At 52.7% G+C, this 48,584-nt stretch carries 37 protein-coding genes, 1 tRNA gene, 2 other RNA genes and 2 pseudogenes; 26 read left to right on the top strand and 16 right to left on the bottom strand.

The features are described from left to right. The 3 genes and pseudogenes from JTI85_RS21155 to JTI85_RS00310 all read right to left on the bottom strand — a co-directional run. Positions 1-212 (bottom strand): annotated as a pseudogene (locus JTI85_RS21155) (sugar phosphate isomerase/epimerase); the annotation flags it as partial. A 100-nt stretch (positions 213-312) separates the two neighbouring features. Beyond that, positions 313-1,329, bottom strand: a complete 1,017-nt coding sequence (locus JTI85_RS00315; RefSeq protein ID WP_005133828.1) for a LacI family DNA-binding transcriptional regulator — start codon at positions 1,327-1,329, stop codon at positions 313-315. Between the two features lie 141 nt (positions 1,330-1,470). Next, a complete protein-coding gene (locus JTI85_RS00310) occupies positions 1,471-2,133 on the bottom strand; it encodes an OmpA family lipoprotein (RefSeq protein WP_219351976.1) in 663 nt (220 codons plus the stop codon). 159 nt (positions 2,134-2,292) lie between these two features. Between JTI85_RS00310 and JTI85_RS00305 the strand changes: the two genes are divergently transcribed. After that, positions 2,293-4,626, top strand: a complete 2,334-nt coding sequence (locus JTI85_RS00305; RefSeq protein WP_219351975.1) for a molybdopterin guanine dinucleotide-containing S/N-oxide reductase — start codon at positions 2,293-2,295, stop codon at positions 4,624-4,626. On the opposite strand, the gene JTI85_RS00300 is transcribed toward JTI85_RS00305, so the two are convergent. Together JTI85_RS00300 and tag are read right to left on the bottom strand one after the other, a co-directional pair. Beyond that, on the bottom strand, positions 4,595-5,035 hold the full coding sequence (locus JTI85_RS00300) for an N-acetyltransferase (RefSeq protein WP_048213656.1): 441 nt from the start codon (positions 5,033-5,035) through the stop codon (positions 4,595-4,597). The genes JTI85_RS00305 and JTI85_RS00300 overlap by 32 nt on opposite strands. Further along, positions 5,025-5,594: a DNA-3-methyladenine glycosylase I gene (gene tag / locus JTI85_RS00295; RefSeq protein WP_061066787.1), complete on the bottom strand. Its 570-nt coding sequence runs from the start codon at positions 5,592-5,594 to the stop codon at positions 5,025-5,027. The genes JTI85_RS00300 and tag overlap by 11 nt, the downstream gene beginning before the upstream one ends. A 159-nt stretch (positions 5,595-5,753) precedes the next feature. Here tag and JTI85_RS00290 point away from each other — a divergent pair, with 159 nt between their 5' ends. The 12 genes from JTI85_RS00290 to JTI85_RS00235 all read left to right on the top strand — a co-directional run bounded on the left by JTI85_RS00290 (position 5,754) and on the right by JTI85_RS00235 (position 18,133). Then, positions 5,754-6,455, top strand: a complete 702-nt coding sequence (locus tag JTI85_RS00290; RefSeq protein ID WP_048213654.1) for an autotransporter outer membrane beta-barrel domain-containing protein — start codon at positions 5,754-5,756, stop codon at positions 6,453-6,455. A 251-nt stretch (positions 6,456-6,706) separates the two neighbouring features. Next, a complete protein-coding gene (locus JTI85_RS00285) occupies positions 6,707-7,909 on the top strand; it encodes an MFS transporter (protein ID WP_048213653.1) in 1,203 nt (400 codons plus the stop codon). A gap of 209 nt (positions 7,910-8,118) precedes the next feature. Beyond that, entirely contained in the window at positions 8,119-9,810 is a 1,692-nt protein-coding gene (gene eptB / locus JTI85_RS00280; RefSeq protein WP_048213652.1) for a kdo(2)-lipid A phosphoethanolamine 7''-transferase, read from the top strand. A gap of 90 nt (positions 9,811-9,900) precedes the next feature. Beyond that, positions 9,901-9,977, top strand: a tRNA-Pro gene (locus tag JTI85_RS00275). 34 nt (positions 9,978-10,011) lie between these two features. After that, a non-coding RNA gene (locus JTI85_RS00270) (RtT sRNA) lies at positions 10,012-10,144 on the top strand. A 34-nt stretch (positions 10,145-10,178) separates the two neighbouring features. After that, positions 10,179-10,311, top strand: a non-coding RNA gene (locus JTI85_RS00265) — RtT sRNA. A gap of 742 nt (positions 10,312-11,053) precedes the next feature. After that, a complete protein-coding gene (gene dppA / locus JTI85_RS00260) occupies positions 11,054-12,661 on the top strand; it encodes a dipeptide ABC transporter periplasmic-binding protein DppA (RefSeq protein WP_048213650.1) in 1,608 nt (535 codons plus the stop codon). Between the two features lie 166 nt (positions 12,662-12,827). Further along, positions 12,828-13,847 (top strand): dipeptide ABC transporter permease DppB, encoded by a 1,020-nt coding sequence (gene dppB, locus JTI85_RS00255; protein ID WP_115601326.1) that lies wholly within the window; start codon positions 12,828-12,830, stop codon positions 13,845-13,847. Positions 13,848-13,856: 9 nt separating this feature from the next. Continuing rightward, the gene (gene dppC, locus JTI85_RS00250; RefSeq protein ID WP_003837734.1) at positions 13,857-14,759 is read left to right on the top strand and encodes a dipeptide ABC transporter permease DppC; all 903 of its coding nucleotides are present in this window, start codon (positions 13,857-13,859) and stop codon (positions 14,757-14,759) included. Positions 14,760-14,769: 10 nt separating this feature from the next. Continuing rightward, a complete protein-coding gene (gene dppD / locus JTI85_RS00245; RefSeq protein WP_005133837.1) occupies positions 14,770-15,753 on the top strand; it encodes a dipeptide ABC transporter ATP-binding protein in 984 nt (327 codons plus the stop codon). Continuing rightward, positions 15,750-16,754, top strand: a complete 1,005-nt coding sequence (dppF, locus tag JTI85_RS00240; RefSeq protein ID WP_115601327.1) for a dipeptide ABC transporter ATP-binding subunit DppF — start codon at positions 15,750-15,752, stop codon at positions 16,752-16,754. The genes dppD and dppF overlap by 4 nt, the downstream gene beginning before the upstream one ends. Before the next feature lie 176 nt (positions 16,755-16,930). Next, positions 16,931-18,133 (top strand): sigma-54-dependent Fis family transcriptional regulator, encoded by a 1,203-nt coding sequence (locus tag JTI85_RS00235; RefSeq protein ID WP_219351974.1) that lies wholly within the window; start codon positions 16,931-16,933, stop codon positions 18,131-18,133. Between the two features lie 35 nt (positions 18,134-18,168). Here JTI85_RS00235 and JTI85_RS00230 read toward each other — a convergent pair whose 3' ends face one another. Then, entirely contained in the window at positions 18,169-19,467 is a 1,299-nt protein-coding gene (locus JTI85_RS00230; RefSeq protein WP_048213647.1) for an aromatic amino acid transport family protein, read from the bottom strand. 117 nt (positions 19,468-19,584) lie between these two features. Beyond that, on the bottom strand, positions 19,585-20,781 hold the full coding sequence (gene megL / locus JTI85_RS00225) for a methionine gamma-lyase (RefSeq protein ID WP_061066783.1): 1,197 nt from the start codon (positions 20,779-20,781) through the stop codon (positions 19,585-19,587). 427 nt (positions 20,782-21,208) lie between these two features. Here megL and JTI85_RS00220 point away from each other — a divergent pair, with 427 nt between their 5' ends. The 4 genes from JTI85_RS00220 (at position 21,209) to JTI85_RS00205 (ending at position 26,709) form a co-directional block, all read left to right on the top strand. After that, positions 21,209-21,316: a type I toxin-antitoxin system toxin Ldr family protein gene (locus JTI85_RS00220; RefSeq protein WP_040231637.1), complete on the top strand. Its 108-nt coding sequence runs from the start codon at positions 21,209-21,211 to the stop codon at positions 21,314-21,316. Positions 21,317-21,542: 226 nt separating this feature from the next. Then, complete coding sequence (gene hmsP / locus JTI85_RS00215; RefSeq protein WP_061066782.1) at positions 21,543-23,549, top strand: biofilm formation regulator HmsP; 2,007 nt, start codon at positions 21,543-21,545, stop codon at positions 23,547-23,549. A gap of 157 nt (positions 23,550-23,706) precedes the next feature. Continuing rightward, positions 23,707-24,993 carry a C4-dicarboxylate transporter DctC gene (gene dctA, locus JTI85_RS00210; protein WP_048213643.1) on the top strand — a complete coding sequence of 429 codons (1,287 nt, stop codon included), beginning with the start codon at positions 23,707-23,709 and terminating at the stop codon, positions 24,991-24,993. A 222-nt stretch (positions 24,994-25,215) separates the two neighbouring features. After that, entirely contained in the window at positions 25,216-26,709 is a 1,494-nt protein-coding gene (locus JTI85_RS00205; protein ID WP_048213642.1) for a pitrilysin family protein, read from the top strand. A gap of 100 nt (positions 26,710-26,809) precedes the next feature. Here JTI85_RS00205 and JTI85_RS00200 read toward each other — a convergent pair whose 3' ends face one another. Further along, entirely contained in the window at positions 26,810-27,739 is a 930-nt protein-coding gene (locus JTI85_RS00200; RefSeq protein ID WP_219351973.1) for a sugar kinase, read from the bottom strand. 227 nt (positions 27,740-27,966) lie between these two features. Between JTI85_RS00200 and pdeH the strand changes: the two genes are divergently transcribed. Further along, positions 27,967-28,734: a cyclic-guanylate-specific phosphodiesterase gene (pdeH, locus tag JTI85_RS00195; protein ID WP_005133851.1), complete on the top strand. Its 768-nt coding sequence runs from the start codon at positions 27,967-27,969 to the stop codon at positions 28,732-28,734. Between the two features lie 77 nt (positions 28,735-28,811). Continuing rightward, positions 28,812-30,872 carry an AsmA family protein gene (locus tag JTI85_RS00190; protein ID WP_219351972.1) on the top strand — a complete coding sequence of 687 codons (2,061 nt, stop codon included), beginning with the start codon at positions 28,812-28,814 and terminating at the stop codon, positions 30,870-30,872. Positions 30,873-30,965: 93 nt separating this feature from the next. On the opposite strand, the gene JTI85_RS00185 is transcribed toward JTI85_RS00190, so the two are convergent. From JTI85_RS00185 to JTI85_RS00175, 3 genes are all read right to left on the bottom strand, one after another. Continuing rightward, positions 30,966-32,288: an MFS transporter gene (locus tag JTI85_RS00185; protein WP_048213639.1), complete on the bottom strand. Its 1,323-nt coding sequence runs from the start codon at positions 32,286-32,288 to the stop codon at positions 30,966-30,968. 300 nt (positions 32,289-32,588) lie between these two features. Continuing rightward, positions 32,589-33,587 (bottom strand): inner membrane protein YhjD, encoded by a 999-nt coding sequence (yhjD, locus tag JTI85_RS00180; RefSeq protein WP_048213638.1) that lies wholly within the window; start codon positions 33,585-33,587, stop codon positions 32,589-32,591. Between the two features lie 70 nt (positions 33,588-33,657). Further along, positions 33,658-34,557, bottom strand: a complete 900-nt coding sequence (locus tag JTI85_RS00175; RefSeq protein ID WP_219351971.1) for a LysR family transcriptional regulator — start codon at positions 34,555-34,557, stop codon at positions 33,658-33,660. A 119-nt stretch (positions 34,558-34,676) separates the two neighbouring features. Between JTI85_RS00175 and JTI85_RS00170 the strand changes: the two genes are divergently transcribed. Both JTI85_RS00170 and JTI85_RS00165 read left to right on the top strand, forming a co-directional pair. After that, the gene (locus tag JTI85_RS00170; RefSeq protein ID WP_219351970.1) at positions 34,677-35,435 is read left to right on the top strand and encodes an SDR family NAD(P)-dependent oxidoreductase; all 759 of its coding nucleotides are present in this window, start codon (positions 34,677-34,679) and stop codon (positions 35,433-35,435) included. Positions 35,436-35,801: 366 nt separating this feature from the next. Further along, entirely contained in the window at positions 35,802-36,404 is a 603-nt protein-coding gene (locus JTI85_RS00165) for a response regulator transcription factor (protein WP_061066778.1), read from the top strand. An 18-nt stretch (positions 36,405-36,422) separates the two neighbouring features. On the opposite strand, the gene JTI85_RS00160 is transcribed toward JTI85_RS00165, so the two are convergent. Beyond that, entirely contained in the window at positions 36,423-36,773 is a 351-nt protein-coding gene (locus JTI85_RS00160) for a lysozyme (RefSeq protein ID WP_048213804.1), read from the bottom strand. Between the two features lie 415 nt (positions 36,774-37,188). Here JTI85_RS00160 and JTI85_RS00155 point away from each other — a divergent pair, with 415 nt between their 5' ends. Next, a complete protein-coding gene (locus tag JTI85_RS00155) occupies positions 37,189-38,778 on the top strand; it encodes an STY4199 family HEPN domain-containing protein (protein ID WP_172741941.1) in 1,590 nt (529 codons plus the stop codon). A gap of 38 nt (positions 38,779-38,816) precedes the next feature. Here the strand turns inward: JTI85_RS00155 and JTI85_RS00150 are convergent, their stop codons facing one another. Continuing rightward, positions 38,817-40,466, bottom strand: a complete 1,650-nt coding sequence (locus tag JTI85_RS00150) for an alpha,alpha-trehalase (protein ID WP_199946224.1) — start codon at positions 40,464-40,466, stop codon at positions 38,817-38,819. 427 nt (positions 40,467-40,893) lie between these two features. Between JTI85_RS00150 and JTI85_RS00145 the strand changes: the two genes are divergently transcribed. Then, positions 40,894-42,288: a cytochrome-c peroxidase gene (locus tag JTI85_RS00145; RefSeq protein WP_003837773.1), complete on the top strand. Its 1,395-nt coding sequence runs from the start codon at positions 40,894-40,896 to the stop codon at positions 42,286-42,288. A 184-nt stretch (positions 42,289-42,472) separates the two neighbouring features. Continuing rightward, complete coding sequence (dinQ, locus tag JTI85_RS00140) at positions 42,473-42,556, top strand: damage-inducible type I toxin DinQ (RefSeq protein ID WP_003837776.1); 84 nt, start codon at positions 42,473-42,475, stop codon at positions 42,554-42,556. 66 nt (positions 42,557-42,622) lie between these two features. Here the strand turns inward: dinQ and gorA are convergent, their stop codons facing one another. Beyond that, complete coding sequence (gorA, locus tag JTI85_RS00135; protein ID WP_219351969.1) at positions 42,623-43,975, bottom strand: glutathione-disulfide reductase; 1,353 nt, start codon at positions 43,973-43,975, stop codon at positions 42,623-42,625. Between the two features lie 104 nt (positions 43,976-44,079). Beyond that, positions 44,080-44,922: a 23S rRNA (adenine(2030)-N(6))-methyltransferase RlmJ gene (locus JTI85_RS00130; protein ID WP_003023347.1), complete on the bottom strand. Its 843-nt coding sequence runs from the start codon at positions 44,920-44,922 to the stop codon at positions 44,080-44,082. A 208-nt stretch (positions 44,923-45,130) separates the two neighbouring features. Between JTI85_RS00130 and prlC the strand changes: the two genes are divergently transcribed. Together prlC and rsmJ are read left to right on the top strand one after the other, a co-directional pair. Next, positions 45,131-47,173: an oligopeptidase A gene (prlC, locus tag JTI85_RS00125; protein WP_219351968.1), complete on the top strand. Its 2,043-nt coding sequence runs from the start codon at positions 45,131-45,133 to the stop codon at positions 47,171-47,173. 134 nt (positions 47,174-47,307) lie between these two features. Next, positions 47,308-48,057: a 16S rRNA (guanine(1516)-N(2))-methyltransferase RsmJ gene (rsmJ, locus tag JTI85_RS00120; protein ID WP_048213631.1), complete on the top strand. Its 750-nt coding sequence runs from the start codon at positions 47,308-47,310 to the stop codon at positions 48,055-48,057. 104 nt (positions 48,058-48,161) lie between these two features. On the opposite strand, the pseudogene JTI85_RS21150 reads toward rsmJ, so the two are convergent. Next, positions 48,162-48,584 (bottom strand): annotated as a pseudogene (locus JTI85_RS21150) (NAD(P)/FAD-dependent oxidoreductase); the annotation flags it as partial.

The raw sequence follows: 48,584 nt of genomic DNA, 5'->3' as shown, positions 1-48,584 counted from the left end.
GCGGAGTAACAGGCCAGCAGGCCGAAGATTTCGATAGCAGAGGCCATGGTTGGCAGTGTTTTTAGCTCGGCGTCGGTCAGCATCTCGCGACGGATTTCAACCCCGTCAGCACCGGCTTCGGCAATGATGGGCAGCAGGGCTGTTTGCCCACCTGCGGCGCGTACCTGGTCGTAGCCGTAAGCGGCAGTGACCACCATAATTTTTCTTTTCATGGAAACTCCAAAACTAGCGTTCTTGCTATAACGCTAGATGGAACCGGTTCCAAAGAAAAGGCTGTGATGTTGAATTTATGATCACCATCACGAAGGAAATTTAGCGGGCGGTAGAGCCGCGAACGATCAATTCGCCGGAGAAGACCTGTTCCTGAATGGCAGCAGAGCCGCCATCGATCCTGCGTACAACCTGCTCAACGGCGGTATAGCCAATCTGCCAGGTAGGTTGTTTCAACGTGGTAATACCAACGCCCGCCAGTTCGGCCCATTCCAGTTCGTCAAAACCGAGCAGGCCGATATCGCTGCCCCAGTTAAGGCCAATGCGTTTCAGGGCGCGGGCAACCTGCAGTGTGAGAGCGCCATTAGCTGAGATAACGGCTTTGCGCATTCCCCGGTGCTGCTGGTGGAACTGGCGCAGGGTGTCATCGAGTTGCGTATTGTCCGTGAGCGGGACTTCGGCATTTTGCGCGATAACGCCGGGGTACTGTGCGAGGGTGGCGCGAAAAGCGCTCAGGCGCTCGCGGCGGGTATTCACCATGCCGAGTGGTTCGCTGAGGAACAGGATGGCTTCAAAACCTTGTTCGACCAGATGTTCCGTGGCAACCGTTGCCGCCTGGGTGTTATCCAGCCCGACCATATCACAGGCGAAATCGGGAATTTTACGGTCAATCAGCACCATCGGCAGCGCAGACTGTTGCAGGCGGTTCAGCCCCTCTTCGCGCATCCCGACGGCGTTGACCACAATCCCTTCGACCTGGTAGCTGCGCAGCAGGTCGAGATAATGCAGTTCCTGATCCACTTCGTTGTTGGTGTTGCACACCAGTGGAGTAAAGCCTTTATCGCGACAGGCGGCTTCAATGCCGCTTAACACGTTGACGGAGTAGGGATTGGTAATATCGGCGATGATCAGGCCAATCAGGCGGGTACGACCGTGTTTCAGGCCTCTTGCCATCAGGCTGGGACGGTAGTCGAGATCGGCAATGGCTTGTTCAATGCGGGCCAGTAGCGCGTCGGAAAGCAGGTGCTTTTCACCGTTGAGGTAGCGTGAAATGCTGGTCTTGCCGGTTTTTGCGGCTTTCGCCACATCGCTGATGGTTGCCCGTGTTGATTTGCTCATCGCTGATTTCCCTGAATTTCGTGTGAATACCTTAGCGGGAAAATCTGACGAAGCAAGTAATTTGCCCGGTGGCGCTGCGCTTACCGGGCCTACATGTCGAACGTAGGCCGGGTAAGGCGAAGCTGCCACCCGGCTCAACGATTACTGCACAGGACTCAACGTAATCTCTACGCGACGGTTCTGCGCTTTACCTTCCGCCGTGCTATTGCTGGCGATCGGATTAGACGGACCCATGCCCTGAGTGCGGATACGATTAGCGGCAACCCCATGCGTGATCAAGGCGCTGGCCACGGAGTCCGCGCGTTGTTGAGACAGACGCATATTCAGATCCTGGCTGCCGGTGCTGTCGGTGAAGCCCAGCACGTTGACGGCGGTTTTATTGTACTCTTTCAGTACCATTGCCACGCCGGTCAGCGTGTTTGCGCCTGCCGGTTTCAGGTTGGCGCTGCTGCTGTCGAAGGTGACATTGTTTGGCATGTTCAGAATGATGTTATCGCCACTACGCGTCACGCTGACGCCCGTTCCCTGCATTTTGTCGCGCAGTTTGGCTTCCTGCACGTCCATGTAATAACCGACACCGCCGCCAACGGCCGCACCCGCCGCTGCGCCAATCAGTGCGCCTTTACCGCGATCTTTCTTCGAAGAAGAGAGTGCGCCAATGCCCGCGCCGACCAGAGAGCCAATACCCGCGCCAATGCCGGATTTACCTGCTTCGCGTTCGCCGGTGTAAGGGTTTGTTGTGCAGCCAGAAACCGCCAGGGCGCCGCTCACGATGGCAGCAATAACAAAAACACGTTTCTTCATCTTAATTCCTTAATGACTTTTTCTTCTTTGCCACAGCGACCGTGGCGGTTGATTATGACGTGTGAACATGAAGAAAATTCCAGGGAAGACTCTGAAATTTGTAAGTAACATTGAACGGCATAATAAATAAGCCGTCACATCGCATTCAGGAGCGCCATCTTGGCTAATTCACCCGCACATTACCCGGTGTTAACCGCTGCCCACTGGGGACCAATTCTCGTCGACACCGATGGTGAGACGGTTTTCTCCTCGCGTGGCGCGCTGCCCACTTCCCATCCCAACTCCTTGCAAACCGTGGTGCGCGACCAGGTTCACAGTAAAACGCGGGTACGTTTTCCCATGGTGCGTAAAGGATTCCTTGCCTCGCCGGAGAATCCGCAAGGCGTGCGTGGGCAGGATGAATTTGTTCGCGTTAGTTGGGACGACGCGCTGAATCTTATCCATACGCAGCATAAACGTATCCGTGACAGCTACGGTCCGGCCTCGATTTTTGCCGGTTCCTACGGCTGGCGATCTAATGGCGTGTTACACAAAGCGGCAACTCTGCTACAGCGTTATATGGCGCTGGCAGGGGGGTATACCGGACACCTGGGGGATTATTCTACGGGGGCTGCACAGGCCATCATGCCGTATGTGGTGGGGGGCAACGAAGTTTACCAGCAGCAGACCAGTTGGCCGATGGTGCTGGAGCATAGCGATGTGGTGGTGCTGTGGAGTGCTAACCCACTGAATACACTGAAAATTGCCTGGAATGCTTCTGACGAACAGGGTATTGCTTACTTTGAAGCGCTGCGCGATAGCGGTAAGCGATTGATCTGCATCGATCCAATGCGATCGGAAAGTGTGGCGTTCTTTGGCGACAAAATGGAATGGATCGCCCCGCATATGGGAACCGATGTAGCGTTGATGCTGGGTATCGCGCATACGCTGGTGGAAAACGACTGGCACGACGAGGATTTTCTCGCCCGTTGTACAACCGGATATGATTCGTTCGCCGACTACCTACTGGGTGAATCCGATGGGATAGCGAAAACGGCAGAATGGGCTGCTGAAATTTGTGGTATTCCGGCAGCGAAAATACGCGAACTTGCGGCAATATTTCACCAAAATACCACCATGCTGATGGCCGGCTGGGGGATGCAGCGTCAGCAGTATGGCGAGCAAAAACACTGGATGATCGTCACGCTGGCCGCCATGCTCGGTCAAATTGGCACGCCCGGCGGTGGCTTTGGGCTGTCGTACCATTTTGCCAACGGCGGGAACCCGACACGTCGTGCAGCGGTACTGGCTTCGATGCAAGGTAGCCTCAAAGGCGGCACCGACGCGGTGGATAAAATCCCGGTGGCGCGTATCGTTGAGGCGCTGGAAAACCCCGGCGGTTTCTATCAGCATAACGGTATGGATCGGCATTTCCCGGACATCCGCATGCTGTGGTGGGCGGGCGGCGCCAACTTCACCCATCACCAGGATACCAATCGTTTGATTCGCGCCTGGCAGAAGCCAGAGTTGGTGGTTATCTCTGAGTGTTTCTGGACCGCTGCGGCGAAGCATGCCGATATCGTGTTACCTGCGACAACCTCTTTTGAACGTAACGATTTGACCATGACCGGCGATTACAGCAATCAGCACCTGGTGCCGATGAAGCAGGTCGTGCTGCCACAGGCTGAAGCACGCAACGATTTTGATGTTTTTGCCGAGCTTAGCGAGCGCTGGGAACAGGGCGGTTACGAGCGATTCACCGAAGGTAAAAGCGAACTGGTGTGGCTGGAAACTTTTTACGACATTGCCGCGCAGCGTGGTGCCAGCCAGCAGGTTACACTGCCGCCATTCGCTGAGTTCTGGCAAAAGAATGCACTGATCGAAATGCCGGAAAACGCCGCCAATACGCAGTTCATCCGTTTTGCTGATTTTCGCCGTGATCCACAGGCGCATCCGCTGAAAACGGACAGTGGAAAAATTGAAATCTATTCTGCAAAAATTGCAGGTTACGGCTATGCGGATTGTGCAGGACACCCGATGTGGCTGGAGCCGGATGAGTGGTTCGGCAATGCCGAACCCGACCAACTGCAGGTGCTCTCCGCCCATCCGGCTCACCGTTTGCACAGCCAGCTCAACTACAGTGCGTTACGCGAACAGTATGCGGTGGCGGATCGGGAGCCGGTAACAATTCATCCGCAGGATGCGCAAGCGCGGGGGATTGCCGATGGCGATACGGTCAGAGTGTGGAACCACCGCGGGCATATCCTGGCGGGTGCTGTCGTGACGACAGGGATCAAACCTGGCGTGATTTGTATTCATGAGGGGGCCTGGCCTGATTTGGACCCGGCCGCCGACGGAATTTGTAAAAATGGTGCTGTCAACGTGCTGACCAAAGATCTCCCCAGCTCGAAGCTGGGGAACGGCTGTGCGGGCAATACTGCGCTGGCGTGGCTGGAGAAGTACAGTGGGCCCACGCTGACACTTACCGCGTTTGATCCGCCTGCCAGCCCATAATCCAGGTTGGATGGTGAGTCTCTTCCTGCCATGCGCTGTCTTCAATGCGAAAGCCCAGTGCGTGGTAGAAGTTTACCGCTGATTGGTTCTTCTGGTAGACCTCCAGGCTGAGCAACGAAAAGCGCTGCTGCACATGTTGCACCAGCGCTTTACCGATACCGCTTCTGATGGCGGCAGGCGCGACAAACAGCGCGCCTAAAAAGCGCTCTTCCATCACGCTGGCAAAACCTTTGAGCACACCGTTTTCTTCCCACACCCAGGTTTGCGCAGCGGGCAGGTAGACATCACGTACGATAGGTTCACTCTCGCGCCAGTAGCGTTCTTCGATAAAAGGATGGGCAAAAATGGTGCTTTCCATCCACAGTGCCAGAATTGGTGCCAGATCGTCAGCGTTGGATTCACGAATCATGTTGTTCTCCTGGGTAACAGATGCAGCCGGTGACATGGTCGTTGACCAGACCGCATGCCTGCATAAAGGAGTAACAGATAGTGGTGCCAACAAACTTAAATCCACGTTTTTTTAACGCTTTAGAAAGTGCGTCAGAGGCGGGCGTTGAAGTAGGGATATCGCTCAGACTGGCGGCACGGGTTAACTGCGGTTGGTTATCGACGAATGACCAGACGAACTCGCTAAACGGCTCACCGTTTTGCTCCATTGCCAGCCAGGCGCGGGCGTTGCCGATAATGGCCTGAATCTTTCCCCGATGGCGGATAATACCGGCATCCAGTACCAGCCTTTCTACATCCTCTTCGGTCATCGCCGCAACGGTGGCAGGATCGAAGTGGTGAAATGCCTGGCGATAGTTTTCCCGTTTTTTCAGCACGGTTATCCACGACAGCCCAGCCTGCTGGCCTTCAAGGCAGATCATTTCGAACAGCTTTTTACCATCGGTTTCCGGGACGCCCCATTCCTTGTCATGATAGGCAATGTATAGTGGATCCTGACTGACCCAGCCGCAACGTTGCATACTCTTCCTCGCTGTTTTTACTGGCGTAAAAATTTCATTCGGCCCGCCTTGACGCGCCCGCTAAAAAGACAATATTTAATACAGGGCCTCATGTGCCCGATATCCTTTAAACAATGACAATAATATCGCCGTATTCGGCTCTTTTCTGGAGTCGCGTTGATGATTATAAGAAACAGTAGTGGTCGTCAGAGGTTAACTCTGGCGAACGTCATCGTCTGTGCGCTGTTTGCCAATACGGCATATGGCTGGCAACAAGAATATATCGTTGATGCGCTGTCCGGTCATACGTCGGAACGCTATACATGGGACAGCGATCACCAACCACGTTATAACGACATTCTGGAAGAGCGCATTCGCTCCACCCAGAACGTGGCGGGGCCGGTGGTGAATCTGGCGGACCAAACGGCTCTGGATGCGACCAGCGGTATGAGCGTGGGCTGGAATTTTCCCCTTTCCCGTAAGGTGACGACGGGACCCGTCGCAGCCCTGCATTATGATGGTTCAGCCACCTCTACCTACAACGAATTTGGCGACAGTGTGACTTCGCTAACGCTGACCGATCCGATGTGGCATGCCAGCGTCAGTACCCTGGGCTGGCGGGTCGACTCGCAGTTTGGCGATGTACGGTCATGGGCGCAAATCAGCTATAACCAGCAGTTTGGCGAGAATATCTGGAAGGCGCAATCGGGTCTCAATCGTATGGCGGCGGCGAGTCAGGATGGTAACTGGGTCGATGTCACTGTCGGTGCAGATATGCTGCTGAATCAGCATATGGCTGCCTATGCGGCACTTTCTCAGGCAGAAAATAGTACGAATAACAGCGATTATCTGTACACCATGGGAGTGAGCGCTAAATTTTAACGAAAGAAAGCCGGGATAAAACATCTCTGTTACATATCGGGATCAATAATCACACGCATTCCAGCGATAGCGTGCACTAACTCCGGCAATAAAATTCAGTAACCCGACTTTTTGTCTCGTCATTCATTCCGCAATCCAGGCATTTCATTCCGTCCTGATGGCATTTCATGCCGTTTTCTCCTGGTCATAAAAGCACTTCGGTATGGTTGTCGGCAGAGAATTTCCCATTTTGTTTATGCAGGAAGACTGCCATGAAAACTTCTGATTATCAGCGTACCCGGTGGCTGACACTGATCGGCACCATCATTACCCAATTTGCATTAGGTTCTGTTTATACCTGGAGCCTGTTTAACGGTGCGCTCTCTTCTAAGCTTGATGCGCCGGTGAGTCAGGTTGCATTTTCCTTTGGTTTGCTGAGTCTGGGTCTGGCGATCTCTTCTTCCGTCGCCGGGAAGCTTCAGGAACGTTTCGGTGTGAAACGCGTCACCATGGCATCGGGTATCTTACTGGGTGTGGGCTTCTTCTTAACCGCGCATTCTGACAGCCTGATTATGCTGTGGCTGAGTGCCGGTGTGTTGGTTGGTCTGGCGGATGGCGCAGGCTACCTGTTAACCCTGTCCAACTGTGTAAAATGGTTCCCTGAGCGTAAAGGGCTGATTTCCGCCTTTGCGATCGGTTCTTACGGCCTGGGTAGCCTTGGTTTTAAATTTATCGACAGCCAACTGCTGAGCACTGTGGGTCTGGAAAAGACCTTTATGATTTGGGGCGCGATCGTACTGGTGATGATTGTCTTTGGCTCCACACTGATGAAAGATGCGCCAAACCAGGAAGTTAAAGCCGTAAATGGCGTGGTAGAGAATGACTACACGCTGGCACAATCCATGCGTAAACCACAGTACTGGATGCTGGCAGTGATGTTCCTGACGGCGTGCATGAGCGGGCTTTACGTGATTGGTGTCGCGAAAGATATCGCCCAAAGCCTGGCAAAAATGGATGTGGCAACAGCGGCGAATGCGGTAACCGTTATTTCTATCGCGAACCTGTCAGGTCGTCTGGTTCTGGGTATTCTGTCCGACAAAATTTCCCGTATTCGCGTTATCACCATTGGTCAGGTTGTTTCGCTGGTGGGCATGGCGGCGCTGCTTTTTGCCCCGCTGAATGAAGTGACATTCTTCGCAGCCATTGCCTGTGTTGCCTTCAACTTCGGTGGCACCATTACGGTCTTCCCGTCACTGGTGAGTGAGTTCTTCGGCCTGAATAACCTGGCGAAAAACTACGGTGTTATCTATCTTGGCTTTGGTATCGGCAGTATTTGTGGTTCGATTATCGCTTCGCTGTTTGGTGGGTTCTATGTCACCTTCTGCGTTATCTTTGCGCTGTTAATCATCTCGCTGGCGCTTTCTACCACCATTCGCCAGCCGCAACGTAGCGTATTTACTGAGGCTCACGCCTGAATCTATTAGCGGTCTGATTAATACCCGGCGCATATATTTACAAAAATATATGCGCCGTTTGCATTCACCATAAGCACTTTTCTCCCCTACTGTGGTCTACTTAGCCGCGCCCGTAGACATTTCATCTCTGCTGTTGTCGCATTTTCCCCTGTTTGGTCGATTGACCACTTCACAGGGTGTTTTTATCCCGATTCCCAGGGTTTTTTTGCATGAGATACATTAAATCGATGACGCAGCAAAAGCTTAGCTTCTTGCTTGCGATCTATATCGGTCTGTTTATGAACTGCGCAGTTTTTTATCGCCGCTTCGGCAGCTATGTGCAGGAATTTACCGCGTTGAAAGGAATCTCTGCGGTTGTTGAATTGGCCGGCACCGTGCTGGTTACCTTCTTTTTACTTCGTCTTCTGTCTCTGTTTGGTCGGCGGGCCTGGCGCGTACTGGCTACCTTGGTGGTGCTGTGTTCCGCTGGTGCCAGCTATTACATGACCTTCCTGAATGTGGTCATTGGCTACGGCATTATTGCCTCGGTCATGACAACCGATATTGATTTATCAAAGGAAGTTGTGGGCTGGCATTTTATCGTGTGGCTGGTGTCGGTCAGCATTTTGCCGCTGCTGCTTATCTGGAGTAACCGTTGCCGCTATACCCTGCTAAAACAAATACGTACGCCAGGTATGAGATGGCGTAGTGTGGCCGTTGTTCTGCTGGCTGGCTTGATGGTGTGGGCGCCGATTCGTTTACTTGGAATACAGCAAAAATCAGTTGAACGGGAAACGGGTATTGATTTGCCCAGCTACGGTGGCGTAGTGGCAAATTCATATTTGCCTTCAAACTGGCTGTCCGCGCTGGGTCTGTATGCCTGGGCGCAGGTGGATGAATCTTCAGATAACAATTCGTTGATGAATCCGGCGAAGAAATTTACCTACGTTGCCCCCAAGAATATTGATGATACCTACGTCGTGTTCATTATCGGCGAAACGACACGCTGGGATCATATGGGCATTTTTGGCTACGAGAGAAATACTACGCCAAGGCTGGCTCAGGAAAAAAACCTGGCCGCGTTCCGCGGATATTCGTGTGATACGGCAACCAAACTTTCGCTACGCTGTATGTTTGTTCGTGAAGGTGGGGCGAGCGATAACCCGCAGCGTACGCTGAAAGAACAAAACGTCTTTTCCGTACTCAGCCAGCTAGGTTTTAATACCGATCTATACGCGATGCAAAGTGAGATGTGGTTTTACAGCAACACGATGGCGGAGAACATCGCATATCGTGAGCAGATTGGCGCTGAGCCGCGTAACCGTGGCAAAACGGTTGACGATATGCTGCTGATCTCTGAGATGCAGCAATCAATCAAACCGGACGATAATGGTAAACACCTGATTATCCTGCATACCAAAGGCTCGCACTTTAACTACACGCAGCGCTATACCCGTGAGTACGCCCAGTGGAAGCCGGAGTGTGTCAATGTTGATAGCGGTTGTTCGAAAGCGCAGATGATTAACTCATTTGATAACTCGGTAACCTATGTTGACCACTTTATCACCAAAGTGTTTGACCAGCTGCGCGATAAGAAAGCGATTGTGTTCTATGCTGCCGATCACGGTGAGTCGATCAACGAGCGTGAGCATCTGCACGGTACGCCACGTAAAATGGCACCGCCAGAGCAGTTCCGCGTTCCTATGATGGTGTGGATGTCTGATAAGTATCTGGAAGACCCCGATCATGCGAAAGCCTTCGCCCACCTTAAGCAGGAGGCTGATATGAAGATTCCGCGTCGCCATGTTGAACTGTACGACACCATTCTCGGTTGCCTTGGATATACCTCGCCAAACGGCGGTATAAATGAGAATAACAACTGGTGTCATGTCCCGGACGACAAGAAGATTGTAACCCAGTAATGGGCTGCTGACTTTCTCGCCGATCGAATGGCATTTTGATACTAAGGGATTGACGGGCGCGCAGCTGAGCAGTAAGATGCGCCCCGCATTCGGTGATTGGCGCAGCCTGGTAGCGCACTTCGTTCGGGACGAAGGGGTCGGAGGTTCGAATCCTCTATCACCGACCAAATTAGAAAAGCCCGCTCTTTGAGCGGGCTTTTTGCTTTCCGGAATCCACGAGGATGAGAACCTCCGGGGGYAAGAGGTTCGACTCGAGCGGAGCGAGAGAACGTTGCGCCAGCAACGGCCCGTAGGGCGAGCCACGCAGTGGCGAGTAATCCTCTATCWCCGACCAAATTAGAAAAGCCCGCTCTTTGAGCGGGCTTTTTGCTTTCCGGAATCCACGAGGATGAGAACCTCCGGGGGYAAGAGGTTCGACTCGAGCGKAGCGAGAGAACGTTGCGYCAGCAACGGCCCGTAGGGCGAGCCACGYAGTGGCGAGTAATCCTCTATCACCGACCAAATTCAAAATCCTGCTCAGCGAGCAGGTTTTTTTTGCTTTGTAGGCCTGATAAGCGCAGGCCATCAGGCAAAACATTGCAGCATTTTGACATTGCCGGATGGCGGCGCAGACGCCTTATCCGGCCTACAGGCTCAGTTTCATCCCGGCGTGTATGGTGTTATTCCAACCCCACCTTTGACCTTCATTTTATCTGCAAAAATTGTGCACCACTTCCCACTGACTGTTAACGATTCTGTGACATATTCCATTGCCTTTTTTTATATTTGCTTGAATCTTTTTTTGCGTTACTTATGGCTGAACCCAGCATTTTCCGCTGTGCGTTTTAACGTTCATGGTATTAATCGCTCAGATATGCAGCATGTGTTGAGAAAATTTTCATAATTTGCATAAATGTTAATCACCAAATGTTTCTGAATATGAAGATATTTATTCTGGCATAGTGCGCGTAGCACAAATTTCCCTGCTGAAAATACCCGCCTGCACTTTTTTTAATCTTTGTTTGCCAATTCTCACCGTTGGTGTAAATCGCGGTTACCTGTATTGACGTTTTCACATTCTGTTGACAGATTGTAGGGCATGAGGGGCATTTCATGGAGAATCCGCGCTGCAACTCAGTCGCTTATGTGAACGGAATCCCCATCCTCTTAACGCCGACCCGGCCGGGTAAAAAACAAAAAAGGCCAGGCGGTGCAAACCCACTGCAAAGGGTAAAACAACAAACATCACATTTGGAGCAGAAGAATGAGTATTTCCTTGAAGAAGTCAGGGATGCTGAAGCTTGGTCTGAGCCTGGTGGCTATGACCGTCGCAGCAAGCGTACAGGCTAAAACTCTGGTTTATTGTTCAGAAGGATCTCCTGAAGGCTTTAACCCGCAGCTTTTCACCTCTGGTACCACCTATGATGCCAGCTCCGTGCCGATCTATAACCGCCTGGTCGAGTTCAAAACCGGCACAACTGAAGTGATCCCGGGACTTGCTGAGAAGTGGGAAATCAGCGAAGACGGTAAAACCTATACCTTCCACCTTCGCCCTGGCGTGAAGTGGCAGGACAACAAAGATTTCAAACCGACGCGCGATTTCAACGCCGATGACGTGGTGTTCTCTTTCGATCGTCAGAAAAATGCCCAGAACCCGTACCACAAAGTTTCTGGCGGCAGCTATGAATACTTCGAAGGGATGGGCCTGCCGGATCTGATCTCCGAAGTGAAAAAGGTGGATGATAAAACCGTTCAGTTCGTGCTGACTCGCCCGGAAGCACCATTCCTGGCTGACCTGGCGATGGACTTCGCTTCTATTCTTTCCAAAGAATATGCGGACAACATGCTGAAAGCCGGTTCCCCGGAGAAAGTGGATCTGAACCCAATCGGTACCGGTCCGTTCCAGCTGCAGCAGTACCAGAAAGACTCCCGTATTCTGTATAAAGCATTCGAAGGTTACTGGGGCACTAAGCCGCAGATCGACCGTCTGGTCTTCTCCATTACGCCTGACGCTTCCGTGCGTTATGCCAAGTTGCAGAAGAACGAGTGCCAGGTGATGCCGTACCCGAACCCGGCAGACATCGCGCGCATGAAGCAGGATAAAAACATCAATCTGATGGAGCAGGCCGGTCTGAACGTTGGCTACCTCTCTTTCAACACCGAGAAGAAACCGTTTGATGACGTGAAAGTCCGTCAGGCGCTGACCTACGCGGTAAACAAAGACGCGATCATTAAAGCGGTTTATCAGGGTGCTGGCGTTGCCGCGAAAAACCTGATCCCACCGACCATGTGGGGCTATAACGACGACATTAAAGATTACACCTACGATCCTGAGAAAGCCAAAGCACTGCTGAAGGAAGCCGGTCAGGACAAAGGCTTTACCGTTGAGCTGTGGGCTATGCCGGTACAGCGTCCATATAACCCGAACGCCCGTCGTATGGCGGAAATGGTTCAGGCTGACTGGGCGAAAATTGGCGTTCAGGCCAAGATTGTGACCTACGAGTGGGGCGAGTATCTGAAACGCGCCAAAGCGGGTGAGCATCAGGCGGTGATGATGGGTTGGACCGGTGACAACGGGGATCCGGACAACTTCTTCGCCACCCTGTTCAGCTGTGCGGCAGCGAAAGACGGCTCCAACTACTCTCGCTGGTGCTACAAACCGTTTGAAGACCTGATCCAACCGGCGCGTGCGACCGACGATCACAACAAACGTATTGAACTGTACAAGCAAGCTCAGGTTGTTATGCACGACCAGGCTCCGGCTCTGATTGTTGCTCACTCCACCGTGTATGAACCAGTGCGTAAAGAAGTAAAAGGCTATGTGGTTGATCCATTAGGCAAACACCACTTCGAAAACGTCTCTGTCGAATAATTAAAAGCAATCAAGGAAGCGCTGCGCCCCGGTATTGTGTAGGCCGGATAAGCGCAGCGCCCTCCGGCGTAATGCTTTACCCACGATGCAGTTTGCGTGGGATAAGATTTGTGAGCAATACAGACTCACGGTTCCAGGCCGTGCGTCATTAGAGAGAATCCGGGTTATGTTGCAGTTCATTCTCCGACGTTTGGGACTCGTCATCCCCACGTTTATCGGTATCACTCTTCTCACCTTTGCCTTCGTCCATATGATCCCCGGCGATCCGGTTATGATCATGGCGGGTGAACGTGGGATCTCCCCTGAGCGTCATGCTCAACTGCTGGCTGAACTCGGTCTGGATAAGCCGATGTGGCAGCAGTACCTCCACTATATCTGGGGGGTTATGCATGGTGATTTAGGTATCTCGCTGAAAAGCCGCTTACCGGTGTGGGAAGAGTTCGTGCCTCGCTTCAAAGCGACGCTGGAACTCGGCGTCTGCGCGATGATTTTCGCCGTCGCAATAGGTATCCCGGTGGGTGTTCTTGCTGCCGTTAAGCGCGGCTCCATTTTCGATCATACCGCCGTTGGCCTGGCGCTGACCGGTTACTCCATGCCGATCTTCTGGTGGGGCATGATGCTGATCATGCTGGTGTCCGTACAGTGGAACCTGACGCCGGTTTCTGGGCGGGTGAGCGACATGGTATTCCTTGATGATTCCAATCCGCTGACCGGTTTTATGTTGATAGACACCGCCATCTGGGGTGAAGAGGGCAACTTTATCGATGCGCTGGCGCATATGGTCTTGCCTGCGATGGTGCTGGGTACCATTCCTCTGGCGGTTATTGTGCGTATGACCCGTTCGTCGATGCTGGAAGTGCTGGGCGAGGATTACATTCGTACCGCGCGCGCTAAAGGTTTGACCCGCATGCGCGTCATCATCATTCATGCTCTGCGCAACGCCATGCTGCCCGTTGTAACCGTTATCGGCCTGCAGGTTGGTACGTTGCTGGCTGGGGCAATCCTGACCGAGACTATCTTCTCGTGGCCGGGGCTGGGACGCTGGCTGATCGATGCGCTGCAACGCCGTGATTATCCGGTAGTGCAGGGTGGGGTATTACTGGTCGCGACGATGATTATCCTCGTCAACCTGCTGGTAGACCTGCTGTACGGCGTGGTGAACCCGCGTATTCGGCATAAGAAGTAAGGGGCCATCATGTCACAGGTTACTGAAAATAAAGTTATTGCCGCACCGGTGCCGATGACGCCGCTGCAGGAGTTCTGGCACTATTTTAAACGCAACAAAGGTGCGGTTGTTGGGCTGGTGTACGTTGTGGTGATGATCCTGATTGCGGTCTTTGCCAACGTCCTTGCACCCTACAACCCGGCAGACCAGTTCCGCGATACGCTACTAGCTCCTCCTGCGTGGCAGGAAGGCGGTTCCATGGCGCACCTGTTTGGTACTGATGATGTGGGCCGCGATGTGCTGTCCCGCCTGATGTACGGGGCACGTCTGTCGCTGTTGGTTGGCTGTCTGGTGGTGGTGCTTTCCCTGCTGATGGGCGTGGTTCTCGGGCTTATCGCCGGTTACTTTGGCGGGATTGTCGATAACGTCATCATGCGTGTGGTCGATATCATGCTGGCGCTGCCGAGCCTGTTACTGGCGCTGGTGCTGGTGGCGGTATTTGGTCCCTCGATAGGCAACGCCGCTCTGGCGCTGACGTTCGTGGCATTGCCGCACTATGTGCGTCTGACGCGTGCCGCCGTACTGGTGGAGGTGAACCGCGACTATGTCACCGCATCCCGCGTGGCCGGTGCCGGTGCGATGCGCCAGATGTTCGTCAATATTCTGCCTAACTGTCTTGCGCCGCTGATTGTTCAGGCGTCGCTTGGTTTCTCGAACGCCATTCTCGATATGGCTGCCCTCGGCTTTCTGGGGATGGGCGCACAGCCGCCGACGCCAGAGTGGGGCACCATGCTCTCTGACGTGCTGCAGTTCGCTCAAAGCGCCTGGTGGGTCGTGACCTTCCCGGGTCTGGCGATCCTGCTGACGGTGCTGGCATTTAACCTGATGGGTGACGGTCTGCGTGACGCGCTCGATCCCAAACTGAAGCAGTAAGAGGTTCGAGATGGCGTTATTAAATGTAGATAAATTATCGGTGCACTTCGGCGACGTAGGTTCCGAATTCCGCGCCGTGGACCGCATTAGCTACAGTGTGAACCAGGGTGAAGTGGTTGGCATTGTTGGGGAATCTGGTTCTGGTAAGTCCGTCAGCTCGCTGGCGATTATGGGGTTGATTGACTACCCAGGCCGCGTTATGGCTGAAAATCTGGAGTTTAATGGTCGCGACCTGAAGCGCATCTCTGAGAAAGAGCGTCGCCAGTTAGTTGGCGCGGAAGTGGCGATGATCTTCCAGGACCCGATGACCAGTCTTAACCCCTGCTACACCGTCGGCTACCAGATTATGGAAGCCATCAAGGTGCACCAGGGCGGCAACAAAAAAACGCGTATTCAGCGGGCAATTGACCTGCTGACGCTGGTGGGGATCCCCGATCCGGCCTCGCGCCTGGATGTCTATCCGCACCAGTTGTCCGGTGGGATGAGTCAGCGCGTGATGATCGCGATGGCGATTGCCTGTCGTCCGAAGCTGCTGATTGCCGATGAACCGACAACGGCGCTGGATGTGACCATTCAGGCGCAGATCATCGAGCTACTGCTGGAATTGCAGCAAAAAGAGAACATGGCGCTGGTCTTAATTACGCACGATCTGGCGCTGGTGGCGGAAGCGGCGCACAAAATCATCGTGATGTACGCCGGGCAGGTAGTGGAAACCGGGGCCGCGCAGGATATCTTCCGCGCGCCGCGCCATCCCTATACCCAGGCGCTGCTGCGAGCGTTGCCGGAGTTTGCTCAGGACAAAGCGCGTCTGGCCTCGTTGCCGGGCGTGGTGCCAGGGAAATATGACCGCCCGAACGGTTGTCTGTTGAACCCGCGCTGCCCCTATGCGACCGACAAATGCCGCGCTGAAGAACCTGAACTGAACCTGCTGGAAGGCGGTCGTCAGTCGAAATGCCACTACCCACTTGATGATGCCGGGAGGCCTGGGCTATGAGTACGCAAAAGGCCGCCGCGCAACAGCCGCTGTTGCAGGCCATTGACCTGAAAAAACACTACCCGGTGAAAAAGGGCATGTTCGCCCCGGAACGCCTGGTGAAAGCGCTGGATGGTGTTTCCTTTACTCTGGAGCGCGGTAAAACGCTGGCGGTGGTAGGTGAGTCGGGCTGTGGAAAATCCACCCTTGGCCGTCTGCTGACGATGATTGAAATCCCGACCGGCGGTGAGCTGTATTACCAGGGACAGGATTTACTCAAGCACGACCCGCATGCGCAGAAGCTGCGTCGGCAGAAAATCCAGATAGTATTCCAGAACCCCTACGGTTCCCTGAACCCACGTAAGAAAGTTGGGCAGATTCTGGAAGAGCCGTTGCTGATCAACACGACGCTCAGCAAAGAGGAGCGTCGTGAAAAAGCGCTGGCGATGATGGCGAAAGTGGGACTGAAAACCGAGCACTACGACCGCTATCCGCATATGTTCTCCGGCGGTCAGCGTCAGCGTATCGCCATTGCCCGCGGTTTGATGCTTGACCCGGATGTGGTGATTGCCGACGAACCGGTCTCGGCGCTGGACGTTTCCGTACGTGCGCAGGTGCTGAACCTGATGATGGACTTGCAGCAGGAACTGGGGCTGTCCTACGTCTTTATCTCGCACGACCTGTCGGTGGTAGAGCACATTGCTGATGAAGTGATGGTGATGTATTTGGGCCGCTGCGTGGAAAAAGGAACCAAGGATCAGATCTTCAATAATCCACGTCATCCGTACACTCAGGCGCTGCTTTCCGCAACGCCGCGCCTGAACCCGGACGATCGCCGCGAGCGTATCAAGCTGACTGGTGAGCTGCCAAGCCCGCTGAATCCGCCACCGGGCTGTGCGTTCAACGCCCGTTGCCGTCGTCGCTTTGGTCCGTGTACTCAGCTTCAGCCACAGTTAAAAGACTATGGTGGTCAACTGGTAGCCTGTTTCGCCGTTGACCAGGACGAAAACCCACAGCAATAAACGTGGGTTATGACCCGATAACCGGAGCCTTGTGCTCCGGTTTTTTTATAATTCGTTTTTACTCCCACAATGTGAGTCCATTGGCAGAACATTATTCCATAGTGTCTAGAATATAGTCAGATTTTTGGACGGCACAGAAATATCTACTTCGCAGTTGCTAACTACCAGGAGCAAATGTGGTCACGATACGCTGGGATATTAAAACAATTGATCGTCTGTCGATGGTTGAGGATGTCCTGAAGGAATTTTCCTGTTGTGATATCAATATCATCTCCATGAAAGTCACACCTGGACGGATCCTGATTAAATCCTGGTGTCGCCAGTTACAGGATATTTCCTGCGTGCAATCCTGTTTAAGCCGACGCGCCGATATTATTAACGTCGCTTACCTGTGTGAAGAGATAAGCGAGTTGTCGATGTCTGAGCCGGAACGCCCGCGCTATTTCTCTGACATTATTTGCAGCAGCCAGAGCATGCACGCGCTTATCGAAAAGGCGATAAAAATTGCTGACAGCAAATATACCGTTCTGATCCGTGGTGATACGGGCACTGGCAAAGAATTGCTGGCCCGGGCTATCCATAATTCCGGTCAGCGGCGTTTTTATCCGTTTATTCCGGTTAACTGCTCTGCGCTACCTGAGTCGTTGATGGAGAGTGAATTCTTTGGCTATGAGAAAGGGGCTTTTAGCGGCGCAGACTGTAAAGGTAAAAAAGGGTTGTTTGAAATGGCCGAGAAAGGCACCCTTTTTCTCGATGAATTTGGTGAAATGTCGCTGGGCTTACAGGCTAAATTATTGCGCGTCCTGCAGGATGGCGGGGTCCGTCGCGTTGGCGGGGCGCAAATTATTCCGGTTAATGTACGCATTATTGTGGCAACCAACGCCAATCTGGAAGAGATGGTGGAGCAACGCCTGCTGCGCGCCGATCTCTATTACCGCATCAATGTACTTTCCCTGACTATTCCACCCTTGCGGGAACGCCCACAGGATATCAGTCTGTTGATTCGCCACTTTGTGCAGAAATACGCGAAGGAGTTCCAGCGGCGGATCATTCTGGATAAAGCTTGCTTTGATGCCCTGCATCATCACAGTTGGCCGGGAAATGTGCGCGAACTGGAAAATACCATTATTCGCCTGATGCTAATGGCGGAGTCCGATGTCATAACGCGGGAAGAATTAGGAATAGTGAATTTTCCCGCCGTTAAGCAAGGCCCGACAGAACGTCCTTTTAAAGAGCAGGTCCAGTGCGCCGAGCGTCAGTTAATTGAACAGATGGTGGAGGAGAATGTGTCGTCACGGCATATCGCCAAAGCGCTGGGGGTGTCACATACCACGGTACTGAATAAAATTCGCAGCTATCAACTGGAGAGTGTGAGCTAAGCGCCGCCAGGTGTTGACGGCGCAGTTTACGCGGGTTATTCAATCAGCTTCAGTAATGGTGACAGGCACAGCAGGATCCCGTACAGCAGAATTAGCCAGGTTTTCAGCCCGCGCAGTTTTTCCAGCTGTGTGACTTTATAGATCAGGAAAAACGGAATAATACACGACACAATCCCGTACAGCGGGCTGCCTAACTGGAAGAACACCAGTACCGATACGCGAAACGATACCCAAATAACCAGCGTAATAACGATAAATGTGCAAATACCCAGCGTAAGCACCAGAGGATTAATTTTCTCCACATCAATAACGCGGCTCAGAACGTTAAGAATAATTCCTTTAATCGCCTCGTGGAATCCCAAATAAATACCAAAGAATGCGGTTAATACAGCGAAGATATTTAACACCGTTGAGGTGATGTGAATAATCTGACCAGGAATAACCTGCGCCGCCAGAGCCAGTGCAGAAATATTCTGCTCGAAGGCTGAAACGGCCTCTTCGTGGCTAATCGAAAAGGTAAAAGAGAAGGAGAAAAACAGGATGACCGCAATCAGCGTAATGTAACTGATCCGATGCGTGCGTATAGCCATACGTGTGGCCAGTACCCGGTCCGCCACCCGTTTGCGGTAGGCAATGTTCATGGGGTTCAGCACCTGAATAAACACCGCCGAGAAGAAGCAGAATGGGATAGTCAGCAGCACATCGCGAAAGAACACCGATGCTTCAGGAAAGGCGCTGATATTGCTGAAGTTCCAGTGCGGAACCATCGCAAAGCCGAAGATGATGATAATGCCGACTTTTACCACCACCATCGGACCGGAGATTTTGAACAGTAGCTTTTCTCCCCCGGAAGCAATGGCTACCAGTACGGCAAAAATGGCCACTTTGTAGATGATTGACTGCGAAAGGTCGGTATCGGTTAGCCCAAAGGTTTTGATATACGAGGCGCTGTCAAAAACCACCGATAATGAATAGATGAATATTCCATGAATAATCATCAAAAAGTAAATCACACCGAGGAATACACCCCAGTTTTTCCCAAGGTAATGACTTATAATATCGGTGTAGTCATTGCAGGTTTCACTTTCGGATAATGTTTTTAAATAAATGTCCTGCACAATGTACGTTGCCGGGTAAGCGATAATAAAGGCGACAATAAAAACCCAAATGCCGGTTAAGCCAATTTGTACCGGCATCAGAACTGTACCCGCACCAATTGCCATGCCGATGCAGAGTAATACCCAGCCAAAATCGTATTTTGTAAACGGTATTTTCTTTGAGAATGGTACGGCGGTTGCTGTATTGTTGCTTAATTGTATTGTGTTGTCCTGCATAGAACCCCCTGCCCAAAATACCCGTTCTCCCCAAAAAAGGAGCGCGCGTATAGCCAGACTGTTGTGCCTTGATGCTCAACGACCTGAACCGAGCGTCGTCGGTTCAGGCCGTAATGGTCAGAATGTTGCCTTTCTGATGGCGTGTTCAAGGTCGTTAATAATATCTTCTGGATCTTCAAGACCCACAGAAAGACGGATCAGCCCGTCGGTAATACCTGCTTTAAGCCGTTCCTCTGGCGCAACGGGCGAATGTGTCATAGACGCTGGGTGCTGAATGAGGGTTTCGGTATCACCGAGACTGACCGCGAGGAGGCACAATTCTACAGAATTGATCATCCGTCTGCCAGCCTCGAGGCCGCCGGCGATTTCGAAGCTGATAATTCCTCCTGGCAGGCTCATCTGCCGCTGGCCCAGTTCATACTGCGGGTGCGAAGCCAGGCCAGGGTAATAAACGCGGGTAATGGACGGATGCCCTTCGAGGAAGCGGGCGATTTTTAGCGCGTTTTCACAGTGACGTTCCATACGAATGCCCAATGTTTTAACGCCGCGCAGCGTCAGCCAGGCGTTGAAAGGGCTCATACAGCCACCGGTAATATCCTTCAAACCGACAAACCGCGCCTGGTCGATAAATTCCTGTTTCCCGACAATGATGCCGCCAATCACGTCTCCGTGACCGTTGATATATTTAGTGACGCTATGCACCACGATGTCTGCGCCCAATTGCAGAGGCTGCTGACAGTACGGCGACATAAAGGTGTTATCCACGACCAGCAATGCGCCTTGCTGATGGGCGATACCGGCTACCGTTTCAATGTCGACCAGCGACAGCGTCGGGTTAGCGGGCGTTTCGATATACACAACTTTGGTTTCCGGGCGCATGGCGGCGCGGATTTCTTCCGGTTTCGCGGCGTCGACAAAACTGACGTTAATGCCGAACTTCGGCATGCTGTGCGACAGAAATGCGTGAGTACAACCATAAATCGCGCTGGCGGAAACGATATGGTCGCCCTGCTGGCACAGCGTCAGCAGCGTTGTGGTGATCGCAGAAATACCGGACGCGGTAGCCAGCCCGGCTTCACCTCTTTCCAGCACCGCCAGCTTTTTCTCCAGCGCATCGGTGGTAGGGTTGCCCAAACGGGTATAAATGTACCCGGACTCTTCGAGCGCAAAGCGGGCGGCACCTTGTTCGGCGCTGTCAAAAACAAACGTTGAAGTCTGGAAAATAGGCGTACTGAGCGCGCCAGTTGAAGGGTCGGGTTGTTGCCCCGCGTGAACGATCTGGGTGTTGAATCCGTAAGTACGACAGTCAGACATGATATCTCCTTTGATTCGGAACAGAACAGCTCACAGTCATATAGCAATCGCTGTGCCAGAAAATAATCTAATAGATATCAATACGTTAGTGGTTTTATCGTGCGGGTAGCCGTCAGGAAAGTTGCCAGTTGGCAAGAAACTTTCCAGCGCTTGGCGGATTTATTAAGCCGTAATTGCGAGGCTTTACGCAGACTGGATCACTCCGGGGTGATGAGACGGAAGTGTTACCGTAGAATCAGCAGCAAGCCGGGTTTACCCGGTGAGGCGCAATGTTGCGGGGGCTTGATCCCCGGCGGCATAGGTTGCTGGAAAGAGAAAACCCCCGCACGTTGTTCGGTATAAACCTGGCAACAAAACGGGGGCTAACTTGAACCTCAACAACTCAAGAATAGCCGCGAACAGTTGCCATTGCAACACAGGCGGCTATATGACGCTCATGCAACTGGGCACAGCCTTCTGGCACGATCTGGCAGCGCCGATCATCGCTGGCATTATCGCCAGCCTGATTGTGAACTGGCTACATAACCGGAAGTAATGTGCTCTATGGGTGTCTGCCTGCCGTAATGGCAACATGCGCCCGAACCAGGCCGCAGGGGTTAACCTTGCGGCCTTTTTCGGCTTAAATGCAGATAAATCTCGTCGCCAGGTGCCTATCCTGTCGCGATAATGCACGCTGGGAAGTTTTCAGATACCGCCTCTCTTAATACCGCTACGATCGGGTATACTCTGACGGCAGTTTCGTCTATCCGTGGAGAGTCAGTTTGCGTGTCAGTCGCTCGTTAACAATTAAGCAGATGGCGATGGTTGCGGCCGTTGTCATGGTGTTTGTTTTTATTTTTTGCACCGTTTTGTTGTTCCATTTGGTCCAGCAGAACCGCTATAACACGGCTACGCAACTGGAAAGCATCGCTCGCTCCGTCCGTGAACCTCTGTCGGCTGCCATCCTGAAGGGGGATATCCCCGAAGCAGAAATGATTTTAAGCCGTATCCAGCCCGCTGGCGTGGTCAGTCGCGCGGATGTGGTACTGCCCAACCAGTTTCAGGCATTGCGGATGAGCTTTATCCCTGAACGCCCCGTTCCGGTTACGGTGACCCGACTGTTTGAACTGCCGGTGCAGATTTCGCTCCCGGTCTATTCTCTTGAGCGCTCTGCCAACCCACAGCCGCTGGCGTATCTGGTGTTACAGGCGGATTCATACCGCATGTACAAATTCGTGACGAGCACGCTTTCAACGTTAGTGACCATTTACTTACTTTTGTCGTTAATCCTGTCGGTAGCCATCTCCTGGTGTATTAACCGCCTGATTGTGCACCCGTTACGCAAAATTGCTCGCGAACTGAACGATATTCCGCAGCAGGAGCTGATCGGCTATCAACTGGCATTACCGCCTATGCATCAGGATGATGAGATTGGGATGCTGGTGCGTAGCTACAACCTGAATCAGCAACTGGTCCTGCGTCACAGTGAAGAGCAGAACGACAATTCGATGCGCTTTCCGGTCTCTGAACTGCCAAATAAGACGTTCTTAATGGGGCTACTTGAGCAGATTGTTACTGGCCCGCAAACAACTGCGTTGATGATTGTCACCTGCGAAACCCTGCGTGATACCGCCGGTGTATTGACCGAGACCCAGCGGGAAATCCTGCTGTTGACGCTGGTTGAGAAACTGAGATCGGTGCTGGCGCCCAGAATGGTGCTTACTCAGGTGAGCGGCTATGACTTCGCGATTATCGCGCACGGTGTGAAGGAACCCTGGCATGCAATCACATTAGGTCAGCAAGTACTTACTATCATGAATGAACGGTTGCCCATTCAGGGTATTCAGCTTCGCCCGAGCTGCAACATTGGGGTGGCGATGTACTACGGCGATTTGACGGCGGAACAGCTATACAGTCGCGCGCTATCGGCAGTGCTAACCTCGCGTCGCAAGGGTAAAAATCAGATCCAATTCTTTGATCCGCAGCAAATGGAAGAAGCACAGCAGCGTTTGACCGAAGAGAACGACATTTTGACCGCGCTTGATCACCAGCAATTTGCGCTGTGGATGCAGCCGCAGGTAGAGATCGCCAGCGGCAAGATGTTGAGTGCTGAAGCTTTATTGCGGATGCAGCAGGCAGACGGAAGCTGGGAATTACCGGAAGGGTTAATCGACAGGATTGAATCCTGCGGTCTGATGGTGACGGTTGGATATTGGGTGCTGGAGGAGTCTTGTCGCCAGCTTGCGGCCTGGCAGGAACGTGGTCTGATGTTACCGCTGTCGGTGAATCTGTCTGCGCTACAGCTCATGCACCCCAGTATGGTGTCGGATCTGCTGGAGTTGTTAAACCGATATCGCATTAAGCCCGGTACCTTGATTCTGGAAGTTACCGAAAGCCGGCATATAGATGATCCAAACGCCGCTGTCGCTATCCTGCGCCCGCTGCGCAATGCGGGGGTACGCATTGCGTTGGATGACTTTGGTATGGGCTATGCGGGTCTGCGACAGTTGCAGCATATGAAGTCACTGCCAGTTGATGTGCTCAAAATCGATAAGATGTTTGTTGAAGGTCTGCCAGAAGATAGCAGTATGATTTCTGCCATTATTCAGCTGGCTCACAGTCTCAATTTGCAAATGATTGCGGAAGGCGTTGAAACCGAAGCGCAACGCGACTGGTTATCACAGGCAGGGGTGGATGTCGCGCAAGGATTCCTGTTTGCCCGTCCGGTTCCGGCAGATATCTTCGAAGAACGCTATTTAGCGAAGGAATCAGCTGATTACAAAAGTTAAAAAAGGTAGCGCTTGTGCGAGCCAGTTCAAAATTTTTAACAAATTTGTATCAATTATGATCCAGGTGCATTTCTGTCATGTTGTGTGGGTGTTACTTTAAGGCCGCAGGTTAAACAAAACCTTACAAGACCTGTGGTTTTTACTTTAAGGACACCCTATGAAAACCTCTATCTTCAAAAGCCTTTACTTTCAGGTCCTGACAGCAATTGCCATTGGTATCCTCCTTGGCCATTACTACCCTGAATTAGGCGCCCAAATGAAACCGCTTGGCGACGCGTTCGTTAAGCTCATTAAGATGGTCATCGCACCTGTTATCTTCTGTACTGTCGTTACCGGCATTGCAGGTATGGAAAGTATGAAAGCAGTAGGCCGCACCGGTGCGGTTGCACTGCTTTATTTTGAAGTGGTTAGTACGATTGCGCTGATCATTGGTCTTATCATTGTCAACGTGGTGCAACCCGGCGCCGGGATGAACGTCGATCCGGCAACGCTGGATGCCAAAGCGGTAGCGATCTACGCCGAGCAGGCAAAAGACCAGGGGATCGTGGGCTTCCTGATGGATATTATCCCGGGTAGCGTCATTGGCGCGTTCGCCAGCGGCAACATCCTGCAGGTATTGTTGTTCGCGGTGATGTTTGGTTTTGCTCTGCACCGTCTGGGCAGCAAAGGCCAGATGATTTTCAACGTAATTGAAAGTTTCTCGCAGGTTATTTTCGGCATTATCAACATGATCATGCGCCTTGCGCCGATAGGTGCTTTCGGTGCCATGGCCTTTACCATCGGTAAGTATGGCGTCGGAACGCTGGTGCAACTGGGTCAGTTGATTATCTGCTTCTACATTACCTGTATCCTGTTTGTGGTTGTGGTTCTGGGCTCCATTGCTCGCGCAACCGGCTTCAGCATTTTCAAATTCATCCGCTATATCCGTGAAGAACTGCTGATCGTTCTGGGGACCTCTTCTTCCGAGTCAGCGCTGCCGCGTATGCTTGATAAGATGGAAAAACTGGGCTGCCGGAAGTCGGTTGTCGGGTTGGTTATACCCACGGGCTACTCGTTTAACCTTGATGGGACATCGATATATCTGACTATGGCGGCGGTGTTTATCGCGCAGGCCACAAATAGTCATATGGATATCTTCCATCAGATAACCCTGTTGGTGGTGCTGCTGCTCTCCTCGAAAGGCGCAGCGGGCGTGACCGGAAGTGGCTTTATCGTGCTGGCAGCGACAATTTCCGCAGTAGGGCATCTGCCGGTAGCGGGTCTGGCGCTCATCCTGGGTATTGACCGCTTTATGTCTGAAGCGCGTGCGCTGACTAACCTGGTCGGTAACGGGGTGGCAACGGTCGTTGTGGCTAAGTGGGTGAAAGAACTGGACCACAAAAAGCTTGATGATGTGCTGAATAATCGTGCGCCGGATGGCAAAACGCACGATTTATCCTCTTAATCTCTCCACTTATGCCCGTAGTCCCTTCCAGGACTGCGGGCGTTTGCGCATAATTACCCCCTGTGCCTGAAACTGTCTGTTCGACGGTTTCGGGATTTTTTCACTTCTTCCGTGACATTTTTATGTTCTTGCGGTCTAACACGAAGTGTTTTTAACGTCATATTCAGAGGGTCCTTCTCAGGGCTGTCTTTTTATTTCCAGGATAGTTGATCAGGGGTTCACATGCAGGGCACAAAAATTCGACTTTTAGCGGGCGGCTTGCTGATGATGGCCACTGCCGGCTATGTGCAGGCAGATGCGCTCCAGCCTGACCCGGCGTGGCAACAGGGCACGCTGGCAAATGGTCTCCAGTGGCAAGTGTTAGCCACTCCCCAGCGCCCCAGCGACCGTATTGAGGTCCGCCTGCTGGTTAATACCGGTTCACTCACCGAAAGTACGCAACAGAGTGGTTTCAGCCATGCGATCCCACGTATCGCGCTGACGCAAAGCGGTGGCCTTGATGCCACGCAAGCCCGTTCATTGTGGCAGCAGGGGTTCGATCCTAAACGCCCCATGCCGCCCGTTATCGTTTCCTATGATTCCACGTTGTACAACCTCAGTCTGCCAAACAGCCGTAACGATCTACTGAAAGAGTCACTTTCTTACCTGGCGAATATTTCCGGCAAGCTGACCATTACCCCTGAAACGGTTAACCATGCGCTGAGCAGCGAAGATATGGTGGCAACCTGGCCGTCAGATACCAAAGAGGGATGGTGGCGTTATCGTCTGAAAGGCTCCACGCTGTTAGGGCACGATCCTGCCGATCCGCTGAAAAAGCCGATTGATGCAGCAAAAATTCAGTCGTTCTACCAGAAATGGTATACCCCGGATGCGATGACGCTGATTATCGTCGGTAACGTTGATGCGCGCAGCGTGGCTGAGCAAATCAATAAAACCTTCGGTGAGTTAAACGGAAAACGTGAAACGCCGGCTCCGGTGCCTACGCTCTCTCCACTGCGTGCGGAAGCGGTAAGCATTATGACCGATGCGGTACGCCAGGATCGTCTTTCCATCATGTGGGACGCGCCGTGGCAACCTATTCGTGAATCCGCCGCGTTGTTACGCTACTGGCGTGCCGATTTAGCCCGTGAAGCGCTGTTCTGGCATATCCAGCAGACGTTATCCAGGAACAACGCGAAAGACATCGGCCTCGGCTTTGACTGTCGGGTGCTGTTCCTGCGTGCACAGTGCGCTATTAACGTTGAATCGCCGAACGATAAGCTGAATGCGAACCTGGGCACGGTGGCTCGCGAACTGGCGAAAGTGCGGGACAAGGGCCTGCCGGAAGAAGAGTTCAATGCGCTGGTAGCGCAAAAAAATCTGGAATTGCAGAAACTGTTTGCCACCTACGGCCGCACCGATACCGATATTTTGATCAGCCAGCGTTTGCGCTCGTTGCAAAACCAGGTGGTGGATATCGCGCCAGAACAGTATCAGCGTTTACGGCAGAACTTCCTTAATGGCCTGACCGTTGAGATGCTGAATCAGGATTTGCGTCAGCAGCTATCGCAGGATATGGCTCTCATTCTTCTTCAGCCGAAAGGGGAACCTGAGTTCAACATGAAGGATCTGCAGGCGACATGGGATAGCATAATGGCGCCGGTTACCGCAGCGGCAACGTCGGCTGAAACGGATGAATCACATCCTGAAGTGACGGATATCCCGCCAGTACAGTAACCTGTAGGCCGGATAAGGGGGTTACGCCGCTATCCGGCATTGGAGATGCCGGGGGCGCTTTGCTTGTCCGGCCTACGGTATGCAGACCGGATAATCGACGTTACTGCGGCATGGCATCGCGTGGGATAATCGCCCCGCGATGCTGAATAACGGTGCTTGCTGTCAGGTGGCCGCGTTTTGCGGCTTCAGCGGCATCGCCACCGGTTAAACGCACTGCCAGATACCCGGCACTGAAGGAGTCTCCTGCCGCCGTGGTATCGATCACTTTTTCTTTCGGTAATTTTACAGCCGGTACATCGATAAGTTCTTCACCCTCGATGGACACCAGGCAAGAGTCTGCGCCGCGCTTCACAACCACTTCCTGTACGCCAGCTGCGTGAGTCCGGGCAATTACGTCCTCTACGGGTTTTTCACCCCACAGCGCGTCTTCATCGTCCAGCGTCAGGAACGCAATATTGGTGCACTCCAGCATCTGCTGATACACCTGCTGAGTTTCTTCTTTGCTGCTCCACAGACGCGGGCGGTAGTTGTTGTCAAAAATGACCTTGCCGCCGTTGGCGCGACACTCGCGCAGCAGCGACAGCAGTTTGTCACGGCTGGCCGGGCTTAAAATCGCCAGGCTGATTCCGCTCAGGTACAGGTAGTCGAATGTCGCCAGCGTTTTGCAAATGGCGCCGGATTGTTCGCTCTCCAGCCAGAATTTTGCCGCCGCTTCATTACGCCAGTAATAGAAGGTGCGCTCGCCAGTACTGTCAGTCTCAATGTAATAGAGACCCGGCAGACGGTTTTCCATACGCTGGGTTAATGACGTATCGACGTTTTCTCCCTGCCAGGATTCCAGCATTTGCTGGCTGAAACTGTCAGTGCCCAGCGCCGTGACGTAATGTACGGAAAGGGCCGCAGAATCGACCTGACGGGCAATATAAACGGATGTATTCAACGTGTCGCCACCGAATCCGCGCTGAACGTCGGCGCCTTTCTGTGACAGCTCAATCATGCATTCGCCAATCACGGCAATCTTCCTGGACATAGTCGTAACCTGCTCTGAAAAAAATTAGCGTTAGTGTGCGCTGTGGGTGTTAAGTGGTCAACTATATTAAAACAACGTTCCATTATTTTTTTGAGCCAGAACGTGTTCTGTGTCGTTTTTACCGCTGTTTTTATTTTGCGTACTGCTGAACGTAAAGTTCTGCGCCTGAGCGCCGATAACCTTTGACGAGTCCGGTCAGTCACACTCTTATTTACAGGACACCTCAGATGATAAAGCAGGTCACCCAGCAGCTAATTACGCCAGATGCGAGTATCGAATGCTTGCAGGAGCGACGCTATTGGCTGCAGTGCGAGCGTGCTTACACTTATCAGCCCATTTACCAGACCAATGGTCGGCTGATGGCCGTAGAGCTGCTAACCGTCGTGAGCCATCCTGATAACCCTGCTCAACGCATTGCGCCAGACCGTTATTTTGCTGAAGTTGCTGTTCGGCATCGCGTTGAGGTAGTGAAAGAGCAGCTTGAACAACTTGAACTGAAAAGTGATTTTTTCAGAGCCCACGATCTGCTGGCCTCCGTCAATGTCGATGGCCCGACGCTCATTGCGATGCGCCAGGACCCCGAGATCCTGAAAATCATTGAATGCCTGCCCTGGTTACGCTTTGAGTTGGTAGAGCATATCCGCTTACCGAAGGGATCGTCGTTTGCCTCGATGTGCGAGTTCGGCCCGCTCTGGCTGGATGATTTTGGTACCGGGATGGCCAATTTCTCGGCCCTTAGCGAAGTGAGTTACGACTACATCAAAGTGGCGCGGGATCTGTTTGTCATGCTGCGTCAGACGCCGGAAGGCCGTAACCTCTTCACTTTGCTGCTCCAGCTTATGAACCGCTATTGCCGTGGCGTGATTGTCGAAGGTGTTGAAACCCTGGAAGAGTGGCGTGATGTGCAAAACTCACCGGCTTTTGCTGCTCAGGGCTATTTCCTCTCTCGTCCGGTGCCGCTGAGTACCCTGGAAGAGGTGATTCTGTCGCTTTGATGCGGATGTAGCGTGCCTCCTTTTCGCCCTGCTGGACTATCTTTAGGACAGGCAAGGGAGGAAGTCAGGAGGAAAACGTGACGAAAACAGGCAAAATAGCCGCATCCGTAGTAGGGTTTTTCTTGTTGCTGATCGTCGTGCTCATCATTGTGATTGCGACATTTGACTGGAACCGGCTCAAACCGACCATCAACCAGAAAGTCTCTACTGAACTCAACCGTCCATTCGCCATACGCGGTGATCTGGGCGTCGTCTGGGAACGCCAGAAGCAGGAAACCGGCTGGCGCAGTTGGGTTCCGTGGCCGCATGTTCATGCTGAAGATATCATCCTCGGCAACCCGCCAGATATTCCCGACGTTACCATGGTGCATCTCCCGCGTGTTGAAGCTACGCTCGCCCCACTGGCATTGCTGACAAAAACCATCTGGTTACCGTGGGTCAAGATGGTGAAACCCGATGCGCGGCTCATTCGGCTGTCGGAGGAAAACAACAACTGGACCTTTAACTTCGCCGGGGATGAAAAACGCGACCCCAATGCGCCGCCACCCGCGTGGTCTTTCAGGCTGGATAACATTTTGTTCGATCAAGGGCGTATCGCTGTTAATGATAAGGTGACGAAGTCGGAGCTTGAGATCCTGGTCGATCCACTAGGCAAGCCGCTACCGTTTAGCGAAGTGACAGGCACCAACAGCAAAGAAGGGGGCGCCAGTGTTGAGGATTACATTTTTGGTCTGAAAGCCCAGGGCCGCTACAACGGTGAGCCGCTAACCGGAACGGGAAAAATTGGCGGGATGTTGGCGTTACGCGGCGAAGGTACCCCTTTTCCGATACAGGCAGACTTTCGCTCGGGCAACACGCGCGTGGTATTTAGCGGCACGATAAATGACCCGATGAATATGGGCGGTGTCGATCTACGGCTTAAATTCTCTGGGGATTCACTTGGGGATTTATACGATTTGACCGGTGTGCTGTTACCGGATACACCACCGTTTGAAACGGACGGGCGTCTGGTGGCGAAAATCGATCCGGAAAAGTCCTCTCTTTTTGAATACCGCCATTTTAATGGTCGCATTGGCGATAGCGATATTCACGGGACGCTGGCCTACACCACCGGCAAGCCGCGACCCATGCTGAAGGGCGATGTGGAATCACGCCAGCTGAGGCTGGCGGATTTGGGGCAGCTGATCGGTGTGGATTCAGGCAAAGGGGCAGAACGGGCAAAACAATCTGAACAGCGCAAAGGTGAGAAGAGCGTTCAGCCTGCTGACAAGGTGTTGCCGTATGACCGTTTTGAAACCGACAAATGGAACGTAATGGATGCTGATGTGCGTTTCAAAGGACGGCGTATCGAACACGGCAGTAGCCTGCCAATCAGCGATCTCTCCACCCATATCCTCCTGAAAAATGCTGACTTGCGCCTGCAGCCACTGAAATTTGGCCTCGCAGGGGGCAGTATTGTTTCCAGCATTCATCTGGAAGGGGATAAAAAGCCGATGCGGGGGCAGGCGGATATTCAGGCTCGCCGCCTGAAGCTAAAAGCACTGATGCCGGACGTGGAGTTGATGCAGAAAACGCTCGGTGAGATGAACGGTGACGCCAGGTTGAGCGGTAGCGGAAATTCAGTGGCTGCGCTGCTGGGTAACAGCAACGGTAACCTGAAGCTATTGATGAATGATGGATTGGTCAGTCGCAATCTGATGGAGATCGTTGGGCTGAATCTGGGTAACTATATCGTCGGACAAATATTCGGTGATGACGAAGTACGGGTGAACTGCGCAGCGGCAAATCTGGATATCGTCAATGGCATCGCGCGCCCACAAATTTTCGCGTTCGACACAGAAAACGCGGTGATCAACGTGACCGGGACTGCAAGCTTTGCATCTGAGCAACTGGATTTAACCATCGACCCGGAGAGCAAAGGCATTCGTATTATTACCCTGCGTTCGCCGCTGTATGTCCGTGGGACCTTTAAAAATCCACAGGCTGGCGTGAAGGCCGGGCCGCTGATTGCACGCGGTGCGGTGGCTGCCGCGCTGGCAACGCTGGTTACGCCAGCGGCGGCGCTGCTGGCGCTAATTTCTCCGTCTGAAAACGAAACGAATCAGTGCCGGACGATCCTGTCGCAGATGAAGAAGTGATGAGCGCGCCGGATGCGGTGTAAACACCTTATCCGGCTTACGGGGGATTGCAGTCTGTAGGCCTGATAAGCATAGCGCCATCAGGCAATCAAATTACAGCGATTGATGCCGTGTCTCATGGGTTAACAGCAGCGCAATCAGCGTTAAAGCCGCCATCGATGCCAGATACGTACCGACCGCCGCCAGACCGTAGTTCCCCTGCAGCCATGCGGCAATATAAGGGGCAACAGAGGCACCGAGAATTGACGAGACGTTGTATGAGAACGACGCTCCCGTATAGCGCACTTCAGTCGGGAACAACTCCGGCAGCAGTGCCCCCATCGGGCCGAATGTCAGACCCATCAGGCTCAGGCCAAGCAACAGGAAAGCGAACACCAACACCGGATTGCCAGAACCGAGCAGCGGTTTAAAGGCAAACAGCGCAAACAGAATGATAAGCGTGGTGATGATGAGCATGCTCTTGCGACGACCAAACGCATCGGCCAGCAGGCCAGCCACTGGTACCATAACGCCAAAGCCAATAACCGCCATCATCAGCATCCACAACACTTCATTACGCGGCAGGCCAAGCCCTACGGGGGCTGCGGCAGTGCTGAACGTCATCGAATAGACGGTCATGATATAAAACAGTGTATAGGTCGCCAGCATGATGAATGTGCCAAGGATCGTCACACGAACATGTTTTGTCAGCAGAGTACCCAGCGGGATTTTCACCTGTTTTTTCGCTGCGGCGACTTTGGCAAATACCGGCGATTCGTGGAGAGAAACACGGACGTAGAGACCGATAATGACCAGTACGGCAGAGAAGATAAACGGCACGCGCCAGCCCCAGCTCATAAACTGTTCGTCGGTCAACAGCCAGGAGAGCAACAGGAACGTGCCGTTAGCGAAGAAGAAACCGATAGGCGCACCCAACTGCGGGAATGAACCGTACAGCGCGCGTTTACGCGGTGGTGCGTTTTCCGTTGCCAGCAACGCCGCGCCGCCCCATTCACCGCCCAGACCTAAACCCTGACCAAAACGCGCCAGCGCCAGCAGCAAGGGGGCGAAAATGCCGATTGTTTCATAGCCCGGCAGCAGGCCAATCACAACCGTTGAAATCCCCATGGTGAGCAGTGAAGCAACCAGCGTGACTTTACGTCCAACACGATCGCCGAAATGGCCGAATACGGCGGAGCCGATCGGGCGGGCCACGAAGGCGATAGCAAAGGTAGCCAGCGACTGTAGTGTGGCCGCCGTGGGGTCACCCTGCGGGAAGAAGATGTGGGGGAACACGATCACCGCCGCGGTCGCGTAAATATAGAAGTCGAAGAACTCAATGGCAGTGCCGATGAGCGAAGCGACGACGACTTTATTGCGCGAATTGACCGGGGCGTGTTCTTGTTCGTTATCGAGTGTTGTGGCGGTTGCTTGCATAATATTTTCTTATTTTGGGTCGAACGAAAGGCCATATTACGCACAGCAAAAGAGACATTTCAATCTGTAACAAACTTTGAGATCGGTCAAAAATGGAGCAAAAAGGGGATAATTTTTAGGCTTGAGATTTCACTTCCATGAAATGCTTCACACAATTTAAAACTTAGTTGATAAAACTGGTTTTTGGTTAAATAAAAGTTACGTTCTGGATTTATTCACTAAATCGGTGAGAGCAGGCGGCATTATAATTGCCGGATGGCGCTGCGCTTATCCGGCAATTCACAACTAATCCGGCGGTGGCTATTGCGTTTTCCCCGGCATACGCGGGTCGTCTTTGTATTCCGCTGTGGCAATCCAGGCGGCGCAGAACAGGGTCAAACGCGCGAAGAAGTAAAAGAATGCCATCAGCCCAAGCACCGAACCAAACGCCGCGCCGGAGGGGGATTTTACCAACGATGGCAGCGTGTAGGTCATGACGATCTTAATCACCTCAAAGCCAATAGCCGCAATAAATGTTCCGCGAATCAGCGCCTTCTTACGCGGTCGGTGACGCGGTAGCCGCCAGAAAATCCAGAAGAACAGCAAATAGTTGGCGAAAATGGAGATCGCCAGACCAATCAATCGCCACGCGGGTTTCAGCCACTCAATACCGTCGAGATACAGTGCCGAGATGATCATTTGCTGGGCAGAACCGGCAATGGAGGTAATCGACAGCGTAACGATCAGCGCAATCAGCAATCCAATCAATGAGACAAAATCACGCAGGTATTTAACCCATATTTTTTCCTGATCCTGCGGTGTGCGTTCCCAGAGGTCCCGCGACTGTGCACGAATAGCTTCGCGCAGGTTTCCCATCCAGTTAATACCAGAGTAGAGGGCGATTCCAAGCCCCACCAGACCCACGGTGGTACGTTGCTGAACGGCAGTATTGATGGTGTTTTTCAGCGTCGAGGCCAGCGTCGGATCGCTAACGTTGAGCAATATTTTGCTGAAGATATCCTGTAATAACGTGGGGTGTGAGGCGAGAATAAAACCGGCCGCCGCAAACGACACCATCAGGATAGGGATCATCGACAGGAACGAGAAATACGTGATGGCTGCGCCAAACTGATTTCCCATTCGGTCATTAAAACGCTCTGCTGCGCGGATCAGGTGGGCGATAACAGGTTGACGTTGAATTTTATCTGCGAAGGTTATGACTGTTTTCAGCGCCTGGTTCGCTGTGGCGTTTTTCACCGGCGTTGTGGCGGTTTGCTGTTGTTCAGGCGTAGGGTGCTTTGCGTCGTGTTCCTGCGTCATCCGATCGGTAGTCCTTATTTTGTTTACTCATGACATTATAGCCGCTCAGACCCACTTCCCGAAAAATGGGCTAATCCACATAGTCTTTCATCACACCGGTCAACCATTCCATGAACAGATGTACCCGGCGGGAAAGGTTCCGGCGATGTGGATAGAGCAAAGAAACGGGCATGGGTTCGGCCCGATATTGCGGTAACACTTCAACCAGCGTACCGGCGCGAAGGGCTTCACGCACCCCGACGCGTGGTACCTGAATAATGCCCAGCCCGGCAAGACATGCCGCATGATAGGTTTCTGTGCTGTTCACGGTCAGCATGCCGCCCGTTTTTACCCATGCAGTCCCATTGTCTGTAGCCACCTCGAAGCCCTGTGCGCGTGTTCCCAAATTGACCGAATAATGCACCACGGCATGTGAGGCCAAATCCTCCAGGCTTTCCGGATAACCAAAGCGGGCCAGATACTGTGGACTGGCACAGTTAACCTGCGTGAGTTTCCCCAGCGGTCGGGCAATCAGCCCCGAATCTTTCAGTGTGCCAACGCGTACGACGCAGTCGAAACCCTCACGAATTAAGTCTACCAGGCGGTCACTGCTGCTGAGTTCAAGCTCCAGCCCTGGATACTGATGCAAAAAGACGGGCAGGCGGGGCATGACCAGATTTCTCGCCACGCCAACCGGCATATCGACGCGCAGCTTACCGCTAATACTGGCTGGATCGTGATGGAACAACCCATCCAGTTCATCCAGATTGCTCAACAGATCTTTTGCACGTTCGTAATAGATCATGCCGTCTTGTGTGAGCTGAACGCGGCGGGTAGTGCGGTGCAGAAGCTGCGTACCCAGATGATTTTCCAGGGCCTGGATTTGGCGCGATACGCTACCTTTAGGAAGTCCAAGGGTGTCTGCCGCACGCGAAAAACTCTCCAGTTCTGCGACGCGGATGAACAACTGCATTGCGTGAATTTTATCCATTCCCATGCCCTATTGTTGTTCTGAATGAAACAGTAATGCGCAATTAGCGATATTTATTGTTCTTCTACCACCTAATAAGCTTTGTCTCAATCATCACAACATCTGAAATGAGGTTTCTTATGACGCAACGTATCGCATTAGTGACCGGTGGCGGTCGTGGGCTCGGTAAAAACGCGGCACTTAAGCTGGCGAACAAAGGAATAGGTATCGTCCTGACGTGGAACAGCAATGAAAAAGAGGCGCAGCAGGTTGTGGATGAAATTCGGCAATCTGGTGGAAAAGCAGCGGCATTACCGTTAAATGTCGGGGATATTTCAACTTTCCCATCCTTCGTTGAACAGATGAAGCACAGCTTAAAGGCACAGTGGCAAAGCGAAGGGTTTGATTATTTATTGAACAACGCCGGAATCGGCATTACTGCGCCGTACTCTGCATTCACCGAAGCGCAATTTGACCAATTGCTGAGCATCCAGTTTAAGGGGCCATTTTTCCTGACGCAGAGTCTTCTTCCGCTGATGAACAAGGGGGGAAGGATCCTCAATGTCTCGACCGGCCTGGCGCGTTTTGCTCTACCGGGCTACAGCGCCTATGCCGCCATGAAAGGGGCGATGGAAGTGCTTACCCGGTATCAGGCTAAAGAGTTGGGGGAACGCGGTATTACGGCAAATATTATTGCGCCGGGCGCGATTGAAACTGATTTCGGCGGTGGGAACGTGCGTGATAACGCGCAACTGAATGCATATATTGCCTCGCAAACGGCGCTGGGACGCGTCGGGTTACCGGATGATATCGGTGATGCCATCGCCGCGTTGCTCAGCGATGAACTCGCCTGGATGACTGCACAGCGTATTGAGGTATCTGGCGGGATGTTCCTGTAACGTGCAACGTGCTTATTCAATAGGCTGCGGTAGCTGTTGAATGAGCACTTAATGCTATATTGTAATTTGTAACATATTTATTATTTTTTCAGGATATCTTATTTTCAGCTAAAAATGTATTCTCTGAAAATTAATATTAATAAGGAATTCTGACCCTCGATAAATGAGGAATGTCTCAGAAATCTATCCTGTTCTGCCCGCTTTGTGTAATCCTTTTTCTTGAGCTGTAACTATTCATAACTCTTGCTTTTTTATTCTTCGCTTATCGGTAGAATGACCCCTGCCAAATGGTGAGTTATTATTTTTCCTCGTGAAGAATACCCTTTCGCGTCTCAAGACTACTATTTTTTAGACGGAGAGTTAATAATGCAGGTAATAATGTTTGACAGGCAGTCAATATTTATTCATGGAATGAATATAAGTTTGCAGCAACGAATTCCAGGAGTGAATGTTCAGGGTGTCAGTCAGGCAGATGACCTTTGGCAAAAACTGGAAAATACCCCAGATGCGCTGCTCATGCTGGACGGTGATCTCGACGGTGAGTTTTGCTGCAGCTTGCTGCAACAGATTGCACACTCTTTTTCAACGGTGAAGGTGCTGATCTCTGCCACTGATTGCAGTAAGAAATGGCTGCAGGATGTGACGCAATTAAACGTGCTGGCCATTGTGCCGCGTGACTCTGATGCAGAAACCTTTACTCTGGCGCTTAACAGCGTTGCGATGGGCATGATGTTTCTTCCCAGGGATCACTTAGCGACAAACGATAGCAGTCGGCAAAATATAAAAACATTAAGCGCCCGCCAGCGGGAGATCCTGACCATGCTGGCGGCTGGTGAGTCAAATAAACAAATTGGTCGGCTGTTAAATATCAGTACCGGAACGGTAAAAGCCCACCTTGAGTCACTTTATCAGCGCCTGGAAGTTAAAAACCGTACTCAGGCAGCAATGATGTTAAATGAATTTCTATAATTGATATTTATTTCACGGTCAGACGCTATCTGGCTGTGAAATATTAACCGGCCACCTTTCTGCGTGACAAAAGCGCGTTATCCCAACACTTAGCATCCACGCAATAAAGACTTCTTGTTGAAACGGGTCGTTAAGCTGAGGTTTATTTGTGCGTATTAATGCTTGGCAGATATCCAGATCTGTGAGCAGCAGGGATTCTGCCTGCGCCATTGAAATGGGGGCAATAAAGGTTTCATCGGGTGTAATTTCATGCCCGTAGCCAATGACCCATACACCATTTTTATCCTGATACTTTTCCAGCGACAGGCCCTGCCATTGCTTGATAAATGCAATACCGGCGGAGGTAAAATGAGCGGCACAATGCGGCATAATGATTTCTCTTAAAAGAAAAACAGTATAAAGATAATTATCAGCAGACGTAGTTGCCATATGGCCATTTTTGACCATAAACGCCTTACGACTTAAGGGGCGGCATTCACGTTTTAACCGGCTAAACATCCTGTCATCTCAGGCACTTTTCCCGATATGCTATTGCGTATCACCAGGCATAACCAGTCACCCTCCGTCATTGAGGGGCAGTCGCGCTGTTTTCAACACCGACACGGAGGATTTATCTCCAGAATAAATTTCAATGATTTTGCCGTTGTCACTGCAAAACGCATTTATTTGTTATATGAATGTGTTCTAGTCTACAGCGGCACAATTCTGCGCTGTGCCACGTTTATAAAAAGATAACGAAATACATCGTGAGGCCGCACCTTTCTGGGCTCTTTTAGGGAAGATAATGACCAATAGCGCGTTACAGGCGACATGTGCGCCATTTGAACACTGTTTGGGGATCATCCGTCAGGCGTCGGTGGAAATTTTGCTGCTGTTAGGCGTACATGTGGCAGAGGGCAAAGATCCGCGTTGGTTTCTGGAGCAACTCGATCAGGCCCGACTGAATCTGGGCGGTTGGGGGGCTGTCGCCAGACGCTTGCAGATGAATGATGCGCAACTCAGCCAGTTCACGTTGCGTTTACGCCATCTTCAACAGAGTGTGCCTCAGTATGAAAGCGGTCAGGATGTCAGTGAAAACCAGCTGATTTCCGCGCTGCGTTTTGTAGCAGCACTGGAGCAATTACGCCAGCAACAGCCGCTCCTGAACTATCAAACCGATATCGACATCGGGGGGCAGGATGCGCAGATGCGGGCGCAGCGTCAGCTTCGCGCAATAGAGTTAACGCTCAAAGCCCTCGTCGCACGGGTATGGCCAGATCAGCATCCGCTAAACAGTTTTCTGAAGCAGCACTTTGGTGCCGAACGCTTGCGTCGCTGGTTAAAGCTGGGCGAAGGACGTGATGCGCTGGACGGCATGCTGTTTAGCGAACTGGCGTTGATGGTGGTCGATAAGAAACTATTTGTTCGCCACTTTACGCAGATTTTTAATGATACGTCAGTGTTGATGCTGTTTGTCGAACCGCGCTTAACGCTGCGAATGTTTCTGGATGATTGCCGACTGGCGCGAAACGCTGTCATTGCTCAGCAACCGCTGACGTCAGTACAGCTGATGCTGTTAAATTACCAGTACCAACAAATTACGCATTCTGTGCAGCGGGCGTTTGAAGAGCGCCGAACGCGTATCAATCCTGCATCGTATCTGGAATCTGATGAGTCGACGGTTCGTCAATTCTGGGAAACGGCAAGGCAAAAAGACGAGCAGGCTGGAGGCGATAAAAAGGAAATTGCCGACAGTATCGATCCTCCTGAGAAGCGAGCGCAGCGTACGGCCGAAGAGCGCGAACAGCTGATTTCCGGCATGTTGTGGGTGGCTGTCGGTGTTATGGTTCTGGCGATCTCGCTGGGCGCTTTCTGGCTATTCAATGCACCTGCACCGCAAGCATCTTCAGGGCAAACTGTTGAGATAGTGCAGGAAGAGCCGCGGCGTGATGCGCCTTCTGCGCGAGAATCGGTGACCCGGATGGGCATTACATGGGATACCTTTAATATGCGGGCGGCTATCGATCGCAACGATACCCGCGTCACGTCGCTGTTCCTGCAAGGAGGTATGGACTGGAAGCTGGCGTGGACGGAGCAGGCATTTTCCGCGGGGAACACCGCAGTTCTGAAGCTGCTGCTGCGGTATCCCTCACAGATGGATGAGGCTAAACCCTGCCAGCAGTTTATGACTACGCTCAGTCATGCCATGTCGAATGGCGCATCACTGACGTCACTGCATAAAAGCTACCTACAAAGTTTCTGCTCGACACCGGAGGTCGTTGCTCGTCAGCAGTATGATATGGAACAGGCCCAACTGCGTGTGCGCGCAGATCCAAATGCAGAGAACAAAAAATGGCAGAAAATCCACACCGCGCTGTACGATGCCATTAACTAACGGCCCGATGCATTTCGTGGCATCAGGCCGTCAGACATTTACGGTTCACCGTACAAACCGATTAATCGGCGCACCACGCCATTCGTCCAGCCAAATCCGTCCTGCAGCGGATATTCCCCGCCGCCGCCTTCGCGCGGCGTGCCGTCAGCGATATGGTACTTTTCAATTAGCTTGTGGTGTTCATGATAAAAAACATTAACTGTTTTCAGCCAGTTACGGGCAATTTCATCACCGAGATGGTCATCGCCATACAGTTTAAACCCCTGAATCGCCATCCACTGCAGCGGTGCCCAGCCGTTGGGTTTATCCCACTGCTCGCCGGTTTCATACTCGGTTGCTAAAATCCCGCCTGGCGTGAGTAAGCGGCTGCGTACCGTGTTGGCGAGTCGGTCGGCTTGTTCATGTGTTGCCATACCGACATACAGCGGCACAATACTGGCAGCAGAGAAAAGGGCCATTTGTTCGCGCCGCCAGTCGTAATCGCGATAGCAGCCGTTTTCATCGTCCCACAGATAGCGGTTCACCGCATCGCGGCGGTCACTGGCTTTCTGGCGAAACTGCGCTTCCGTTTCTTTGTCGCCTTTCAGCGCGGAAATATTGGCGATGGTGCTTTCCAGCTTGTAGAGGAAGGCGTTCAGATCAATCGGGATGAACTGAGTGGTGCGTATGCTGGCAAGGCGGCCTGCATCGCGTAGCCAGCGCGAGGAATAATCCCAGCCGGAGGCCGCGCCCGCGCGCAAATCCCGATACACCTCATTGGGCGGGCGACCTGAATGCTTGGCGGTCTCGACGTCTTCAAGCCATGATTCATCACGCGGCGTATCACGATCGTCCCAATAGCGGTTGAGCAGAGAGCCGTCCGACATTCTGATCACGTGACGGTAGGCCTGGTTGAGCACCAGGGAATCGGCGCCATCCATCCAGAATGCGTATTCCATTTTTAGATGTTCAAGGTAGCGACGCGCGCCGCGCACGCCATCTTCTTCAAACAGTTCCACCATCAGCGCAAAGACCGGCGGCTGCGAACGGCTCAGGTAGTAGGTACGGTTACCGTTGGGGATGTGACCATAGTTTTCAATCATCCAGGCAAAGTTATCCGCCATACACTTCAGCAGATCTTCGCGGCCGCTCTCTGCCAGACCCAGCATGGTAAAGTAGGAATCCCAGTAGTAGGTTTCGCTAAAACGTCCGCCGGGCACAATATATGACTGCGGTAACGCCAGCAGCGAGGACCAGGGAATGTGATCCTGCGGCTCGCGCGTCAGCACAGGCCACAGTTGATCGATATGTTCTTTCAGCGAGCTTGCCGGATCGGACACATATTCACTGGAGGGCGTTTCCGGTAGCCAGAAATGGTTCTCGACGAAACGTCGCAGATCAAAGTCGCGGTGGCGTTTAACTTTGCGATAGCGGATTAAAATGTCCAGTGGGTCCATTTTGGGCGCACAATCAGGGAAGGTTTTGCTATCAGCAAATAGTTTGGATGACTGGACGTGTTCAAACAGCTCGAGGTAACGATCGGCGGGGGTTAACGCATCTGACGCGGGTAACCCTGCAATCATCTCCGGCTCTGGCTCTGCCTCAATCATTTCATCCAGCTTTAACTCGCACGGATCCATTTCATAAAGCAGATCGATATCGATCGTCATTTCTTCTGAAGGGGCGTGGGGTAGTTTCTGGTTGAGCATAATGAGAAAGACCTCCGATGGACGTTGAAAGATTAAGGCTATTGCCCGGTCGTCAGTTAAGCGTAGACTTTCGCTTCGGTGTCTGGTGAGTAAAGCGTGCGGTTGATCACATTTTAGTGCTGCATATTATTTAGAAAATAAGACTATCCCAATGAATATAATGAAGAATTCATAATCCTGCGTGACCTGAAGATATTTCATTTTCAGGACATTCGATTGCAACGAGTTGTGAACGGAAAACCATAACAGCTTATCTCCGTAATAGGCACAGGCTATTCTATCGATAGTTATCCCCCATGTAATTGCTTGATACTTATCAAAATAATAAATTCCCTACTTTCTATGATGGTTAAGTCTGATAAAGACTATGCACTCATTATTCTAATTTTTCTGGGTCACAATAACTCACAACGGTGAGGGTAAAATAATGAAAATCATTACCCGTCTTACCGCGATAGCCATAGCTGGCGTCGTGATTTGTTATTTTGGATTATCCGGTTATGTGTGGTATCACGATAATCAACGGAGTAAACAGGCTGATGTTCAGGCCTCTACGCTGGAAGAAAATAATAAAGTATTAGGGTTTTTACGCGAAAAAGGATGCGATTATTGTCATACCCCTTCAGCGGAATTACCTTTCTATTCTTCTTTTCCTGTCGCTAAACAGTTGATGAATTACGATATTCAACTGGGATACAAATCATTCAATCTTGAAGCCGTGCGTGCGGCGCTGGTTGCGGATAAACCCGTTTCGCAAAGCGATCTGAATAAAATTGAATGGGTGATGCAGTACGACACCATGCCGCCAACGCGTTATACCGCGCTGCACTGGGCTGGCAAGGTAAGCGATACGGAGCGAGCAGAGATCCTGGGCTGGATTGCGAAACAGCGCGAGCAGTATTACGCCAGTAACGATACCGCCGCGCAGCATCGTAATGAGCCTGTGCAGCCGATACCGGAAAGCATTCCGACCGATGCCCGTAAAGTGGCGCTGGGCTTTACGCTTTACCACGACCCGCGTATTTCCGGTGACAGCACGATTTCTTGCGCGCACTGCCACGCCCTGAATGCGGGCGGCGTGGATGGTCGCAAAACGTCAATCGGCGTAGGCGGAGCGGTTGGGCCGATCAACGCGCCAACGGTGTTTAACTCCGTGTTTAACGTGGAACAGTTCTGGGATGGCCGCGCGCCAACATTGCAGGCGCAGGCAGGCGGCCCGCCGTTGAACCCTATCGAGATGGCGTCTAAATCCTGGGATGAAATTATTCAGAAACTGGATAAGGATCCGCAACTCAAACAAGAGTTTATCGCGGTTTATCCGCAGGGATTCAGCGGGGATAATATTACCGATGCGATTGCTGAGTTTGAGAAAACGCTAATTACGCCAAATTCGCCGTTTGATAAATGGCTACGCGGCGATGAAGCGGCGTTAACTGCCCAGCAGAAACATGGCTATCAGTTGTTTAAAGATAATAAGTGTGCGACCTGTCATGGCGGTATTATTTTAGGCGGACGCTCATTTGAGCCATTGGGTTTGAAAAAGGACTTTAATTTCGGCGAGGTCACTGCCGCAGATATTGGCCGCATGAACGTCACTAATGAATTACGTGACAAGCTGCGTCAAAAAGTCCCTGGCTTGCGTAATGTTGCGCTGACTGCACCTTATTTCCATCGCGGTGATGTGCCAACACTTGATGGTGCGGTAAAACTGATGCTGCGTTATCAGGTGGGTAAAGAACTGCCGCAGGAAGATATTGACGATATCGTGGCGTTCCTTGAGAGTCTGAACGGGGTGTATACGCCGTATATGCAGGGTAAATAGACTTTGCCCTGGTCCTGATTCGGACGTAAAAAAACCGACTTCACGTCGGTTTTTTTACGCTTCAGCCCGAGTTGGTGGCTCTGGCCGGAGTGAGATAGTTATCATCTAACAATGGAGCATGCCCCGTGACAGGCAATGGATGAGTAAGCGGGTGCATTCTCACTCCATCTGATGGAGAAAACGGGTGATTGATAAAGCAATCATCGTTCTGGGAGCGTTAATCGCGTTGCTGGAGCTGATCCGCTATCTGCTGCAACTTTTGAACTGATAGCGGAAACGTAACTAAGGGCAAAGAGCTAACCCCTCTTTGCCCTTTAACACTCATGAAGTGCGATTAACGCATGGTAACGAACTCTTCTGCCGCCGTTGGGTGAATGGCAACGGTGTTATCGAAATCTTTCTTGGTGGCGCCCATTTTCAGTGCGACCGCGAAGCCTTGCAGCATTTCGTCCATGCCAAAACCAATGCCGTGAATACCGACAATCTTCTCTTCCGGACCGACGCACACCAGCTTCATGCGGCACGGCTGACGGTGAGTGGTGACAGCGGTATACATCGCGGTAAACGATGATTTATACACTTTCACCTGGTCATCGCCGTGCTGTTCGCGAGCCTGCTGCTCGGTTAAGCCTACGGTGCCAATTGGCGGATGGCTGAAGACCACGGTCGGGATGTTGCTGTAATCCAGATGCTCGTCCGGTTTGTTGTTAAACAGACGTTCGGACAGGCGACGGCCCGCCGCGACGGCAACTGGCGTCAGCTCAACGGCGCCGGTGTTATCGCCGACGGCATAAATCCCCGGCACGCTGGTGTTCTGGAATTTATCCACGACGATGTAACCTTTTTCGTTGGTTTTCACGCCAGTCGCTGCCAGGTTGAAGTTATCGGTGGCTGGTTCACGACCAATTGCCCAAATCAGGCAATCTACCGTTTCGCTACGACCATCTTCCAGTTGCAAGGTCAGGCTGCCGTCAGCGTTTTTAACGACCGCTTTCGGAATCGCGTGCGTATGCAGGGTCGGACCTTCGGCGTTCATCACCTCGACCAGCGTGTCGACGATCATCGGGTCGAAGCTGCGCAGCGGTGCGTGTTTACGCACGAACAGATGCGTTTGGGCACCCAGGCCGTTAATCACGCCTGCCAGCTCAACGGCGATGTAGCCTGCGCCGACGACCGCAACGCGTTTCGGCAGCGCGGGCAGCTCAAAGAAACCGTCGGAGTCGATCCCGTATTCCACACCCGGAATGTTCGGATGGCTCGGGCGACCGCCGGTGGCGATCAAAATATGATCGGCAGTAATGGTTTCACCGTTCACTTCAATGGTTTTAGCGTCCACGAAGCGGGCAAAGCCTTTAATCACATCGACGTTATTTTTACCCAGCACGTTGTCGTACGAGGTATGAATGCGATCGATATAGGCGGTACGGCTGGCGATCAGTTTATCCCAGTCGAACTTATTGATGGTGGTGTCGAAACCGTAATCCGGGCCGTACATATGAATCGCTTCGCGGATTTGTGCGGCATGCCACATCACTTTCTTCGGTACGCAGCCAACGTTAACGCAGGTGCCGCCCAGCTCTTTGGCTTCAATCAGCGCGCATTTCTGGCCGTACATTGCCGCACGGTTAATGGAGGCAATACCGCCGCTGCCGCCGCCAATAGCGATGTAATCATAGTGCTTGGTCATGACCGCTCCTTCATGTTCATTGTAGGGCGGAGAAGCGTTACGCCATCCGCCAAAATATTCGCGATTGTATACCTGATATTAAAAGGTTCCACCGATGGCTGCGATTACTCCGGCACGATCCAGCTTACCGAGGTATGACCGGTTCCTGCCGGAACCAGTTTGCTGTGCAACCACGGCAGAACGTTGTTCATCTGCTGCTCAAGCTTCCACGGCGGGTTAATCACAATCATGCCAGACGCTGTCATACCGCGCTGATCGCTGTCCGGGCGCACCGCCAGTTCAATTTGCAGAATTTTGCGGATGCCGGTGTCTTCGAGATCGTGGATCATGCGCTTGATTTGTTGGCGCAGAACCACCGGATACCACAGCGCATAAGTGCCGGTCGCGAAACGCTTGTAGCCTTCGTTAATACCGGTGACCACCGCCTGGTAGTCGCTTTTGATTTCGTAGGGTGGATCGATAAGGATCAGCCCACGACGTGAAACCGGCGGCAATTTTGCTTTCAGTTGCTGATAACCATCGGCTTTGGCCACGCGTGCGCGCTCATCTTTCTGGAATTCGCCGCGCAGCAGGGGAAAGTCGCTCGGGTGCAGTTCAGTTAATTGCAGGCTATCCTGTTCGCGCAGCAGCTGGCGAGCAATTAACGGAGAGCCCGGGTAGTAGCGCAGCTGACCGCTACGGTTGAAGTGTTGCACCACGCCAATGTAGGGTTCCAGTTCGGCAGGCAAATCGTCCTGCTGCCAGATACGGGCGATCCCTTCCAGATATTCACCGGTACGTTCGGCATGCTCACTGCTCAGCTGATAACGGCCAGCGCCAGCATGGGTGTCCAGATAGAGAAACGGTTTTTCTTTCTCTTTGAGCGACTCGATGATCAGGCTCTGGACGGTGTGTTTCAGGACGTCGGCGTGGTTGCCTGCGTGATAACTGTGGCGATAACTGAGCATGGGTAATGAAATTCCGCTGAAATGACGATTTGCCACAGTTTACAGCAGATCGGCACAGATTACCCGTAGGCCCGGTAAGCGCAGCACCACCGGGCGTCTTTCCGTCACGGTTAGCATTGAAATCCTCTACACTTAACCCCATTGTACAAATTAATATGCACAGCGCCGGATACGCGCTTCATTCACTCTTTTCAACAGGACCGCGCTAATGACCAATCCATTGCTGACTCCCTTCGAACTGCCGCCGTTTTCTAAAATTCAGCCTGAGCACGTTGTGCCTGCCGTCACTAAGGCGCTGAACGATTGCCGCGAAAACGTTGAACGCGTGGTTGCGCAGGGCGCGCCGTACACCTGGGAAAATCTCTGCCAGCCTCTGGCGGAAGTTGACGACGTACTGGGGCGTATTTTCTCTCCGGTCAGCCATCTGAACTCGGTGAAAAACAGCCCGGAACTGCGCGAAGCCTACGAACAAACGCTGCCGCTGCTGTCTGAATACAGCACCTGGGTTGGACAACATGAAGGCCTGTACAAAGCGTACCGCGACCTGCGTGATGGCGATCATTACACCACCCTGAACACCGCGCAGAAAAAAGCGGTCGATAACGCGCTGCGCGATTTTGAGCTTTCTGGTATTGGTCTGCCGAAGGAAAAACAGCAGCGCTATGGTGAGATCGCCACCCGCCTGTCTGAGCTCGGCAACTTGTACAGCAATAACGTGCTGGATGCCACGATGGGCTGGACGAAGTTAGTCACCGATGAAGCCGAGCTGGCTGGTATGCCGGAAAGCGCGCTGGCTGCGGCGAAGGCTCAGGCGCAAGCCAAAGAGCAGGAAGGCTATCTGTTAACGCTGGATATCCCAAGCTACCTGCCGGTGATGACCTACTGTGACAACCAGGGGCTGCGTGAAGAGATGTATCGCGCTTACTCCACGCGCGCGTCTGACCAGGGGCCGAATGCGGGCAAATGGGACAACAGCCCGATAATGGAAGAGATCCTCGCGCTGCGCCACGAACTGGCACAGCTGCTGGGCTTTGAAAGCTACGCCTTTAAATCTCTGGCTACCAAAATGGCGGAAAACCCGCAGCAGGTCCTCGACTTCCTGACCGATCTGGCGAAACGTGCCCGTCCGCAGGGGGAGAAAGAGCTGGCTCAGTTGCGCGCCTTCGCGAAAGCGGAATTTGGTGTTGATGAGCTGCAGCCGTGGGATATCGCTTACTACAGCGAGAAACAAAAACAGCACCTCTACAGCATCAGCGACGAGCAGCTGCGCCCATATTTCCCGGAAAACAAAGCGGTTAACGGCCTGTTTGAAGTGGTTAAACGTATTTATGGCATCACTGCCAAAGAGCGCACCGATGTTGACGTCTGGCACCCGGAAGTTCGTTTCTTCGAGCTGTACGACGAAAACAACGAGCTGCGCGGCAGCTTCTACCTCGACCTGTATGCCCGTGAACATAAACGCGGCGGGGCGTGGATGGACGACTGCGTCGGCCAGATGCGTAAAAGTGACGGCTCGTTGCAAAAACCGGTCGCCTACCTGACCTGTAACTTTAACCGTCCGGTGAACGGCAAACCCGCGCTGTTTACCCACGATGAAGTGATTACCCTGTTCCACGAGTTCGGCCACGGTCTGCACCATATGCTGACCCGTATCGAAACCGCGGGCGTTTCCGGTATCAACGGTGTGCCATGGGATGCGGTCGAACTGCCGAGCCAGTTTATGGAGAACTGGTGTTGGGAGCCGGAAGCGTTGGCGTTTATCTCTGGTCACTTTGAGACCGGTGAACCGCTGCCGAAGGAACTGCTGGATAAAATGCTGGCGGCGAAAAACTACCAGGCGGCGCTGTTTATTCTGCGTCAACTGGAGTTCGGTCTGTTTGATTTCCGTCTGCACGCGGAATTTAACCCGCAGCAAGGGGCGAAAATCCTTGAAACCCTGGCAGAGATTAAAAAGCAGGTTGCTGTGGTGCCAGGGCCGACATGGGGCCGTTTCCCACACGCTTTCAGCCATATTTTTGCGGGCGGCTACGCAGCAGGCTACTACAGCTATCTGTGGGCTGATGTCCTGGCGGCGGACGCCTTCTCTCGCTTTGAAGATGAAGGGATTTTCAACCGCGAAACCGGACAATCGTTCCTCGATAACATCCTTACCCGTGGCGGTTCTGAAGAGCCTATGGCGCTGTTCAAACGCTTCCGTGGTCGTGAACCACAGCTTGATGCGATGCTTGAGCATTACGGGATTAAAGGCTGATTTACCCGTCATACTTCAAGCTGCCTCTTCGGCAACTGCGCTCACTCACCCTGGTCACGTACTATTTGTACGTTCCCAGGGATTCCTTCACTTGTTGTCTTGATGCAACTCGAATTATTTAGGGTAAAGCGGAATTGAAAATCTGCTTAATTGATGAAACAGGCGCCGGAGACGGCGCCTTATCTGTTCTGGCCGCCCGCTGGGGGCTGGAACACGATGAAGATAACCTGATGGCGCTGGTAATGACGCCGGAACACCTGGAGCTGCGCAAGCGTGATGAGCCGAAACTCGGCGGCATTTTCGTTGATTTTGTCGGCGGTGCGATGGCCCATCGGCGCAAATTTGGCGGTGGCCGCGGTGAAGCGGTGGCGAAGGCGGTCGGCATTAAAGGCGATTACCTGCCGGACGTGGTCGATGCGACCGCCGGGCTGGGACGCGATGCGTTTGTACTGGCCTCGGTGGGCTGCCATGTACGGATGCTGGAACGTAATCCGGTGGTTGCGGCACTGCTCGACGATGGCCTGGCGCGCGGGTATGCCGACCCGGAAATCGGTCCGTGGCTGCAGGAGCGTTTGCAGTTGATTCACGCCTCAAGCCTGACGGCGTTAACGGATATTACGCCGCGCCCGCAGGTGGTGTACCTCGACCCGATGTTTCCACATAAGCAGAAAAGCGCGCTGGTGAAAAAAGAGATGCGCGTGTTTCAGTCGCTGGTGGGGCCAGACTTAGATGCCGATGGTTTGTTGGCGCCAGCACGTCAGCTGGCGACTAAACGTGTCGTGGTGAAGCGCCCGGATTACGCGCCGCCGCTCGCTGATGTGGCGACACCCAATGCGGTAGTCACGAAAGGGCATCGGTTTGATATTTATGCGGGAACGGCATAGGCCAGATGGTGAGCTATAGTGCCCGATGGCGCTGCGCTTATCAGGCCTACAGTTCGGTGCCGTTAGTAGGCCGGATAAGGCGGTAGCCGCATCCGGCGATTAGACTACACGAATGGAGCCAACGGATCGGCAATCTCAAACGCCACGGCCTTGTCAGCCTTCGGTGGATATATCAACTCACTGACAATAGATACCTTCAGCTTTTTCGCTTCTGCGCGCGTCAGTTTCACCTGCTGATCCCATCCTTCGCTATACACCGCGCCCCATGCGCCAAGATCCAGACAGGTGACGTAGTTTTCCTGACGATATGGCAGTGGCGCAACGTTTAGCAAGCTGGCTGCCGCGTTGTTCCCGGCGAACTTGCCCAACAAAATCGCGTGCTGACAGGTCATCAGCGCATGGTTGCCTTTGTCGTCGGTGGCGGCGTAGGCTACATCGCCAGTGGCGTAGATATCATCGTGACCCACCACCTGCAGATTGGCATTTACATGCAGACGACCCAGGCGATCGCGCGGGGCGTCAATTTG

Origin of the sequence: Citrobacter sp. Colony219, from assembly GCF_019382635.1 — a bacterium.
GTDB lineage: Bacteria > Pseudomonadota > Gammaproteobacteria > Enterobacterales > Enterobacteriaceae > Citrobacter > Citrobacter youngae.
This window is presented reverse-complemented; position numbering and strand designations above follow the sequence as displayed.

Coding starts and splice junctions, on each gene's coding strand:
- JTI85_RS00230 (WP_048213647.1), bottom strand. CDS start 19,467: ATGCAGGACAACACAATACAATTAAGCAACAATACAGCAACCGCCGTA.
- JTI85_RS00205 (WP_048213642.1), top strand. CDS start 25,216: ATGCAGGGCACAAAAATTCGACTTTTAGCGGGCGGCTTGCTGATGATG.
- JTI85_RS00220 (WP_040231637.1), top strand. CDS start 21,209: ATGACGCTCATGCAACTGGGCACAGCCTTCTGGCACGATCTGGCAGCG.
- gorA (WP_219351969.1), bottom strand. CDS start 43,975: ATGACCAAGCACTATGATTACATCGCTATTGGCGGCGGCAGCGGCGGT.
- JTI85_RS00185 (WP_048213639.1), bottom strand. CDS start 32,288: ATGCAAGCAACCGCCACAACACTCGATAACGAACAAGAACACGCCCCG.
- dppB (WP_115601326.1), top strand. CDS start 12,828: ATGTTGCAGTTCATTCTCCGACGTTTGGGACTCGTCATCCCCACGTTT.
- JTI85_RS00175 (WP_219351971.1), bottom strand. CDS start 34,557: ATGGATAAAATTCACGCAATGCAGTTGTTCATCCGCGTCGCAGAACTG.
- JTI85_RS00165 (WP_061066778.1), top strand. CDS start 35,802: ATGCAGGTAATAATGTTTGACAGGCAGTCAATATTTATTCATGGAATG.
- dppF (WP_115601327.1), top strand. CDS start 15,750: ATGAGTACGCAAAAGGCCGCCGCGCAACAGCCGCTGTTGCAGGCCATT.
- tag (WP_061066787.1), bottom strand. CDS start 5,594: ATGCAACGTTGCGGCTGGGTCAGTCAGGATCCACTATACATTGCCTAT.
- dppA (WP_048213650.1), top strand. CDS start 11,054: ATGAGTATTTCCTTGAAGAAGTCAGGGATGCTGAAGCTTGGTCTGAGC.
- JTI85_RS00310 (WP_219351976.1), bottom strand. CDS start 2,133: ATGAAGAAACGTGTTTTTGTTATTGCTGCCATCGTGAGCGGCGCCCTG.
- pdeH (WP_005133851.1), top strand. CDS start 27,967: ATGATAAAGCAGGTCACCCAGCAGCTAATTACGCCAGATGCGAGTATC.
- megL (WP_061066783.1), bottom strand. CDS start 20,781: ATGTCTGACTGTCGTACTTACGGATTCAACACCCAGATCGTTCACGCG.
- JTI85_RS00285 (WP_048213653.1), top strand. CDS start 6,707: ATGAAAACTTCTGATTATCAGCGTACCCGGTGGCTGACACTGATCGGC.
- JTI85_RS00145 (WP_003837773.1), top strand. CDS start 40,894: ATGAAAATCATTACCCGTCTTACCGCGATAGCCATAGCTGGCGTCGTG.
- dppD (WP_005133837.1), top strand. CDS start 14,770: ATGGCGTTATTAAATGTAGATAAATTATCGGTGCACTTCGGCGACGTA.
- JTI85_RS00155 (WP_172741941.1), top strand. CDS start 37,189: ATGACCAATAGCGCGTTACAGGCGACATGTGCGCCATTTGAACACTGT.
- JTI85_RS00130 (WP_003023347.1), bottom strand. CDS start 44,922: ATGCTCAGTTATCGCCACAGTTATCACGCAGGCAACCACGCCGACGTC.
- JTI85_RS00200 (WP_219351973.1), bottom strand. CDS start 27,739: ATGTCCAGGAAGATTGCCGTGATTGGCGAATGCATGATTGAGCTGTCA.
- JTI85_RS00150 (WP_199946224.1), bottom strand. CDS start 40,466: ATGCTCAACCAGAAACTACCCCACGCCCCTTCAGAAGAAATGACGATC.
- dppC (WP_003837734.1), top strand. CDS start 13,857: ATGTCACAGGTTACTGAAAATAAAGTTATTGCCGCACCGGTGCCGATG.
- JTI85_RS00315 (WP_005133828.1), bottom strand. CDS start 1,329: ATGAGCAAATCAACACGGGCAACCATCAGCGATGTGGCGAAAGCCGCA.
- yhjD (WP_048213638.1), bottom strand. CDS start 33,587: ATGACGCAGGAACACGACGCAAAGCACCCTACGCCTGAACAACAGCAA.
- eptB (WP_048213652.1), top strand. CDS start 8,119: ATGAGATACATTAAATCGATGACGCAGCAAAAGCTTAGCTTCTTGCTT.
- prlC (WP_219351968.1), top strand. CDS start 45,131: ATGACCAATCCATTGCTGACTCCCTTCGAACTGCCGCCGTTTTCTAAA.
- JTI85_RS00300 (WP_048213656.1), bottom strand. CDS start 5,035: ATGATTCGTGAATCCAACGCTGACGATCTGGCACCAATTCTGGCACTG.
- dctA (WP_048213643.1), top strand. CDS start 23,707: ATGAAAACCTCTATCTTCAAAAGCCTTTACTTTCAGGTCCTGACAGCA.
- JTI85_RS00170 (WP_219351970.1), top strand. CDS start 34,677: ATGACGCAACGTATCGCATTAGTGACCGGTGGCGGTCGTGGGCTCGGT.
- JTI85_RS00160 (WP_048213804.1), bottom strand. CDS start 36,773: ATGCCGCATTGTGCCGCTCATTTTACCTCCGCCGGTATTGCATTTATC.
- JTI85_RS00290 (WP_048213654.1), top strand. CDS start 5,754: ATGATTATAAGAAACAGTAGTGGTCGTCAGAGGTTAACTCTGGCGAAC.